This is a genomic window from Hymenobacter siberiensis, assembly GCF_018967865.2.
In the GTDB taxonomy this organism is placed as follows: domain Bacteria; phylum Bacteroidota; class Bacteroidia; order Cytophagales; family Hymenobacteraceae; genus Hymenobacter; species Hymenobacter siberiensis.
Genome location: NZ_JAHLZY020000001.1, coordinates 285,136 through 342,806, shown reverse-complemented (window position 1 = coordinate 342,806; position 57,671 = coordinate 285,136). Strand labels below are relative to the sequence as shown.

The following is a 57,671-nucleotide window of genomic DNA, read 5'->3' as shown; positions in this document are numbered from 1 at the left end:
GCAATACCGCTTTCGCGAGAATCATCGGCGTTACGATAACGGAAGAGGATGCCTCAATATTGTAGCCGGCCGTGAAATAAGCGTGATTCTCCGCGATGTACTTGCTGGGCGTACCGGCGGCACCGGCACTTTTGAAGGAGTACTCCGAACGCAGTAAGTTATTGACACTGATACCGGCGTAGAACTTTGGAGCTTCGTACCAGATGCCCGCACCGGCATCGAACTTGCTGTCGGAGGCGCCGCTGGGCACGTTCACGTCGTTTTGGTCGATGGCTATATAAGTGCCTTTGCTTAGGTACGTATAAATGCCCTGGATGCCAAAGCCCAGCTTACCCGAACCCAGCTTGACGTGCTGCGAGTAGGAAAGGGCGGTATTGGTCATTTTCGACTGGCCTACCTGGTCGTAGTACACGGCCAGGCCTACCCCACCGTTGAGGGCCAGAACGGGCAGCGAAACCGTAATCATGCCCGTGCGCGGCGAGCCGTTGTTGCCGTCGAAAGTACCGTTGTAGTTGTAGTACTGGTAGCGGCCGATGAGGTTGACCTCCCCCTGGCCTTTAATACCGGCGTAGGCCGGATTTAAATACATGCCATTCAAGCCGTAATGCGTGAACTGGGGCTGCTGTTGGGCAAGCGCCGAGCCAGCCGCAGCCGTGAGCAGCAGAGTAACGAGTAACGTTCCTTTCATAAGGCGGGGTGGTGATGGTGAAAGAAGAGGGCGGTGGGTGTGCGAAATAGTGCTGGGTGGGCACAATATAGAAGTACAGCTTCCAAATGTAAGGGAAAAACCGGCGCTAAAAAATTCGGCCAAAAAAACCGGCGCAAGGGTGGGTTGCGCCGGTTCTCAGTTGCTTACGGAAACTATCCGTTGGATTAGGGGTTTTTAGCGTTGGCTTTTCCGACATCGGTTTGGGCATGCAATCGGATGTAGGCTTCGATGGCACCGGTCATGGAAGGAGCATTGGGATGGGGCGCCTCAATGTCGAGAATAAGGCCGGCATCGACCACGGCTTTAGCCGTGGTGGGGCCGAAGGCGGCAATGCGGGTACCGTCCTGAACGAAATCGGGAAAGTTGATGAAGAGCGAGCTGATGCCGGAAGGGCTAAAGAACGCAATGCAGTCGTATTTCACGTCGGACAGGTCGGACAGGTCGCTGGCGACGGTACGGTAGATGACGGCTTCCGAAAACTTGAGATTGTTGGCCCGCATGAACACCGGCAGGTCATCCTTGCGGATGTCGGAGCAGGGATACAGGAACTTCTCGCCCTTGTGCTTCTTGATGACGTCGAACAAGTCAGCCGCCGTACGCTCGCCCACAAACAGCTTGCGCTTGCGAAGGACGATGTATTTCTGAAGGTAGTTGGCGGTCTGCTCAGAAATACAGAAATATTTCATTTCTGCGGGCATTTCGAGCTTGGCTTCCTGACAAATCCGGAAGAAGTGGTCGACGGCGTTGCGACTCGTGAAAATCACGGCCGTGTATTCCAGAATATTGATTTTATCCCGACGAAAATCCTTATAGGATACGGGTTGCACATCAATAAATTCCCGAAAATCCACTTGAATACCGTATTTCTCGGCAATGGCGAAGTAGGGGGAAACGTCGTTGGTGGGCTTGGGCTGGGTAACCAGAATGCTGCTTATGCGCTTGGCATGCCGGCCTGTACCCGGCTTATCTGCACTATCGGCCATACAGGTAGGAAAGGGTAATGCTTAGGACAATAAAGAGAGACGAAAGAGCTGAACGAAACTGCCTGTTCAAGGATAATCAGTACGTAAAAACAATAAGTTTAAGTAAAACCAATAAAGGTAATACTTCAGTAGCACAAAGATAAGCAAACAAATGTAGATTCAGGAGGGAGGTGTGGTGGTGCAGGGTGCGGGCCACCCGCAGCACCGTACCGACCAGCAAAATGCCAATGGCCGCGCTGGCCGTCCAGGCTACGGCATTGGGCCAGTTGCCATTGAGGCTGAGGTAGAGCAGCAGCACCAGCGGCAGAAACAAACCGGCCAATAAGGTGGTGCGCAGGAACTCGCGGTACTGAATATCGGCCAAAGGCTCCAGGCCAAATATGTAGCCCATTATCTTTACATACAGGTACTTACCAAAAACAAAGGTGGTAATAACCGCCGTGTAGAGCAGCACCCGGGCCACGATGGCCGTTTCGGGCACGTCGAAGAAGCGGCGGAGCAGGGGGAGGTTTTGCAGGTCGGTGTGGATGGCGGTGAGCAGCAGCGCAAACGACAGCGAAAAGAGCAGTACCAACAATAAGTTGAGCAGCGAAAAGGCCGGCTTGGCCAGAAAGGTCTGCTGGTCGCTGCTGCCGTTGAATAGCTCATCGAGCTGAAAAATACGCGCCATGCCGGGTTGGTAGGTGGTGCGAACGGCCCCGTAAGACAGGCCCAGCACCAAGAGAAAGCCCAGGTAAACGTTTTGCCCCTGGGGGCCGCGCAGGCGAGGCTGGGCCTGGCCGATACGGGCTTTGGCCAATGGGCTGGTATCGGCATGGGCGTTGCTCACTCCTGAAAACGAGGCCAGAGCCGGGTAGCCATCGGGCTGCCACACGGCGAGCAGGTGCTTGCCGGAAGGGAGCGTGGCCGGCAACAGCCGGGCCAGGTCCAACGAATAGTTGCCAGCTGTGCGGGCCGTGAATACCAGCTGATTATCAACAAACAGGCTGAGGCCGCGCAGGGCTGCGAAGGACAGCGGAAAAGGCTGCGTATGGCTGACGCGCACCCACTGATAGTAGGCATGGGCCGGCTGGTGGTAGCCGGGCAGGTAGAAAATCAGCCGGTTGCGGCCGGCATCGTGGAGGAGCCAGTCGGCGGAGAGAGACGTTGGGGAGGCCGGGGGCAGCTGGTAGTACTCGCTGGCACACGCCGGGCCGGGCCGGGCCACGAGCGCCAGCCACAAACCGATGGCGAGCAGCCACCGCATACGCCACAAGCCCGGGGTTTGCATGGGTGCTGGGTGCTAATTGCTGCTTTCGGCGGCTAGCAGGCGGCGGGAAATACGGCTCTGGTACACGCCGAAAAAGATACTCAAAAGCGCCGAGAAGATGGCCAGGGCAGTGATGAGAACGGTATTGCCGAGGTAAGCGAACTGGATGACGGACAGCGTGACCAAGATGTTGAGCAGGCCCAACAGCAGCACGGTGCTGATTTGCTGGAAGCCCATGGCCAGAATGCGGTGGTGGATGTGGTTTTTATCGGGCGAGAAGGGCGACTTGCCGGCGGCCATGCGCAGCGAGAATACGCGCATGGTATCGAACAGCGGCACGAACAGGATGCCCACGGCTACCGACGGGGCCGAGGAACCAAAAGGCTGCCCCACCCGCAGGCCCATTTCGATGAACTGGATGGCCAGCACCGACACAATGAAGCCGCAGACGAGCGAGCCCGTGTCGCCCATGAAAATGGGGGCGCGGTGGAAGTTGTAGCGCAGGAAGCCCAGCAGGCCGCCAATGAGGCACACAGCCACGTAGGCATAGCTGCCGTAGCTGGCGCCGCCGTACTGGTAGAAATAATAACCAAATGTGCTACAGATGATTAGCACGATAGTGCCGGCCAGGCCATCGAGGCCATCGATGAGGTTGATGGCGTTGGTGATGCCCACAATCACGAAGAAGGTGAAGGCGTAGCTGATGCCCACCGGCAGGGTGCCGATGCCGAGAATGCCCTGGAAGCTGGTGAGGCGCACGTCGGCCATTATCATCACGATGCCGGTGGCCAGTAGCTGGCCCACGAATTTTTTGGAGACTGACATTCCTACAAGGTCATCCTTCAGGCCCACGAAAAACAGGATGATGCAGCCGGCCAGCAGCTCCTTCACGCCGTTTTCGAGGGGCGCAAAGATGGTGAGGGCCGACATGAAGCCGGCAAACACGGCCACGCCGCCCAGGCGCGGCGTGAGCGACTGGTGCACGGTGCGCCCGTTGGGCGTATCGAGCATGTTTTTGAGGTGGGCAATGTAGATGATGGACGGCACGGCGAATAGGGACACCAGCAGCGCCCACATCCAGGACAGGCCTAGTGGAATATCAAAATGAGTCATAGACAATACAATAAGTAGGGTAGAGTGAAGTACTGGCCGGTTGCCAACGCGACGTATTTAGCTGTGCAGCACGCCCACCCGGTTGAGCAGGGCAATGTGGGTGAAATTGTCGGGCACGATGGAATCGGGCACGAAGATAAATTTCTTGTCGAAAATCTGGGGGCCGTGGTAGTAGCTCACCCAGTACTGATTGTTGAGGTGCAGCAGGGCCGAATCGAGGGGCTCGATGGGCACGGCAGAGTGGGGCGGCACTACTTCGAAGAGGTAGCGCAGGGTGGATGTCCGGACTTTCTCGCCGTCTTCGGGCTGGCTGTAGCCGTTGGCGTTGATGATGACGTTTTCCAACGGAAACCCATTGTGGTTAAGCAAATACACCTGCCAGATGGGCTGGCCATCGGGCGTGACGGCATGGTCTTCGGCGGGTACTACGGCTACGGAAACGCCTTCTACGGGGTCAAAGGAAATGTCTTGCTTCACGGACCTCAGATTTAACGGATTTTAGGAGATTGCAACGGATTTCAGGTGGCTGCCGGCTCCTCGCTGTTGGTTGCCTCTAGCAGCGCCAGCAGGTGGGGCAGCAGGCGCTCCTGCACTTCGGCAACGGACACGGACCGGGTGCTTCCCAACTCCCGTGCCAGGGAAGTCACGGCTTTGTCGGTGATGCCGCAGGGTACGATGTGGCCGAAGTACGAGAGGTCGGGATTAACGTTGAGGGCGAAACCGTGGAGCGTGACCCAGCGGCTGCACTTCACGCCGAGGGCGCAGATTTTGCGCGGGTTGGGGGCACCTTCCTCCCAATCGAGCCACACGCCGGTGAGGCCGGCAATGCGGCCGGCATTCAGGCCGTAGTCGGCCAGGGTGCGGATGACGGCTTCTTCCAGCACACGCAGGTACCAGTGGATATCGGGCCGGAAGTTGTCGAGGTCGAGGATGGGGTAACCCACCAGCTGGCCAGGGCCGTGGTAGGTGATGTCGCCGCCGCGGTTGATGCGGTGGAAGCTGGCTTCGTGCGCCGCGAGGGCGGCTTCATCGAGGAGCAGGTGCTCGGGCTTACCGCTCTTGCCTAACGTATATGTATGCGGGTGCTCGCAGAGCAGCAGGTGGTTGAGGGTAGGCTGCGGGGCTTCGCCGGTGGTTTCGGCGGCGCGGTTCCGGACCTTGATGGCCAGGGTGGCATCCATGAGCTGCTCCTGAAACTTCCAGGTGGGCACGTAGTCGACCAGGCCCAGGCGCTGCACGTGCAGGAGCCGGTTGGGAGCGGGGCGGGCGTCGTCGGGAGCGGCGGCGTCGAGCAGTTGCGGGGGGAACTGTTCTACGAAGGAGGCCATGAGTGGGAGTTGATGAAACAGGACGCAAAGGTACTAAGCGCGGTAGGCTTTAGCCTGACCCATTGCATAGTTGTTGGCGCACACCGCCCAAACTGTTAGCTTGCGCCACGCCTGGCCCCTCCCCTGCTCTTACTATCACCCCGGTCTTTACCCGCTACCCGCCCATGGCTCACGCCCCTCACGAACTAGGCCAGGCCGGCGAAACAGCGGCGGCCGACCATTTCCTAGCCCTGGGCTACGAAGTGCTGGCCCGCGGCTACCGCCACGGCCGGGCCGAGGTAGACCTGGTGCTGCGGCGCGGCACCGAGCTGCTGGTATTTGCAGAAGTCAAGACCCGCTCTTCGGGCCAGTTCGGCGCACCCGAGACGTTTGTATCGGCCCGCAAAAAGGAACTGTTCCGCTTCGCGGCCACGCACTTGCAGGAGGAGCTGGACTGGCACGGCGACATCCGCTTCGACATAGTGGCCCTTACTCTGCTCAGCCGGGGTTTCCGCATCGAGCACTTCGAGGACGCTTTTTACTAATGTGGGGAATATGATGATGTGGGAGATGTGATGATGTGGAAATGTGGAAATGTGGAAATATGGGGAATATATTAGATGTAGTCATTCCATCATATCTTCCACATTTCCCACATCATCACATTTCCACATCTTCCACATCAAAAAATCACCGGCGCTTGGGCAGTACTTTGGCCGGGGCGCGGGGCACGGTGCGCGGGGCTACGGTGCGGCGCTGGCTGGGGCGGTCCTCAACGTCAGGCTGGCCGCGCTTTTCGATATTCTTTTCCTTGTCGAAGACGAGGACGGCGTTGCGGTTGTACTCGCGCACCAGCTCGGGCTCAGTTACTTCGGGGTCATAACCCGTTTCGCCGTACTGGTACTCGTAGTGGCGGCGGGCGCGGAAACCCCAGTACTTGGTCCAGATGCCCACGCGCTTACCGTTTTCGAACTGGCCGCGCCAGTCGGGCTGGCCATTGATGAGGAATTTGGCGTAATCGCCTTCCAGCCTGCCATTAACGTAGGGCACCACTTCGTTGATGAGGCTGCGGTCTTCGCCGTAGTAACTCACGTTGGCATCGCGCGGGAAGCCCATTTCGTAGTGGGTTTTGGCCAGCAGCACGCCATTTTTATCGAAACGCTCCCAGCGCAGGTGGCGGGTGCCGAGGGCGTAGTAGCCGGTTTCGAGCACCTTGTTGTTCTGCATTTTCTTGTAGGGGCCGTGCAGAATTTTCAGGTTGGCCGCGTCTTCTTCCACGGCGGCCATCTTCAGGACCCGGTGCTTCTTGGTGTCGTAGTAATAGTGGGCGGGCGCGTAGGCATTGAGGGTTTTCGGATACTTCAGGAAGTAGAAAATCTCAATAATCTGGTTGCGTCCCTTGGGGCCGGTCTTGGTGAAAGCCCGCTTCATCCTTTCGCCCAGGAAGACGTTTTTCTTCTTCTTTTTCGACTTGCGCTGGGTGTCCTTTTCGGCATCCTTGGCCGCCTTCTCCTGCGCTTTGGTGAGCACCACCTTGCGGGCCGTGCTGAGGGAGGGCTTGCCGTTGAGCGAGTCGCCGGGCCGCGTGAGGGTGTCGGTGCCGAGCGCGGCCACTACGGGCTGCTCGGGGTTGCTGTTGAAGGAAACGGCTTTGCGGGTACACGCCCACGGCAGCAGCGTGAGCAGCACCAGGGCCAGGGCCAGAAACCGTAGCGGCCGGAGCCACAGACTAATAATACGCATGAATCGCACGGGGTATTTTCGCGGCATCAACGCAAAGGTAGGCGGGTTTGGTGCCCGGCAATCGAGGCCCTGAAATAGAAAAACGAGTGCCGGCCAGTCCAGCACGGCGGCTGGCAGCTCCGGAGCCCGTACGTAAGGCCTGTCTATTATGGCGGATACTTTATCTTTAGCGACTCCTATTCCCTGCCGCCTTGCTCCATGAAGCCAACGCTACTTTTTACGGCTGTGCTACTGCTTAGCCGGCTTGCTGATGCCAGCGCGCAGGAAACAACCACCTCAAGTCTCGAATTTATTGAGAACAAAGGCCAGTGGGACGGCCACGCCCGCTACGCGGCGGCCCTGCCCGGCGGCCGCCTGTTTGCCGAAACCGATGGCCTGACCTTCGCGCTGCTGGCCGATGACGACGTGGCCCACCACGGGCGGCACACGGCCCACGACGCCCCCCCGGCCAACCAGGCCGTGCGGGGCCACGCCCTCACCCTGCACTTCGAAAACGCTGGCTCGGCCCTGCTCACGGCCGAAACGCCCACCACCGAACACCGCAGCTACTTCCTCGGAGCCGACCCCACGCACTGGGCCGGTGATGTGCGCAGCTACCGCCAACTGCGCTACGCCGGGCTGTGGCCGGGCATTGGGGTGCGGGTGTATGAAAGCGCCGACCAGCGCCTGGAGTATGATTTCACGCTGGCCCCGCAGGCCAATCCGGCGGCCATCGGCCTGCGACACGACGGCGCCGATGCCCTGACCCTGGACGGCGAGGGCAACCTGGTGGTGAAAACCAGCGTGGGCAACCTCACCGAGCGGGCCCCGCGGGCCTGGCAGACCAACGCGGCCGGCCAGCGCCGGGCCGTGCCCTGCCGCTACGTGCTGGCGGGGCGCACCGTGCATTTTGCCCTGGGCAGCTACGATACCGCCCGCCCGCTCACCATCGACCCGGTGGTGGTATTTGCCACCTACACTGGCTCGACGGCCGATAACTGGGGCTTCACGGCAACTTATGATGCGCAGGGCAACCTGTACTCGGGCGGCATTGCTTTCAGTGCCGGCTACCCGGCCAGCCCGGGGGCATTCCGGACCACGTTTGCGGGTCTTATTGATATTGCCATCATCAAGTACAATCCCCGGGTGAATGGGCCGGCGGCGCGGGTGTGGGCCACCTACCTGGGCGGCAACGGGCCGGATTTTCCGCACAGCCTGGTGGTGAATAACCAGGGCGAGCTGCTGGTGCTGGGCTCGACGGGCTCCAGCAACTATCCGACTACGGCCGGGGCTATACAGCGCACTTTTGGCGGAGGTACGGCGGCGGAGCCGTTTGGCAATTATGGACCGCCGTACGATATGCCCACCGGCTCGGACCTCATCGTGACCCGCCTGAATGCCAACGCCACGGCCCTGGTGGGCTCGACCTACCTGGGCGGCAGCGGCAACGACGGCGTACTGCCCCTGGACCGCAACCTCTCGCCCTTTGCCACGCAAAAACAGCTGGTGCACAACTACGGCGACCCTTTCCGGGGCGATATTCTGGTGGATGCGGCCGATAATGTGTACATCGCCTCGCACACGGCTTCGACCGATTTTCCGGTGGCGCGGGGCTTCGGCAACACCTACCGGGGCGGCACTTCCGATGGCGTGGTGTGCAAGCTCACCCCCACCCTCACGGCCATCACCTGGGCCAGCTACCTGGGCGGCACGGGGGCCGATGCCGCTTATTCCATTCAGCTGGAGCCCGGCAGCGGCGATGTGTACGTGGCCGGCGGCACCACCAGCCCCAACTTCCCGGCCACGGCCGGGGCCTACCGCACCACCCCGCTTGGCGACGTGGATGGCTTTGCGCTGCGCATTGCAGCGGCCGGCACCAGCGTGCTGCGCGCCACCTACGTGGGCACGGCCGGCTACGACCAGGCGTATTTCCTGCAAATTGGCACCGATGGCGGCGTGTACCTGCTGGGCCAGACGCTGGGCCAGTTCCCCACCACGCCCGGCCTGTTCCGCACGACCAATGGCACGCAGTTTATTCAGAAGCTCGACGCCAACTTGAACCAGAGCCTGCTCACTACCTCCTTCGGCAGCCTCGACCCCGACAACGCGGGCCGGGTGAGCCTCGACCCCACGGCCTTCCTCGTCGACCGCTGCGACCGGGTGTACGTGTGCGGCTGGGGCGGCATGGTGAACGGCCGCTACCTGCCCGATTTTCCGGCCGCCAACCCTTACCAGGAGGGCAACGGCAGCACCACCCGCCTGCCCCTCACGGCCGACGCGCTGCAATCCAATACCGATGGCAACGACTTCTACCTGGCGCAGTTTTCGGCCGGCCTCACGGCCCTCACCTACGGCACGTACTATGGTAACGTGGACCCCAACGGCGAAGGCGAGCACGTAGATGGCGGCACCTCGCGCTTCGACCCGCGCGGGGTGGTGTATCAGGCGGTTTGCTCGTGCTTTGCCTACACGGGCTTTCCCATTCCGCCGGGCGCAAACACGTATTCGACCACCAACAACAGCGGGGCGCTGGGCGGGCCGGCCGGCTGCAACAACGCCGCATTTGTGTTCAACTTTCAGCCCAATATTGCCAATGCCGGCCCGGCGCAGGCCCTGTGCGTCACGGGTAGCCCGGTGCCGTTGGTGGGTACGCCCGGCGGCGGCACCTTCAGCGGAACGGGCGTCACGGGCAGCGTGGCCACGGGCTTCGTGTTCACGCCCACGCTCGCGCTGGTGGGGGTGAATACCGTGACATACACGGTGCTGAGTACTGGCCTGTGCACCACCACCGACACGCGCCGCATCACGGTGCTGGCCCCGCTCACGGCCGGGGCCGATACCATGCTGTGCGCCGGCAGCACGCTGGCCGTGCGGCTGAGCGGCACGCCAGGGGGCGGCACGTTTACGGGGCCGGGCGTGACGGGCAGCGTGGCTTCGGGCTTCGTGTTCACGCTGCCGGCCGGTTTTACGGGCGTTGCCACGCTAACTTATACCGTCGCCAACGCCACCTGCTCGGGGGCCAGCACGGCCAGCCGACGCATATCGGTAGCACCCGTGCCGCTGGTGCAAGCCAGCTGGCAACCCGTGGCCTGCCCCGAAAACCGCCAGGTTCCGCTCACGCTGCGCTTCACGCTGGTTAGCTCCACTAATTCTGCGACGCCCGCCGTAGTCTGGGAGTTTGGCGATGGCACGCAGTCGACGGAAGCGAACCCTGTGCATACTTACACCACGCCCGGCAACTACCAGCCCCGTGTGCGGCTGCGCTACAACCAGAACCTTTGCGAAACGACGGCAACCACACCGCCAGTAGAGGTGAAAGAGCGCAAACCCGTACCCAACATCATCACGCCCAATGGCGACGGCCAGAACCAGACCTTCCAATTCGGTACCGGCTGCGCGCCGCACCTCCAGGTATTTTCGCGCTGGGGCCAGAAGGTATTCGAAGCGGCCGCCTACCACGACGAATGGAATGCCGACGGCCAGCCCAACGGCGTGTACTACTACCTGGCCACTTATCCGGATGGGCAGCAGCTGAAAGGCTGGCTGGAGGTGCGCCGATAGCACCTCCAAAGCGAGGGAGTAGCCTAGCGGGTCATGCAGAGCGCAGCGAAGCATGACCCGCTAACAAGCCTCATTACGCCCGAAAAACCATGCGCTGCCACAGCCAGCGCACATCGGCCCAGCCGGGCAGAATATCCGCCCACGTCGCCTCGATAGCCCGGCGGTAGCGCCCCACCAGGTACAGCACCCCCGCCGCGTAGGAAGCCGACATGCTCAGCGCCGCGCCCACAATACCCAGCGGCGGCACCAGCAGCAGGCACGCGGGTACCGTCACGGCCAGCCCCAGCAGCGTAGCGCGGTTGTTGATGCCGTACTGGCCCGTACCGGCGAAGTAGGTACTGGCCTGCATGCCGCCCCCATTGATGAGAATGCCCGGTGCCAGCGCCATAATGACGCCGTGCGCCGCCCCGAACTCCGGCCCGAAAATGGCGACCAGCCACCCGGCCGGCACGGTGGCCAGCACCAGCACCGCCGCTGCCGTGGCCAGCAGCGTGAGCCGGCTGCCGCGCAGGGCGGCGTGGGTTTGCTCGCGCTTGTCGGGCGCGTTCACTAGGGCCACGTATTGAATGAGCGCTGTGCTGCGCGGAATCAGCCAGATGGCCTCGGCCAGCGCCACCCCCACCGAGAGGATGCCCAGCGCCCGGGTATCGGCCAGGTACACCACGGCGTAGTAGCTGAAACGGTAGTTGGCGAAGGCCAGCAGGTTCGACAGGTGCGCGCCCCGGCTGTGGCGGGCCAGCTCGCGGGCCGCCGCCCGGCGACGGATGCGCCGGCTGCCCCAGGCATCGGGCAGGCGCAGCAGCAGCGCCGTGCTGATAAGCCACGGCAGGCCGTAGGCCAGGTAGTTGGCGTAGTAATAAGCATCGATGGAAAGCCAGCGCAACGGCCCGAACGCCACGGCCAGCGCCACGGCCAGCAACCCGGCCTGCGTGGTAGTGAGCACGTTGTAGGTCCGCTCCCGCTGCCGACCCAGCAGCAGAAACACGTTGATGGACAGCAGAACCTGCACCAGCGCCACCGCCCCGAGGTGCAACACATAAGCCGTGCTCACCGGCCGCAGCAGGCCCACCAGGGCCGCCCCGCCCAGACTCACGAGCGCGCCCCAGCCGTAGGCTGGCAGCAAAAGCAGCCACACGTTGCGGCGCGGCACCAGATATATTAAGGATGAGCCGCCCACCAGCCCGGCCAGCAGCGCCAGCCCCGACACATCGGTCACAAACAGGCTGACCTGCCCGCGCCCCGCCGCCCCCAGGCACCGCGCCGTGAGCCACACTACCGCGAAGCTGAGCCCCGCCGTGAGTACCCGCGCCGCAAAATGCTGAAGAATGCGCTTAATCATAGAGGAGGGCAGGTATTCGTCGGCTTCCGGCTGGCAGACACCTGCTGAAGCCAAAACGCCGGCCTTTGTACCGGTTCTGTACTTTTATTACTCGTTTAATACTTTTTGATACAATTCTCCAAAGGCCTGCCCTATCGCTGCCGGTGCACACCGCGCCGTAACATCAGCCCGCAGCTGCATTGGCTCGAAGCGAATATTTTTGTCAACCACCTGTTTGATAGCATTTTCCAAAGCTGCTTCATCATCAGGATTCACTAGCAGGCCAAAGGCATTTTCGGGTTGAAAAAGCTCCGGCACGCCGCCGGTGCGGGTGGCCACTACCGGGCAGCCGCTGGCCCGCGCCTCCAGCAGCACGCAGCCGAAGGTTTCGGCCCGGCTGAAAGACACGAGGGCGGTGGCGCGGGCCATCTCAGCGGCTACGGCCTCGTGCGACAGCTTGCCGAGGAAGGTTACGGTGCCATCGGCCAGCAGGCCCAGCTCGGTGGCGTAGGCGTGCAGCGCCTGCTCGTCGGGACCGTAGCCGGCAATGCGCAGCTTCAGGCCGGGCGAAGCGGTGCGCAGCCGCGCCACCACCCGCAGCACGCCGGAGATGTTCTTCACCTGGTCGTGAAATGCCGAAACGTGCAGCAACGTGGGTTGGTGGGTTGGCGGGTTGGCGAGTTGGCGGGTTGGTGAGTTAGGATGGAAAAGCCCGGTATCTACCACGTTGGCAATGACCACAGCGCGCGGGTTCACAAAGCCCAGCGCGGCCATAGCCCGCCGCAGCCCATCCGATACGGTGTGCAGGGCTGCCGCCCGCTGCACCACCGCCCGCGTGAGCACCCGCCGCAGCCATGATATGCCGCCTGCCCGCTCAGGCAAATACAGTGTCCAGTGCTCGGTGACGATGAACGGGATGCCGCGCACCGCCCGCAGCGCCCACGCAAAAAGGCCCGTGCGCAGCAGCACGTGCACATGCACCAAATCGGGCGCCTGCCCGGCCCAGTGCCGCCGCAGCCGCCGGTAGCCGCGCCCCAGGCACCAGAAATACAGCAGCAGCTTCAGCGGCTTATCAACCAAAGCCAGGCCGGTGGGTGCGGCGCGGTAGTAGTAGCGCAGCGTGGGCCACGGGCCGCTAAAATCCTCGTCGGCCGCAATCAAGCCCGGCAGTGGCCCCCGCGCCACGGCCGCAAACAGCACCGCCACGTCTGCTCCGCCATGCGCCGCGATGGCTGCTACGTGCCGCGCCACGAAGTCGCCATCCTGGTCGTCGTAGCGGTTGGGGTACCACTTGGGAAGATGCAAAACACGGGGCAATTTCAAGGGAGAAATGCGGAGAATGAATGGGCCGATGGGCCGGCAAGTTACGGCCTGGGCAAAGGGCCGACGCATAAAAAAGCCGCCGCTCCCAAGGGAAGCGGCGGCTTGAAGAGTGGCAGGCTTGCGAATTAGAACGAGTAGCGCAGGCCCAGCTGCCCCTGCCAGCGCGAGGCCAGCTGGTCGATGGAGTAGGTGGCCGGCGTGCCGTAGGTGAAGGCCGGGCGGTTGAACGAGTTGGCGTTGTAGCTGGTCGAGATGGCGCCGGCGCCATCGGCGTAGCCCACCTGCGTGAGGCCGGTGCCCAGCGTCGAGTTGAAGGTGTTGGGCACGAAGTACTGACGGCCCCAGTTGCTGTTCAGGAAGTTGCCGAAGTTGATGATGTCCAGCGACACCTGGATGGTGTGGGCCTTGGGCGTGATGCCGGCGGCGTTGGCCTCCAGGTTGCCGAGTTTCACGTCCATCATCAGGCGGATGTCAGCCTGGTTGTTCCAGGGGGTGCGGCCGGCGTTGCGCTCGGTGTACTGACCCCGGCGGGTTTTCAGGTAGCTGTCGTTGTCCACGAAGCTGTTGAAGGCGGCGCTTTGGGCACCGGAGGCATCCACACCGTAGCCGTTGGGGTTGGTGGTGGGCACCACGGGGCCGGCCCCTTTATTCACAAACACGATGTCGGAGCCCGAAGTCGGGATGTAAGCCAACTGCACGTTCTGCTGGCCGTTGCCGAAGAAGTTGTTGTTGTACACCCAAGTGTAGGGCGAGCCGCTGGCATAGGTCAGCACCGAGGTGAAGTAGCCGGTGAAGCGCTGGGCGAAGGTTTTGTGCAGGTTGATGGAAGCCACCACGCGGTGGCGCAGGTCGAAGTTGGAGTAGGCCAGGGCGGGATTGTTCACGTTCAGGGCCGGGTTCAGCTCCCAGTTGCTCTGGGGCGAGTTGCGGATGCCGTTGCTGATGTCCCGGCTCTGGCCGTAGGTGTAGGCCACCGAGGCATCCACCAGATTGTTAATGGTCTGGCCCACCGAGCCGGTGAGCTGGTAGCGGTAGCCCTTCTGGGTGTTGGTCAGAAAGAAGGCGTTCGAGAAACCCGAATTCACCTTGCCGCTGGCGTACACGGGGCTCTCGGTGGGGCCGTTGGCCAGGTAGGTCACCTTGTCGTTCAGGTTGATGTTCTCAAACTGCACGTCCTGCAAGGTCTTGGTATAGAGGCCTTCCACCGAGAAGCGGGTGCCGGTTTTCAGCTTGACATCGAAGGCCAGCGACGAGCGCCACACCTGCGGCATCTTGAAGTTGTTGTCCACCAGGTTTGCCTCGGTAGGGCTGCCCTTCAGGTTGTTAGGGTTATAGTTGGCCGTGGGTAGCTGGCTGTAAATGTTGTTCGGGTTGGTGTTAAGGTAAATGGTTTTAGGACCCGTGTTGCTGGCCGACTGAATGTTATTGTAGTCTACCGAGTTGAAATTCACGCCGTTGTTATAGTAGGCATAGCCAAACCAGGCAAACGGCACGCGGCCGGTGAAGATGCCCGAGCCGCCGCGAATCACGAACGACTGGTCGCCCTTCACATCGTAGTTGAAGCCCAGGCGGGGCGAGAACTGCACCTGGCCCAGGTAATTATTATTCAGCTGCGTCCAGGGCGTATGCGAGTACGTCTGGTTCAGCGTGTTCACGTCGTTCTGCGGGTTGTTCACCAGGGCCGTATTCAGGGCCGGCTTGGTGGGCAGCGAGGCAATATCGAAACGAATACCGGGCGTAATTTTCAGCTTATCGGTCACGTTCCACTCGTCCTGCAGGTAGGCGCTGTAAAAATTGATGTTGAAGGCCGCCGACGGGTTGTTGTAGTTGTACTGGTAGGAGTTGTCGCCCACCGTGCCGTTGTTGTAAGTACCGCGGATGCGGCTGGGCTTGTCGGCCAGAAAGTCGTTCACGTTGTTGTACTCGATGCGGCCGTTCCAGGAGTTGATGAAGCCGTAGTCGATGTTGTAGAACTCGTTGTGCGTGCCCAGCGTGAGGGCGTGCGCCCCCACGTAGTACGTGAAGTTGTCGGTGAGCTCAAACGTCTTCTGGCGGGTGTTGAAGATGCTGGCCTCGCGGTCCGAGCCGAGCAGAATCTGGTTCGAGCCCGAGTAGTAGCTTGAAGTACCGAGCGTGCCCGGCGTAGTGCCCACGTTGTTAATCTGCACCGACGGAAACAGGTTGGCCTGGCCGCCCAGCAGGTCGCGGTAGTCGTGGATATTGGTGTAGCCCAGAATCAGGTTGTTGGCAAACTTGCTGCTGAAGTTGCTCTTCACCTCCAGCACCGTCGAGTTTTGCACGTTGTGCTGGGTGAAGTCCTGCGAGCCAAACTTGAACAGGCTGCCCGACCGCTCCAGATTAGTGGCTTCCGAGGTGATGAAGTTGTGGCGCAGCGCAATGCTGGTCTTATCGTTCAGGTTGAAGTCGATACGCCCGAAAATCTTGTTGCTGTTCGCGTGGATGTTGTAGGCCCCGTACTCGCCCACATTGTAGCTGGCCGTGCCCAACGAGCCATCGGCGTTGCGTACCGCGTAGTTATTCAGCTTACTGGTAATGGCCTGGGCCAAATCCGTGGTTACCGGCGAGCCGGGCGTGCCGGCGGCGTAGAACTGCGGCTCTTGGCGGCGGGCAATTTCGGCGTTGGTGAAGAAGAACAGCTTGTTCTTGATGATGGGGCCGCCGATGCGGAAACCCGTCTGGTAGTCGTGGTAATCCGAGCCGATGCGGGCCTTTTCGCCGTCGATGCTACGGCCGGTCACGTTCTGGTTGCGGCCGTAGCCATACACCGAGCCCGTAACCTCGTTGGTACCGGAGCGCGTCACGGCATTCACTGAGCCGCCCGTGAAGTTGCCCAGCTTCACATCATAAGGGGCCACCGAGGCCTGAATTTCCTGAATGGCGTCAAGCGAAATCGGGTTGGCGCGGGCCGAGCCGCCGGGCAGGCCGCTGGTGCCGCTCTGCCCGCCCAGCGAGGGCGAAAAGCCGATGGCGTCGTTATTCACGGCCCCGTCCAAGGTCACGTTGTTGTAGCGGAACGAGCTGCCCGCGAACGAACCGTTGGCATTGCGCGGGTCGAGGCGCGTGAAGTCCGACAGGCTGCGCGAAATGGTGGGCAGCTGCTGGAGCGCTTCGCGGCCCACGGTGGTGCCGGCCCCGGTTTTGGTAGCCTGCGTGTTGCCCACCACCACTACTTCGTTCAGGGCCTGGCTCTCGGTGGCCAGCACAAAGTTGAGGCGGGTGGTATTACCCAGGGTCAGGAATACGTTGTCAATCTTCTGCTCTTTGTAACCCACGTAGGTTACGGTTACTTCATAAGGCCCGCCGGGGGCCAGGTTCGGAATCGTGAAACGGCCGTCGGGCTCGGTGCCGGTGCCGCGCTTGGTGCCAGTGGGCAGGTTAGTGGCCACCACGGTCACCCCAATAAGGTCTTCGCCTTTGTCGGAAGTCACTTTTCCGCTCAGTGCGGATGTCGTTACCTGCGCCGAAGCCAAGTGTTGAATGAGCAGAAAAAGCAAGCTGAAAAGAGAGGCTCGCAGTCCAATAACATACTTCATGATGAAGGGGGGAATGTTTGAGCCACAAAGTTCCGGCGATATCCAAAGGCTTAACATGAAGATTGATTCATGAAATTGTTATGCCTCAGAATGGTTGGTAACAATAAGGCAACAACCATTCTTGCGTCGGCACCAACCAGCCACCCATAAAAAAGCCTGCCCCACGAATGGAGCAGGCTCCTAGTCGGACTACAATACGTCACCCATAATTAATCAAAACACTCTATATCAAATATTTACTGCGATACCACGAAGCGGACCGACTGCGTAGTTTCGGCGGTGGCTACCGTGGCCATGTACAGGCCGGGCTTCAGGCCGGCGGGCAGGGCGATGATTTGCGGGCCGACGGCCAGCTTCCGGCCCGTGGCTACCGTGGCCACGAGGCGGCCGGTGGCATCCAGCACGCGCACCGTGGCGGTGGTGGCCGTGGCTACCGTGAAGGACAGCTTGGCGGCCCCGGCCACGGGGTTGGGGTACACGCCCAGCTCCAGCGACTTATCGGCGGCGGCTTTGGCGGCCAGGGTCTGGCCGGCCAGGTTGTAGCAGGTAATCTGGGGGTTGAAGTTGGTCCAACCGGCGGTCCAGTCGGCGTTGGGGGTGCCGGCCGGGGCCAAGGCCCCACGGTAGGTCACGGGCGTGAAGAAGCTGCCCGCCAGCTTGGCATCGGTGAAGGAAGCGCCGGTGGCCAGGGGCGTGGTAGCCAGGGGCACGAAGCCGGGAGTCGTGAGGGCGAAGTTGCTGGCATTCAGGTTCAGCGAAGCCACCGTGGAGGTGGTGTCGTTGGTGGCGCCCAGAAACTGCTTCACGTTGTAGGTGCTGCCGTTTACGCGGGTGGCTACCGCCCCCCGGGCAAAGCCGGCAAACACGTTATTTTTCAGCACTAGCGTGCCGTTGGTGGCGTTCACCACCGAGTTGGTGGCCGAGAACGGCGCGGTGCCCTCGTCCAGCAGCAGGCCCACGGGGTAGCCGGCCACCACCGAGTTGAACACGCTCAGGGCCGAGTTGCGGCGCAGGTGCATGCCGCGCTTGTAGTTGGTATTGAGCGTGCCGCTGGTGGGCACAATAAAGTTGCTCATGTTGGAGAAGATGGCCGAGGTCTGGGGCAGGTTGTTCGAGCCCTGGGCGTCGTTGTCGCTCTCGAAGCCGTTCGAGCCGGAGGCATCGGCCACGTTGGGGTCGCGCAGGGCTACGCCAAACTGCACCTTGCCGTGGAAGCCGTTGTCGGTATCCCACTCGTCATCAATGCCCCGGAAGGCGATGAGGTACTTGGCATTCACCGAGCCGCCAAACCACTCAAAAGAGTCATCGCCGGAGTACGAAACCTGGATGTGGTCGATGGTGGTGCCCGCCCCTACCCCACCCAGGGTCAGGCCGTTGATTTCGTTATCGGTGGTGAAGGCCACACCGGGAAATTCGATGCGGACGTACTGCAGCGTACCGGAGTTGTCGTTGTCGTCGGTGCCCCCGAAGAAGGTATCGGGCGTGAGGCCACCCTCAATTTTGGACAGCGGCTGGGCGGCCGTGGCGGGAATGTTCTGGGTGGCGCGGCCCAGCAGAATCAGTCCGCCCCAGTCGCCCCGGGCCCGCGAGCCGGCCGGCTGGTTCGAGGTGAACACGATGGGCTGCGCGGCCGTGCCCCGGGCATCAATGCGGGCGCCCTGTTTGATGGTGAGCGTGCCCTTCGAAGCCTGGTCGCCCTTGATGATGGTGCCCGACTGAATGGTGAGCGTAGCGCCGCTTTCCACAAACACAAAGCCTTGCAGCAGGTAAATATTGTTGTTGGTCCAGGTGGTGTTGGCCGTGATGCTGCCCGATACCACGATGGGCGTAGGAGCGACGGGGCAGGTGGTTTGGGCCTGGGCCTGCGGGGTGGCGGCGGCTATCGCGGCAAGGGCCACGAGGGCCGAGAGTACAAGCTTTTTCATAGGGTATCGGGGTGAAATGGCGATGGATGAAGGAATGATGATTACCGGTAAAAAGGTCTGTTCAGCAGCCCATCAGACAGCTCAGCCCGGGGTTACCATTGGGTTAGAGGGGTATTATCTTATCGTGTTGCCCCGGCCCGACCAGCCCGCAAAAAAAGCCCGCCGCACAGGACGCACGGCGGGCTTTTTTGCGGTAACATCGGGGCTCAGCGGAACGCTGTAGGGGCGGGGCTTGCCCCCGCCCGGACGCTGGCACCGCCATTACGATTCCGTTCACCGACGGGCGGGGGCAAGCCCCGCCCCTACGCCGAAATTCCTCTGGCTTAAAACTTATATGTGAGGCCGGCCGTGGAATACTGCCCCCGGCGGAAGCGCCCAAACGCGCCCCGGTCGGCACTGCTGATGCCGCCGCTGCGGTCCGAGTCGTAGTACTGGCGGGTGTACTGGTTGAGCAAATCCTGGATGCCCACGCGCACGTCGAGGTGGGGGCCGAAGCCCTTGGTCACGGCCAGGTCGATGACGTGGCGCGGCAGCTCGAAAACCGAAAAGTTCTGCTTGTTGCTGCTGGCAAACAGGATGCGCGGCCCAATCACGTTGTACTGCGCCGACACCTGCCAGCGCCGGTCATCATCCTGATAGAAAATGCCGGTGTTCACCACGTAGGGCGACTGGCCCTGCAGCGGGCGGTTGTTGTCCACGGAGGTGTCGTCGCCGCTGGCCAGCGACACGCGGCTCTTGATGAAGGAGGCATTCAGCACAAAGGAGATGTGCTGTAGAAAGGGGTTTTCGGTCAGCTCAACCAGGCCTTTGCGGGCCTCTACTTCCACGCCTACATCATAGGCGCTAGCGGCATTAAGGAAGCCCAGGTCCAGGGTCGAGCCGTTGGTGCTGTTGGTTACCTGCTCGATGGCATCGGTGAAATGCTTGTAGAACACGCCCACCGACAGCAACTCCGACTTCGACGGATAAAACTCGTAGCGCAGGTCGGCGTTGTAGATTTTGGCCGTGCGCAGCTTGTTATTGCCCTTGATATTCGCGTTGTTAGTAAAATCGTAGTACGAGTAGTTGGCGATTTCGCGGAACTCCGGGCGGTTCACCGTTTGGCTGGCAGCCAGGCGTAGCAGGCTGCGGTCGTTGAAGTTGTAGGTGGCGTTCAGCGAAGGCAGGAAGAAGTAGCGCTTCTCCTCGTAAGCCGGCGTGGCGGAATCGCCCGTGCGCAGAAACTTACGGTTGTACTCCAGCCGCACGCCGCCCGAAATGCTGAACCGGTCCGAAATTGGAGCCACGGCGCTCAGGTAGCCGGCCACCAGTGTGTTATCGGCGCGGTAGCTGTCGAAGTTGGTGGTGCCTTCCTTCAGCACGAAGCCGGTTTTGGGGTCGAGGTTCCGGGGCGCGAAAATCTTGTCAATGGACAGCGTATCCAGGTCGTAGTTGTGGAATTCCTCGTTGCCGGGAACGTAGGAGAAGAAGCGGCTGGCGTAGTTGCGCTCCTTGTATTCGGTGTAGAAGCCGGCCCGCAGCTTGTACTGGTTAGCGCGGGTCGAGTCGCGGTCCGTGAGGCGCTGCTCCCACTGCCCGCTGGCCATGTAGGTGTTCTCCTTCAGCTTGGAAAAGTACGTGGAGTTGTCCTGCTGCGAGCCCACCTGGCTGATTTCCACCCGAAACGGCTTCTGAGGCTCGCCAGGATTCGGCACATCGCGGCCGGTGCGGAAGCGGCGGTAGTCGGGCTCATCGCGAAACACATAGTTGTAGCCCGTGGCCCAGGTTACGGTCGAGTTGCGGGCGGCGCCCACATCGTGGCTGCCGCCCAGCTGCCCCGAGTAAATGGTGCGGCTTTGGTAGTGCAGGGCATAGTTGTCGCGCTCGCGGCCGTTGCCGCTCTGCACGTAGTCGAGGCCCGTGCGGCGCACCACTTCGTCGGTGCCGTACTGGTTCAGGAAGTTGCGGAAGTCGATGCGGCTATGGTCGTTCAGGCGGGCCTGCCAGTTGTGAATCACGCCCAGGCGGCTGGCCGTCAGGGAGCGCAAGTCGTTGTAATTGTAGCTGTAGGAGCCGCTGCCGGTTTCCAGCCGCTGGCGCAGCACGTCGTACTGCTCGTGCGTATTCGAATAAGATGCCGAAGTCACGTTGCTCAGGTATACCTTCCCGATTTCAAACTTGCGCGTGAGGCCCAATGAGGCGCGCAAATCGGGCAGAGCCGTGCTTAGCGTGGGTTTCCACTCATTGTGCAGGTCGCCAATGGCCTGCTGCAGCTGGTCGCGGCTCAGCTCGGCCTTGCTATTGTAGGGCTGGTCGCCAATGGCGGCTGGCACCTTGCGCAGGCCGTTATCGAAGCCCAGCCAGTCGGTGCTGCTGCGCGAGCTCTGCTGGTAGCCGCTGCCGAAAGTGGTACCCGAGCGGCCCCAGCCCGAAATGCTGAAGTTGGTCGTGTTCTCCAGCACCGAGTTCTTGGTATACACCTTCACCACGCCGCCGCCAAACTCGCCTGGCAGCTCCGGCGCACCCGATTTGAAAATCAGAATCCGGTCAATTACTGATGAGGGCAGGATATCGAACGAGAACGAGCGGGTATCCACTTCGGCGCTCGGCGTGAGGGCATCGTTTAGCAGTACCGTGTTGTACCGCTCGGCCAGGCCGCGAATCACGATGAAGTTGTTGTTCTGAATGGTCACCCCCGGAATGCGCTTCACCACTTCGGCCGCGTCGCGGTCCAGGGTCTTCACAATCTGGTCGTTGCTCATGCCGCTCACCACCACCTCGCTTTTTTTCAGGTCCTGAATCAGGGCCACTTCGGTGCCGGTCTGCTTCACGCCGGTCACGGTCACCTCAGTCAGGCTGGTGGCACTTTCCTCCATCAGGCCGTTCAAGGCAGTGGTTTGGCCGCTTTTGATGACGATGCCCGGAAAGGTGAGCGGCTTGTAGCCCACGTAAGTCATCGTAATGTTATAGGTGCCCGCGTCGAGGGGCAGCGTGTAGGTGCCGTCCACGTTCACGGGGGCGGCCAGCGTGGTGCCCGTCACCAGCACCGTGGCCCCGATTACACCCTCACTGGTCTTCTTATCGGTCACTTTACCCGCCAGTGTACCCGGCTGGGCCAGAGCTAAGCCACTCACAAACAACCACAAAAATCAAAGTAGATAATACCGCATACACTTCATGTTGGTTTGATGAAGTAAAATTACCGGGGCCTTATTACGGCATAGTAGCCCACACATTGCCCTATTGTTATGCGCCGATTTCAGGGCTGCACGGGCCGCCGGGGGCTACTACTTTTGCGGTCTTTTTCGCCTTTTGGCAGCCCGCCGGGGCACGCGGCCAGCCGCCCGCCGCGAATGCCGTTCCTTTGCAGTCTCAACCACCGGCCCCGGCCGGTAGTCCTGCTTCCTGCTCACCGCTATTCTCTTTCGGATGCTCCTCTCCATGACCGGCTACGGCCAGGCCCACCACGAAACCGACGCCTACACCGCCACCCTCGAAGTCAAGTCGCTCAACTCCAAAACCCTCGACCTGACCCTACGCCTACCCCGCTTCCTGCTCCCGCACGAGCTCGAAATCCGCAACACCGTGGCCAAAGCGGTACTACGCGGCAAAGTCAACCTCACCCTCGATTTTGTGCGGCCCGCCGCCACCCGCGCCGCCGCCACCCTCAACCGCGAAGCCCTGCTCGCCGCCTACCACGAGCTGCAGGCCGTGGCCCAAAGCCTGGGCCTGCCCACCGGCGAAGCCACCCTGCTGGCCGCCCTGCGCCTGCCGGGCGTCATCCCCACCGCCAACGAGGCGCGCGATGCCGAGCCAGCCGCCGAAGACGTGACCTGGGCCGAGCTCCAGCCGCTGCTCATGCAGGCGCTGGCCGCCATGCAGCAGTTCCGGCAGGACGAGGGCCACACCCTCACCACCGAGATAATGGGCTACATTGCCACCATCCGGCAGCAGCTGGCCGCCGTGGAGCAGCACGACCCCGCCCGCATCGAGCATGTGCGCCAGCGCCTGGCCGGCCACCTCGCCGAACTCACCAGCCACGAGCAGTTCAACGCCACCCGCTTCGAGCAGGAGGTGCTGTACTACATTGAGAAGCTGGACATTGCCGAAGAGAAAGTGCGCCTCGCCGCCCACCTCGCCTACTTCGAGCAGGCCGTGCTGCAGCCCGACGAGGCCGTGGGCAAAAAGCTCGGTTTCCTGGCCCAGGAGATTGGCCGCGAAATCAATACCATCGGCTCCAAGGCCAACGATGCCACCGTGCAGCACCTGGTGGTGGGCATGAAGGAGGAGCTGGAAAAAATCAAAGAGCAGCTGAATAATATTCTCTAGCCAGTCCCCTTTTTTTAACCGGTCACATTGGCCTCTATGGCTCTTCCGTTCGCCCAGCAAAAGGCTCAGTTGAACGAAAATCGATAAGGCAAATTAGATTTTACCAACTAATTTCAAAATCTGACAATGGCCCTTTTGCTATATGGCCAGAAAATTGTGCAGTACTTGCATCTGGGCCATCATGCCTTCAACGGCGCGATTAATAGGCATTTATTAGTGATTTCAAACCTGGCCCAGTCCGCATTTGAAAAAAAAATCGCAATATTTGTGCCTTCAAAGTTGGATATCTGATTATTGTATCTAGCTTGGGTTACAAATAGGCCGTTAGTTACCAACCCCTTATCCCCCATTAGTATGAAATCTACATTTTTACTCTGTATTCTGGGGCTTTTCTTAACAGCTGCGCGCCCCGCATCCGAGATTGAGCTCGTTAAGAAGCGGGTGCTCAGCGAGCGGGTTGAAATCCTCATTCCCAAGGGCTTCGAGGTAATGACCGAGCAGCAGATGGACTTTGCCTATGCCAAAGCCCAGAGTCGCCCGAGCGTTATCTTCACCAACAACAACCTCATCAGCCTCGCCTTCAACTACAGCGACAACGATGCCGACCAGGACATGGTGGACATCTACTCCGCTTCGTTCGGCAAGACTTACCATAAGCAGTACAAGGACGCCACCTGGTTTGGCGACGGTGTGAAGAACATCAACAACCGCAAGGTGGGCTACCTCGAATTCATGAAGCCCGAGATGGGTCACGAAGTCTACACGCTGGTTTTCTTCACCGACGTGGAGGGCAAGCTGATGATTTGCACCTTCAACTGTGCCGACCGTCAGAAGCCCGAGTGGGAGCCCATTGCCAAGCAAATCATGCTCTCGCTGAAAGCCAAAGGTTAATATCCCCGCAAATCAGTATCGTGGTCGGTGGTTGAACGCAAGTTCGGCCACCGACTATTTTTTTGCCGCTGGGGCCGCGCCTGCTTCGTTCAAAAAGTCGCGCACCAGCCCGAAGGCCCCGGCAAATCCGGCCAGCGACAGGGCTTCGGGCCGGTCATTTACGTCGTGGTAGGCGGCGCTGCCGCCGCGCGTGTACATGAAAAAGGCTGGCACGCCGGCTTCGGAAAACGGGAAGTGGTCGGAGTTGGCGGCGCGGCCGCGGGCCCCCAGGGCGGGCAGGTAGTGATGGGCATTATTAAGGGCCAGAAGGCGGTGGTATGGGGCCTCAAACAGTTTCCCATTCACGACGGTAGCGCCCTGCTCGCCGGTGCCCAGCAGGTCGAGGTTGAACAGAAACTTGATGCTTTTGAGCGGCACCAGCGGGTGCGTCACGAAGTAGCTGGAGCCCACCAGCCCGGCTTCCTCGCCCCCAAACAGCAGGAACACGACGGAATAAGCCGGGCGGTTTTCGGGGCGGGCGTAGTGGGCGGCCAGCTCCAGGAGCAGGGCCACGCCGCTGGCGTTATCGTTGGCCCCCGGGAAGTACACGTCCTTGCCCATCATGCCGAGGTGGTCGTAGTGGGCCGAAACGACGAGGAAGGAATCGGGCCGAATGGAGCCGCGCACCACGGCGGCCAGGTTCTGGGTCTGGTAATTGCGCTGGAGCTGGGCGTCGACGCGCACGGTACTCCACACGGTACGGCCCTGGGGCGCGCCGGTGGCAGTATCGCCAAAAATAGCCTTATCGAGCCACAGCGGCATCTTTTCGGCCAGCACTTCTACCCGGGGCTGGGCAGCTTGCTCAGCGGCCAGCGAGGCGGTGAGCTTGGGCACCACCGTAATCCAGGCGGCGGCGGCGTTCAGGCGCTGGCGCAGCGCAGCGGGCAGCGTGGCCAACTGGCTGGCATCGGCGGCGCGCATCAGCAGGATGCGGCTGCGCCACTCCGTGCGCAGGTAGCGGGCCTGCACCGTGGGCCTGGTGAAGACGAGGGTATCGAGAAGCACGAGGCGGCCCTTGGCGGTGCCGGTGCCCGAATTGGGCGCGGCAATGCAGGCCGTGCCAGCTTGCCAATTCGTCAGCTTGCCGGTGGGGCCATCGGCTTTGATGGAAGCGCTGACTACGCCGGGAAACGTGTTTACGTCCAGGATAAAAGGCTGCGTGTAGTTGGGGGCCAACGGCGTTAACTTCAACTGAGCCAGCTGCCCGCGCAGGTAGGCGGCGGCCAGATGCTCGCCCTGCTTCACATAGCCCCGGCCGTAAAGGTTAGGCGCGGCCAGCGCCTTGATGGTGCGGCGGGCCCGGGCGCGCAGCAGGTAGGCATTCTGCGCCCGCGCTGGCATTGGCACGGCGCTAAGCGTGGCAGCGGCGGCCAGCACCAGCCACAGCCCGCTGGCCAGGGGCCGGGCGCGGCCGCCATCCTGCCGGGCCGACCAGACGGCGGCCATGCCCACGGCCAGGGCCGCGCCAATACCGTCGCTCAGTAGGTCCGACCATTCGCCGTGGCGGCCCAGGCGCATGGTCATTTGCAGCACTTCGATGAGGGCTCCGAACAGGATGCTGCCGACCAGCACTACCCCGCCGGCGTGGCGGGCCAGCCGGGGCCAGCGGCGCTGCCGGTGCAGCGAAAACCAGCTCAGACCTGCCAAAACGGCGAACACGCCCGCATGGGCGGCTGTGTCGAACGACAGCAGCTCCCACACGGGCGTGCGCGGCATTTCAGCAGAAGGGGTAAGCGTAAGTACCAGCACCACAGTGGCCCATGCCAACGGCAAGGCAGCGTAGGGGCGGCGGGAACGGGGTAGCGGGGAGGTTAGCTTGGGTTGGTCGAAATCAGACATCACAACGCACAAGCCAAAGCCGTGCTACTTTTTTAGGCTCCCACCAGCTCGCCGTAGGTTTCGGCGCTGAGCAGCTCGGCCAACTCTTCGGGCTTGGCGATGGAGATTTTCACCATCCAGCCGTCGCCGTAAGGGTCGGAGTTCACGGTTTCGGGGGCGTCGCCCAGCTTGTCGTTTACTTCCAGCACGGTGCCGGTGATGGGGCTGAACAGGTCGGAAACCGTTTTTACGGCCTCTACGGTGCCGAATACTTCGTGCTGGGCTACGTCTTTGTCGAGGGTGTCGATGTCGACATAAACGATGTCGCCCAACTCTTTCTGCGCGTGGTCGGTGATGCCCACGTAGGCAACGTCGCCTTCAACGCGAATCCATTCGTGGTCCTTGGTGTAGTGCAGGGTGGCGGGCAGGTTCATTTTTAAGGAGTTAAGAGTGATGAGTTAGGAGTTAAGAGTTGGCGGGAGTGAGCAACCAACGGCGGCGATTCCTCAAAAGTAGAACCGGCAACCGTAGCCAGAGCTTTTTGCCTGCCATAATTTACCAAACCTCAACTCTTAACGCCTAATTTATCACTCTTAACTTCTACTGCGTCAGGCTGTAGCGCAGCTGAACACCGCCTTCGGAGTTGGAGTTGCGGAAGGCGTTGCTGATGCGTGGCGTGGTGATGGTCTGGCTGTAGTAGAACTGCAGGTTGAGACGGGTATTGAGCAGGTAGTCGACGGTGGGGCGCAGCTGGAAGGTCTTCGAGCCATTGGTAATCTGGCCCTGGGCGCGACCCACGAAGCCTTGGGGGTTGGTGGGGTTGGGGTCGGCCGAGTCGATGATGCTGCGCTGGATGGTGATGTTGTCGCGGATGCTCAGGTCGAGGCGGGCGGTGAGGTTGTTTCTCAGCACGCGCTGCTCGCCGCCCACTTTGAAGGGTAGCTTGAGGCTGTTGGTGGCGTAGCCGAAGCCAATCACAAACTCCTTGGTCGAGAGCTCGGTGACCTGGGCATTGGTAATGTTCAGGGCCACGGTGCGGTTGGTGCGGTACTCGATTCGACCGGTTACCTTGCTCACCGTCTGGAAGTTGACGCCGATGAGCGGAGCCAGCGTTTCCACAATGCTAACCTGGCCCACCACGTAGTAGGGCTGGTACTGATTGCTGGCATTCGGCTTGAAGGGAGTAGTCGGCGGGAGGCCCGGCGAGCCGAAGGTGGGCTCAGCGGAGTAGATGTTGTTGGTGGTGTAGCTACCGATGCTGTAGATAGACGAGTACGCGTGGTTCAGGGTGAACGAGCTGAAATACTGCTTGATAAGCGGCAGCTGGGCGAAGCCGTTGTAGTCGACGCGCCAGTTGGGCAGCGGTATCACGGCGAAGGGGCTGAACTCCTTGGCCTTGTAGCCGTCCGACGAGCGGCCGTGGTAGGCGTCGATGAAGCTCTGCACCAGCACATCCTGCGAGTTGTAGCCGTAGGTGGCGTTGGGGCTTTGGTTGGCCAAGGCCAGCTTGTTGCGCACGAAAAGGCGGTTATCCACAAAACGCTGGAAGGCCTTCGACGTTTCGCCATTGGCGCTGAGGTCGCCAAACAGGGTGTTAATGGTAATGGTCGAGGTCTGGAACGAGCCCGAGCCCAGGGTCTGGGGCACGATGGGCAGGTAATTATCGAACTGGTCCTTCAGTGGCAGCAGGGTCTGCTCGTTGATGGTGTGCCGGTAGTAGGCATCAAGGTTCTTGACTTTCTGCTGGCGCGCATCCACCTGAATGTTGAAGTCGCGGAACGGCTCCAGCGCCGTGCGCAGCGTGAACGACTGCGTGAGCAGCGAACTCAGGGGCGTGTTCAGAAACTCGCTCCGGTCGGTGTACCAGCCGTTAATGCTGGCGCGGTCGTAGAGGGTTTGCAGGCCGGGCTGCTGCCCTAATATGAACGGCACGCCGGGCGCGGTGAAAGTTTCATCGAGGCCAAAGGCCTTGGTTTTGGGCAGGTAGCCGGGCAGCAGCGTGCCATTGGAACGGCTGAAGGTGAAGTTGATGGAGCGGGCCGTCATCAGCGAGCGCAACACGGCTTTCACGAAGCGCAGCTTTTCGCGGGTGGTATCGGCGGCCGGCGCGGCCCGGGTGGCCGCGTTGGCCTCGCCGAAGGCGGACCGCTGAGCCGCCGGCCGGCCCTGGGGCGGCGGCGCGTTGTTGATGATGTTCAGGAATTTGACCTTGTTGTAGAGCTTCACCAGGTCGATTTTACCGTTGGCGCTGATTTCGGCGTTGTTCTGAATCGTGTTGCCGACGTTGATTCGATAGGTCGACGTGTCGGTGGCGCTGGTGGGGTTGTTGAGAGCGCGCTGGCCTTGCACGGCAGCCTGCCAGCCGTAGGTAGCGGCGTAGCGGGTATCGGCGCTCAGCCAGTCGGTGAGGGGAAATTTATCGAGCGGCAGCCGGTAGGTGAGCGCGACCAGCTGGTTGAAATTGACGGTGCGGCCGCCGCGCAGCAGGTTTTGCTGCAGCTGGCTGCGGTTGCGAATGGCCTCGTCACTCACCCCGATGGTGCGGCCGGCTCCTTCGTCAACCACGCCCCGGTTGGTGGCGGTGTAGTCGAATATCAGGCTTTTGGTGAGGTCCCACTTCAGGTCGTAGATGCGGCTGATAAAGAAGGATTTTTGAATAACGGGCGCAATACCGGCCGTAGTGGGTACTTCGCCGGGGTTTAGCACGCGCTGCAGGAACCGCTCGTTGTAGCGCCGGTCGAGGTCGGTGCGGAACGAGAAGCGCGAGGGCAGCGGGGTGAAATTAATTTGCTGGAAAATCTTCAGGTACGGGTTGTCCAGCGCCTTGAAATTGGCCAGCGGCATGTAGTTCTTGGGCGTGGTCTGGTACACGTAGGCCACGGCGGCGGTGTAGGCCTTGGTGTAGTCGCGGTCGGTGCGAATGTCGGAGTGCAGGCGGTCGGTAATCGAGTAGCTCAGGGCCACGTTTTCGATGTCCCAGGGTTTGGGCTTGGCGGGCAGGGCCCCGGGCTTGGGCAGGGCGCGCTCCTTGCGCACGTTCAGCACCGAGATGCTGCGGCTGGTGGTCTGGTCGATGACCTTGTTGCGGTACTCGGCCTGGGCCGAGGTGTTGATGCTACCGTCGGTGTTCTTGAACTTCTGCAGACTTTGCTCCAGCTTGGTATCGGGGTCGAGGGGGTCGTAGAGGGGCGAGCGGCTTTCGCGGCCAATCTGGAGCAGCACCGGCAGGCGCAGGTTCAGCTGCGGGGGCAGGAATTTCTCTACCGCCACGGTCGTGTTCAGGTCGCCACGAAATACGTCGTCCACGGAGCGCTGCTGCACTTTGTCCTGCAAGCCGCCGAAGCCCACGCTGGTGAAGCTGCCCGTGGCCGTCACGTTGGCCACGTCGGCCAGCTTCACGTTGAGGCGGGCGGTGGCGGCATAGCCGGCCTGCTGCTCGAAGTCAAACACCCGGAACTCATCGGCCCACAGGTTCACGGTTTTCTCCGCGATGCTGGGGTCGGTGGGGTTCAGAATACCCAGCATCACGCCCTGCACCGCCGAGAAGTCGGGGTTGCCCAGTACGGTAATGGTTGCGCCGTTGGCCAGCGTTACCGTGAAGGGAATCTGGAGGTTAGGATTAACCTGTTGGTTACGTTTGGCCTTGGCATCGATGAAATCCTGAAACGACACATCAATGCGGTTTTCCACGGGCCACACGCCGGCGGGGCTCTGGTCGCCCACGGCGGTCAGCTTCAGCGGCAGCGAGTACTGGTAGTAGTTCTGGCTGTAGTCGGTGCCGATGCGCAGGAAGGCCTGCACGTCGCCGCTGAGCGTGGTGGGGTCGTCGCTGTCGCCGTGCAGGAACATGCGCAGGCGCTTGTAGCGCAGCATGTTGATGGCAATGTTCTTGTAGGCTGCCTTGGCGAAGCCGTCGCGCAGGTTCACCACGGCCAGGCGTAGGCTCTGCTCGTTTTGCAGGCGCGAGGTGCTGCTGCTGCCGTACTCCTTATCGCGCAGGATGCCGGGCGGCGACACGTAGGGGATTTTATTGCCCTTGGCCACGGCAATGCCGTTTTCTTCAATACTTACCGTCGAGATATTGAAAGCGTCGGCATCGGTGAGGCTGCCGCCCGGAGAAATGCCGCCCTGGCGCGCATCCACGATGGGGTACAGGAAGCGGCGCCACTGGTTGGCCACAAACTGCGGCTGCACCAGGCGCAGCACCACGGGGTCCTGCCAGTTGGTCATGTACATGCGCAGGAAGCGGATGGACTTAAAGCCGAAATCCTTGCCGCCATTGCCCTGCACCTTGTAGCCCTCCCGCACCGGAATCCGAAACAGGTACCAGTTCACGTCCTCGCCGTTGACGTTGTTCTTCACGTTGTCAATGATGTAGTTCGAGCCCACGTTCAGGCTGCCGGGCCGCAGCGACATCTTGTATTCGTAGTAGCGCTCCACGTCCTGCACCACGTTGTCGCGGTTCAGGTCCTCCTTATCGGGAAAGGCAGTGGAGCTGAGCTGGCTGTTCTCGGGCGAGTTGCCGTCGTAGCCGTCGTAGTTCTTGTAGCGGCCCAGGATTTTGGTGTTGTTCTGGTCGTAGCTCGGGTCGAGGTGGTGGCGAAAGTCGTCGCCCGACGGGTCGGGCAGGGTGCCGTACACCGGGGCCACGGTGCCCAGCGCCAGCGGGTAGTTGCTGAAATAATTCCGCTCGTTGTCGTCGCTCAGGCCGTCGAGGCCCACGTCCTGGGCCGTGCGGGCGCCGGGCGCAGCGTTGAAGGCATCGGTCAGAAACTGCTGGCGCGTGACGCGGCCCCACACCGTATTGTTGGTGTTGTCCTGCACGGCCTGCGGGTCGTTGGTCACGGGCAGGCCGTTCTCGAACTCGTGCTGGTTGCCGTCCTTCAGCACATCCTCGCTCACATTACCCAGGTTGATGACGAAGTCGCCACCGGTCACGTTGGCCTTGTCGTTACCATCCTGGTCGGTGATGTTCACGCGGCTGGCCGGGGCATTGGGGTTGGTGCTCTTCAGGAAGGGGTCCATCATCCAGAACTCCAGGTACTCGATGTTGGCGTTATCAAAATCGGTATCGAAGGTGATGGCCCGGCTGATGCCGGCAAACTTGTCTTCGGGCCGCTCGCCGTTGTTGAACGCCTTGCCGTCGGTGCCCACATTCGGATTATAGTTGTAGGGGCCACGCTCGCCGGGGAAGTAGGCCAGGTCGAAGCTATACTCGAAGCCGTTGCCGGTCGAGCCCAGGTCCTTGTTCGGAAACACCTCGTCGCGCTTGATGCCCCGGGTGTAATGGTTCAGCAGGTCGCCGGCCCCAATGTTGCCCGGCACAATGCTGCCGCCGGTATAGTAGCTCTGGTCCACGGTGTACCAGGCCAGCTTGGCGCGCTGGTAGTTGTAGGCCAGCCCGCCCACCGAGCTGTTCTTAATGGGCAGCGGCGTAGAGGCCAGCCGCCAGGCCGGAATAGAAGCCAGCCCGCCCAGCGTATAAGGCGTGCGGGCATTCTCGAAGTCGTCGATGTACGACACGCCGTTTTCGCCGTTGCCCAGCTGCGAGCGGCCCGGCAGCAGCTTGGCAAACTCGCCGCTGAAGGCAATGGTCGAAATCTCCTTCGTCGACACAAAGGGCAGCATGTCGAGGTACTTGGTGAGCACCCGGCTGTCTTTCCGGATGCTGCCATCCAACCCGATGATGGTGTTGTTGCCCGGCTCGTCGCCGATGTTCACGCGGTTGATGCCGGGGGCCTGGTTTTCCAGCAAGTGCAGGGCCGTGCCGCCGATGGTCACGTCCTTGTTCAGGCGGTAGTCGAGGCGCACGCCCAGCAGCTTGCGCGGCTGCACCTGCACCAGGGCATTTTTCTCAAACTCCACCCGCAGTTCATTGGCCGAGTTCAGGTAGGCCGGGTTCAGGATTTTCACCTTGGCCTGGTCGTAGAACACCTGGTAGTCGGTGCCCTCCGTGAGCAGCGTCGAGCCCGAGCGCACCCGCACCGAGCCCTGCGCAATGCCAATGCCGGGCAGGTTAATCTCGTCCGAAGCCGCCCCGCCCTGGAAGCGCCCGCGCAAGAAAAACTTGTCCTTTTCCTGGCGCTGCTGGGCGTCGCTCTGGGTCTGGTTGTACAGTTCGCTGTAAACGTACTTGTCAATCAGGGCCTGCTCGCCCGTAAACCGGCTTTGCAGGAAGGAGCCGAACGGCTGCACGTTCGGGAAGATAATCTTGCCCAGCTCGGGGTCAATGGTAATGCCCGGGAAATAGTCAAAGTTGCCGTCCGGAATCTTGTCGTTGTTGGAGTTAACGTGGTCCAGGTTCAGCACTTCAATCAGCGGCCGGTTGGCTACCTGGGCTCCTTCCTTCAGCGAAATCAGGTCCACGCCCGTCGCGTCGTCCTTGTAGATGATTTGCAGCTGGAAGTTGTCGCGCTGCAGCTGCGAGGCGTTCAGGGGATAGATGTTTTTCATCATCAAATCCCAGGTCGGCGTATTCAGCGTGAGCAGGTTGAGGTTGTTCGGGTTCCGGGTGGGGTCGGCAATACCCACGCCGGGGTTGCTGGCCTTCAGCATCTTGAGGAAGATGACCTGGTCGGGCATCACGTTGTTGTAGTCGCCCGACAGCTCCCCCACCTTGTAGGTTTTGCCGTTGTAGATGTACTCGAAGCTCACGCCCAGCACCTGGTCGGGCAGCAGGGCGGTGTTCAGGCTCAGGTAGCCCAGCTGGGCGTTGAAGGTGTATTCGCGGGCATCGAGCTTGCGGGCCCGCACGCGCTCAAAGTCCACGTTCTTAGTCAGTCCCTGATTTACCTGCAAGAAGTTGTCGACCTGAATGTTATCACGGGTAGCGCCCGGCCCGGTTAGCGTGCCATACTCGCTGTTGGCGGGGTTGTTGGCCGGGGCCTGAATGCTGGGGGTGCCGATGTGGTACTTATCGTACTGGTATAGCCGAAATGGCTCGCCCAGGTCCATCAGCGTCACCACGTTGCGCAGGTTTTCGGTGGTGCGGTTGTCGTTGGTCACGTACACCTCCAGCCGGTTGATGGTAATCTGGCTCTGGATGGTGGGCAGGCTGCGCAGGGCCACATCATAGCGGTCGCGGAAGAACTGGGCCAGGAAAAAGTGCCGGTCCTTCTCGTACTGGCTGGCCTTGATTTCGTACTGCCGGCTCTGCGCGCCGTTCTGAATGCGGACCTCGTCGGCGGTGCCGCGCACGGTGGCGGCCACAGCCGTCACGCCCAGCTTGCCAAACTGCAGTTGGGTCTTGATGCCGAACAGGTTTTGCCCGCCCTGCACCAGCGAGTTGGTGAGCGGCAGGCTCACGTTGCCCAAATCCACCTTGCGGATGATGTCCGTTTCCTCACCCGCGTAGTCGAACTTCATCTGGTTGTCGAAGTCGAACGCGGCCTTGGTGTCGTAGTTGAACACCAGCTTGAGCTTGGTGCCAATGGCCCCCGACAGGTTGACGTTGATGTTCTGCTCAAACAAAAAATCGCCCACGCTCTGCTGGCGCAAAGTCAGGGCCGGGTTTTCGTTGCGGTTGAAGCGCGCCCCAAACTTGAGTGTGACCGAGCCCGCCGGCCGGATGTCGACGTAATTGCCCCCGAAAATGCGGTTGGCAATCGGCCCGAGGTAAATCTTCGGAATCAGGCGCTGCGCCTGGGCCGAGCCGGCGGCGGCGGCCGGCCCCGTAATGCCGCCCTTGGCCTTTTGCCGGTAGTAGTCGCTAATGGCCTGCCGCCGCTGAAATTCCGTGTACTGCTTGTAGCTCAGCACGCTGGGGTCGCGGTAGTCCACCTCCTTGCCCACTTTTTCCTGCACCTCAAACTGCGTCAGGCTGTCGTCGACGGCCACATTAAGCTTCACGGTTTTGGGCAGGGGCAGAATCAGCGGCGACTCGCGGCGGTGCGGCCCGAAGGGGCTGCCCGGGCGGTCGTGCACCCGCACCCGGGGCCGGCGGCTCGGCTTATAGGGCCCCGTGGTATCCACCACCGCCCCGGCAGGCCGGGGAGTATCGGCAGCCAGGACCCGGTTGGCGCGCAGCCACAGGCTGGTCGCGCGCGGGCCGGCAATGGGGGCAGCCTGAGCCCACCACGCCAGCAACGACGCAACCATAACAACCGACGCGGGGAGTAATTTCTGTCCGGATTTCAAGCAGGATAGGTGGATGTAGCTATTGGAGCTGTTAGCCCCTAGCTGTTAGCTGGTAGCCGGTTAGAATCGGCGATAGTCGGTAATCCTTCGGAAACGAATCGAAATTGAGTCAGCCCATAGTCGCCCCAATAGCGAGGTAAGAGCTAGCAGCTAAAAGCTATGCGCTAACAGCTAAAAACCATCCTGACTCAGTGCGACTTCAAAGCAAATTTAATCAATTCCTCCACGCTTAGCTCCCCACCGTGTTTGTGCTGAATCTGGTCCAGCTGTTTCTCGGCAGCGGCCCGCGCAAAGCCCAGGGTTACCAGGGCCTGCAACGCTTCGGCACGGCGCGTATTGTGTTGGCGGGCCAGCGGCACGGTGTCCACGCCGGCTTTGGCCAGCAGCTCGTCTTTGCGCAGCTTGTCTTTTAGCTCCAGAATCACGCGCTGGGCCGTTTTCGGCCCCACGCCCTTGATGCTCTGGATGGCCCGTACATTTTCGCTCACAATGGCTTCGCGGATTTCGCCCACGCTCATGCTGCTCACCATCACGATGCCCGTGCCCGGCCCGATGCCCGACACCGAAATCAGGAGCATGAACAGCACCTTTTCGCTGGGGTCGAGGAAGCCATAGAGCGTCTGCCCGTCTTCCTTGATGTGCTGGTAGGTGTATATTTTGGTGGCCGCGCCCTCAGCCGGCAGCTTGGAGTAGGTGGCCAGCGAAATCCGAACTTCGTAGCCCACGCCGAGAATGTCGACAATGGCAAGGGTGGCGTCTTTGTAAGCGAGTTTACCGTCGAGGTAGGCAATCATAAGCCGGCGAAAGGAAGAGAAGAGAGAGACACAAGTGTTGCTATGGCAACACCAGTTTCCGGTTTTTATCTCCCAAATTTACTGGCTTTTCAGCCAAAAATTTTGGGTCAAATGAAGAAGGTGTGAGCATCCAAATCGAGAGCCCATAAAACGGTCATGCCGAGCGCAGCCGAGGCATCTCGCGTGCAGTACTAAATCCAGCGATTGAGTTACTACCACACGCGAGATGCCTCGGCTGCGCTCAGCATGACGTTCGAGCTGGATTTGGCTGCGGCTTTTACAGCGCTTTGCTACCCGTCTGGGCATCCACTACCGCAATGGCGGCCATGTTCACGATGTCGCGCACGCTGGCCCCGAGCTGCATAATGTGCACCGGCTTGCGCATGCCCATCAGCACCGGTCCGATTACCTCCGTACCACTGATTTCCTGCAACACCTTGTAGGCAATGTTGCCCGACTCTACGTTGGGAAAAATCAGGGTATTAGCGCCTTTTTCGGCCAGCGGCGAGAAGCCGTAATGCTCCTGCAGCAGGGCGGGGCTCAGGGCCACGTTGGCCTGCATCTCGCCGTCGATGAGCAGATCGGGGAAGCGCTGCTTGGCCAGCTCGGTAGCACGGCGAGTCTTTTCGGGCAGCGGCCCGGCGTTCGAGCCGAAGTTGGAATAGCTGATAACCGCCACGCGCGGCACCGCGTCGAAGAAGCGCACGGCGCGGGCCGTGAGGCCAATAATCTCGACCATTTCCTCGGCCGTGGGGTTGATGTTTACCGTGGTATCGGCAAAGAAATACGGGCCTTTCTTGTGCTGAATGATGTACATCGACGACACGCGCTTCACGCCTTGCTCGGTCCCAATGACTTGCAACGAGGGAATAATGCTCTTGCCGTAGTCCTTGGTGAGGCCGGTGATGCAGGCGTCAGCCTCGCCGGTTTCCACCATCATGGCGGCGTAGTAGTTGCGCTCACGCATCAGGCGGCGGCCTTCGTAGAGCGTCATGCCCCGGCGCTGGCGCTTCTGGTACAGAATGCTCGCATACTCGTCGCGCTTGACGTCCTGCTTCAGAATGTTGATGATTTCACACCCTTCGAGGTCGAGGCTGCTTTCGCGGGCAATGGCTTCGATTTTTTCCTGCGGCCCCAGAAGAATGGGTTTGCAGATGCCCTCATCGAGCAGAATCTGCGCGGCTTTCAGGATTTTGTAGTTGTCGGCTTCGGCAAATACCACGCGCTTGGGGTTGGCACGGGCCGCCGAGGTGATGCGGTTCATCAGCTTCTGGTTCACGCCGAGGCGGGCGCGGAGCTGGTCCTCATACGCCAGCCAGTTCTCGATGGGCAGGCGGGCTACGCCGCTTTCCATGGCGGCTTTGGCCACGGCCGGGCTGATGCTGGTAATCAGGCGCGGGTCGAGTGGCTTGGGAATAAGGTAATTACGGCCAAAGGCCAGCGTATTGTCGCCGTAGGCTTTGTTCACGATTTCGGGCACGGGCTCCTTGCTCAGCTCGGCTAGGGCACGCACGGCGGCCAGCTTCATGGCCTCGTTGATTTCGGTAGCGCGCACGTCGAGCGCGCCCCGGAAAATGTAGGGAAAGCCCAGCACGTTGTTCACCTGGTTGGGGTGGTCGGAGCGGCCGGTAGCCATCACGAGGTCGTCGCGGGTGGCCATGGCCAGCTGGTAGCTCACCTCGGGGTCGGGGTTGGCCAGGGCAAACACGATGGGATTGTCGGCCATCAGCAGCAACAGGCCGGCCGGCAGCACGTTGGCCGCCGAAAGGCCGAGGAATACGTCGGCCCCGGTCATGGCTTCCTCCAGCGTGGTCACGGCGCGGCTGGTGGCAAACTGCATCTGAATGGGGTCCAGATTAGTGCGCTGGGCGTTGATGACGCCGTCCTTGTCGAATACCACCACGTTGTCTTTGTTCAGACCCAGCGCCAGATATAGGCGCAGGCACGACACGGCCGCCGCCCCTGCCCCGCTCACCACGAGCTTCACTTCGTCGATTTTCTTGCCCACGATTTCGAGCGCGTTCAGCAGCGCGGCCGAGGTAATGATGGCCGTGCCGTGCTGGTCGTCGTGCATCAGCGGGATGTTCATCTTCTCCCGCAATTCGGTTTCAATACGGAAGCATTCCGGCGCCTTAATGTCCTCCAGGTTGATGCCGCCAAACGTGGGCTCCAGCGACTTCACGATGCGAATAAACTCGTCGGGGTCGGTGGCATCAATCTCAATATCAAAGCAGTCGATGCCCGCAAACTTCTTGAACAACACGCCCTTGCCTTCCATCACCGGCTTGCTGGCCGCCGGGCCAATGTTGCCTAGGCCCAGCACCGCCGTGCCGTTCGAAATCACGGCCACCAGGTTGCCCTTGGCGGTGTATTTGTACACGTCGTCGGGGTTTTCGGCAATGGCTTTGCAGGGCTCGGCCACGCCGGGCGAGTAGGCCAGGGCCAGGTCGAGCTGGGTGCTCATGGGTTTGGTGGGCACCACTTCGAGCTTGCCGGCGGGCTCCTGCGAGTGGTAATTGAGGGCGTCTTGCTTGTTTATTTTCAGCATCGGGAATTCTTCAAACATGAAAACGGCCACGCGGGCAGCGCGGCCGTCTAAGGCGAAATTAGCGCGAAAAGCGCGGCAAGGCTGGGTTTACTTTCTTAACACCTGTTATACAACCCCTTTAGCTCTGCGGCACGAGCAGCTTCTGGCCCAGCTTCACCTCATCGGAAGCCAGGTGGTTGAGCTCGCGCAACACCTGCACGCTCACACCAAAGCGGCGCGAGATGTTGAACAGCGTATCGCCCGGCTGCACCAGATGCACCTGCGAGGCCGGCAGCCGCTTCTCTACGGCCGGGCGCGGCGCGGCCGCTACGGCACTCTTAGCGGGGGCTGAGGCATTTTTCAGCGCCTTGCGCGGTGCGGGTGCATCCTCGGCCGGAGCCTGAAATACCAGCCGCTGGCCAAGTGTTACGGTTTCGCTCTCCAACTCGTTCCAGGCCATTAGCTGCGCCAGGGTCAGGTTATGCTCGCGGGCCAGCTTGGTGAGATTGTCGCCCTTGCGCACGAGGTAAGGACCGAAATTTTCCCTGATTTCTTTGGGCGCAGCGGCCGAAGCAGTCTGCACCGGAGCTTCCGTATCCGTTTCGGCCACGGGCACCACGGATTTGGCTTCGGCACGTTTGGCACTGGCAGCGAGACTGGCAACCTGCGCCTGTCGGCGGGCCGCAATCCGGGCCTGCGCCTCGGCAGCCGCCTGCTGCACGGCCTGCCGCTGCCTGATGGCGGCTAAGTGTACTTCCTGCATTTTTTCCCGCCGGATTACTTCCTGCAGCCGCGCTACTTCGCGGGCATTGGCCTCGGCCTGCTCATGGCGGGCCACCGCTTCCTCATCAGACACGGCTGGGCGCACGCGCACGGCAGGAACCGGCATTGCTACCGGCACGGCCGCGATGGATTCTGCGGACTTGCCGGGGGCCGCAACGGGAATCGGCACGAATACCACCAGCTCACGGCCGGGCTTCAGCGAACGACCTTTGGGCAGCTCATTCCAGCGGCGCAGCTGGCTTTGGCTCACATCAAACCGCTCGGCCAGGCTGGCCAGAGTTTCGCCGCGCCGTACTTTGTGCGGCACCCGCCGGAAGCGGGGCGCGGCTTCCGCGTCATCGGCCCGGGGGCCGGTGGTGGCGGCCAGCAGCGAGCGATTCCCCCACGACTCCACGCCTTCGAGGCGGGGTGGTAGAAAGGCCAGCGGCCGGGGCAGCTCGGTAGCCGGCTGGCAGTAATCGAGCAACGTATTGCGGTCGGCTTCGCCAAAATGCACCGCCGCCGCCGCCGGAAACCGCACCACGTAGGACCGGTAGCCGGCCGGCAGCGCCGCCCGCCGCAGCTCCGGGTTGAAGCGCGTGAGGTACAGCGAGTCATCGTAGCCGCAGGCCTGGCTCAGGCGGCGCAGGTCGAAGGCGCGGCCGCGCAGGCTGAGCGTGTCCATCGGCTCGGCATACTGGTAGCGCAGCGTGGGCGTGCGCAGGCCGTGGGCCTCGGCGTACTTCATGCTATACATGATGGCCGTGAAGGTGGGCACGTAGTTGCGCGTTTCGGCCGGCATGTAGGGGTACAGGTCCCAGAAGGTCTTTTTACCGGTGCGGCGCATCACGCGCTGCACGCTGCCCGCCCCCCAGTTGTAGGCGGCCAGCACCAACTCCCAGTCGTGAAACACACCGTAGAGGTAGCGCAGGTGCTTGCAGGCAGCCTCCGTGGCCTTCTCAGGGGCCATGCGCTCGTCAATCCACTCGTCGCGCTTTAGGCGCAGGTCGCCGGCCGTGGGCCCCATAAACTGCCAAAGACCAGTAGCGCCCACCGGCGACTTTGCCGTAGGTATCAGGGCCGATTCCACCACGGCCAGGTATTTCAGGTCGAGGGGCAGGTTATACTGCGCCAGGTATTTCTCGAAAAGTGGAAAGTAGAGGTTTTCGCGCTCCAGCACGCGCTGCATGTAGCTGCGGTTGCGGGCCGTGAAGAGCGTGACGTAGGCCATCACCGCATTATTGAACTGGTGCGGGGCATCGGTTTCAATGCAGCCCACCCGGTCGCCCACCAAGTCGCGCACGGTGGGCGGGGTGCGCAGCCACTCCAGCCGGGCCGAGTCGACGGGCGGTACCGGCACGGCCACCAACGAGTCGGGCTGCAATTCCAGGCGCACCCGCATGGTATCATCCAACAGGGCTGGCATTGTGGAAATTACCCGGCCCGTCGAATCGCGCTGCGTCCCCCGTTGGGCTTTGGCAACCGTACCCTGCAACAACAGAAAAGGCAGCGCCAGTCCCAGCCAAAGGGGGCGGGAACGGGAGGTTTTTACGTGCTTAATCCCTTGCTTCATAGCACTAAGATAGGCCATAGGTAAAGAACTTGTAGAGATGCCAACAAAAAAATCCTGATACGTAGCCAGGCCCTTCGGGGATGACCTTTCAACAAAAATGCCCCGGCCAGCAGGCCGGGGCATTCGTGGGGGCCAGCGGGCAATACGCCGACTGACTACTGAATAACAAGCGTTAAGCTACCACTTCCTCGGTGAGGGTGCCGGCAAAAGCCAGCAGCTCGGCCTCGCGGAAGGAGCCGGCCATTACCTGCAGGCCAATGGGCAGGCCGGCGGCGTCCTCCCCTACCGGCACCGAAATGGCGGGCACACCGGCCAGCGAGGCCTGCACCGTGAAAATATCGGCCAAGTACATCGAAACCGGGTCCAGCTTCTCGCCGATTTTGAAGGCCGTGGTGGGCGTGGTGGGAAGCACCAGGAAATCGTACTGGCGTAGCAGCTCGTCGGTTTTGTCCTTAATGAGGCGACGAACACGCTGAGCCTTTGTGTAGTAAGCGTCGTAGTAGTTAGCGCTGAGCACGAATGTGCCGAGCAGGATGCGGCGCTGCACTTCGGCCCCGAAGCCCTGGGCGCGGCTCTTTTTATAGAGCGATTCCAGGTCCGTGGCATCCGGGGCGCGGTAGCCGTACCTCACGCCATCGAAGCGGCCCAGGTTGGAGCTGGCTTCGGCGGTGGTGAGGATGTAGTAGGTCGGAATCATGAAATCGAGGTAGGGGAAATCCACCGCCTCTACTACGTGGCCCTGGCCGCGCAGCAGGTCCAGCTGGGTTTCCATCGCCGCCTTTATTTCGGGGTTCAGGCCCGGGCTGTTCACGGCATCGGCGATGTAGCCGATGCGGTAGTGCGCGGCGGGCGTGAGCTGCTGGCTGTAAGCGGGCACCTCGCGCTGGCTGGCGGTGCTGTCCATGCCATCGGCTCCGGCCATTACTTCGGTCAGCAGCGCGGCATCAGCCACCGAGCGGGTGATGGGCCCAATCTGGTCGAACGACGACGCAAAGGCCACCAGGCCGTAGCGCGAAATGCGCGAATAAGTGGGCTTAAAACCCACCACGCCGCAGAACGCAGCCGGCTGGCGCACCGAGCCGCCCGTATCGGAGCCAATCGAGGCCAGGCACATATCAGCCTGCACCGCCACAGCCGAGCCGCCCGACGAGCCACCGGGCACCCGGCTGGGGTCCAAGGCATTACGGACCGGGCCGAAGTACGAGGTTTCGTTCGAGCCGCCCATGGCAAACTCGTCGCAGTTCTGGCGGCCGATGATGATGGCATCGGCATCGAGCAAGCGCTGTACGGCCGTGCCGGTAAACAGCGACTTGAAGCCGTCCAGCATCAGGCTGCTGCTTTGCAGCGAGTGGCCGGCATAGGCCAGCACGTCCTTGATGCCGAGGACCATACCGGCCAATGGCCCGGCTGTGCCGGCAGCTAACCTGGCATCCACGGCATCGGCCTGGGCGCGGGCCTCGTCGGGCCACACTTCCAGGAAGGCGTTGAGGGTGGGGTTCTGGCGCTCGATGTTGCCCAGGTAATACTCAACGAGCTGGCGGCAGGACATAGTGCCCGCCGTCAGCTCGCTACGAACTTCGGATAAAGACTGAAAACGCTTCAAACTATTTGCAGATTTTAGGTGACCGATTCAGGAATTAAGCGTCGGGGTTGGCGGGGATGTAGGGCTGCCGGGGCTGGGTGCCTTCGGGGGCCATGTTGGGCGGCAGCGCGGGGGCTACGTAGGGCGCATCGGCCGTGGGGTAGCTGGTGGGCTCGGGGTGAGCGGTGGTAACGGCTGCCGCAGCAGGCGTAGCCCAAGGATCGAAGCCGGAGCCGGCTTCCGCCACCGGGGCCGGGGCCTGCGGCAGCGGCGTGGGGTACTGCTGCTGAGGGGGGTAGTTGGGGTTGGGCTGCTGGTTGTAGTTGGGCTGACCGGGCTGGCCGGCCTGCTCAAATTCGCGGCGGATTTCCGTGCTGGCGTCCTTGAACTCGCGGATGCCCTTGCCCAGGCCCCGGGCCAGCTCCGGAATCTTATTGGCCCCAAAGAAAATGAGGATAACAACCATTATCAGCATCAGCTCCGAGCCGCCGATATCGCCTAGAAATAGAATGAGGGGGGTTTGCATGATTTTTAACTACGTGTTAAACTAGATAAATATAGAAACGAGCAGTGGCTTAGCCGAGCTGCTGGTTGGGGTCATTGGGGTTGTAGGCCGGCGGGGCGGGCTGCTGGTAGCCCGGCTGGCCCGGCTGCGCATACGTGTTGTGCTGCGGCTGCTGGGGGTAGCCTTGCTGGGGGTAGCCCTGAGCGGGAGGTGCCTGCTGGGGGTAGCCCTGCTGCGGGTAGCCCTGAGCGGGAGGGCCCTGTTGGGGGTATTGCTGCTGGTAGGGAGGAGCCGGCTGGTCGCGGTACTGCGGCTGCTGGTCTTCGGGCTTGGTGCTGGCGTCCTTGAACTCGCGCACGCCCTGGCCCATGCCTTTGAACAGCTCCGGAATACGCTTGGCACCAAATAACAGAATAACAACGAATAGAATAAGGAGCATTTCGGTGGTCCCGAAGCTACCAATCAGAAACAAGGAATGAAGCATAGAAAAGGGGGGCACTTGGGCCCAGTAAAGGGTGAGAAAAGAAGATATACGCAGCCGAACGCCTTTTGGAGTATCAAAGATACCCAATAGAGCTGTTTAGATGACGAAGGACACCTTCGGCGGAGGATTTGCCGGGGTTGAACGGGCTATAATTACGGTTGGCCGACATCACAGCATCTAACTTGTCATCGCCAACTAGCTTTGTTATTCCATAAACCAGTCTTTCTCATTGCGAAGGAGTTAGGCTGTGCTTCCTTAACCCAATCCGTTGTGAAATCATCCAAGACCACGAATTTTGCTGCTGTTCCGTTGCGGCAGGTCAACGAGCCCGAGCGTCTGGAAACGCTGCATAGCTATAACATTCTCGATACCGACCCGGAGCAGGTTTTTAATGATTTGGCGCAGCTATCGGCGTTTATCTGCGGCACGCCCATGTCGCTGGTTTCTTTGATTGATACCGAGCGGCAATGGTTTAAAGCCCGCGTGGGTCTCGACATGCAGCAAACGCCCCGCGAGCATGCCTTTTGCCAGTATGCCATGCGGGCCCCCGGTGTGTACGAAGTAGCCGATGCGGCCCTCGACCCCCGGTTTGCCGACAACCCGCTGGTGACGGGCAATCCCAAAATCCGCTTCTACGCCGGCGCGCCCCTGCTCTCGCCCGATGGCCAGCCCCTGGGCACGCTGTGCGCCCTCGATACCGTACCCCGCCAGCTCACCGCCGACCAGCGCGAGGCCCTGCGCGTGCTGGCCCGCCAGGTAATGGCCCACCTGGAGCTGCGTCGCGTGCGCGCCCAGCTCGAAGACGAGCGCCAGAAGCTGGACGGCATGCTGCGCATGGCCAACAGCACCGGCGATTCGCTGTTCAGCAACGGCCGCGCCGAAATCTTTGTGAAGCAGGACCAGCGCCTGGTGCGCGTGACCACCGCCGAGTTGCAGTACGTGGAGGCCCTTGGCGACTACGTGAACCTGCACACCACCCGCGAGCGGCTCACGGTGTACGGCACCATGAAGGATTTCGAAGCCAAGCTGCCCGGCCGTGATTTCGCCCGCATTCACCGCAAATACATTGTGCGGCTCGACCGTATTGTGGCCATCGAGGCCGATGCGGCGCTGCTCGACGGCAGCTCGGCCAACGGCCCTGTCCGCACGCCCATGCGCGTACCCATTGGCAGCTCCTACAAAGCCGGGCTGCTCAATCGGCTCACGCTGGTTTAGGCCCGGCCAGCTGCTGCAATTGCTCCAGACCCGACAAAGCTGACGTTCGCCGCGTCAATGGCTCCTTTCACCGAGTTACCCGGGTAACAGGCCGCTCAGCCCACCATCTTTGCTATGGTTATCGGTTGCGGCAGGCTAATAGCCCCTGCGGCCGACAGCTAAGTTTGTTTTCATAGCTCAGAAAGACCCGCACCTTTGGAGCGGGTTTTTTTATTTCAGCCCGGTTTGGCCTGAGAAAGCGGGTGGAGCCTACGATGGCCCAACGGCCCGGCTACCGGTGGCCCAGCCAGCTTTCGGGGTTCAGGTTAGACGAGTTGTGCCACACCTGAAACTGCACTTCGGACGTGCCCTCGGCATCGGTGGCCACCGTGCCGATGACCTCCTTGGCGCTTACGTGCTGGCCCTCGTGCACGCTCACGGAGCGCAGCTTGGCATACACCGTGAAAAAGTCGCCGTGCTGAATCATGACGATGGTGTTCATGCCCGCGATGTTGGCAATGGTGAGCACCTTGCCATCGAAGCACGACCGCACGGCCTCATCGGCTCCGGTCTGGATGTCGACGCCCCGGTTTTCTACCGTCACATTTTTCAGCACCGGGTGCGGGTGCCGACCAAAGCGCTGGCTGATGAAGCCCCGGCTCACGGGCCAGGGCAGCCGCCCCCGGTTGCCGGCAAAGGAAGACGACAGGCCCGCCGCTTCGGGCGTGAGGGCAATGCGAACGGCGCGGCGGTCGGCGGCGGCTTCGGCGGCCGTTTCGGACGCGTCGCTTTCGGGAGCGGCCGTGGCGTTGTCGGTATCGGAGCTGCTGGCGGTTTCCGGGTCGCGGCGGGTGCGGGCCACGCCGGCGCTATTGCGGGCGGCGGCAGCGCGGCGGGCATCGCGGGCGGCAGCCAGAGCGGCTTCGCGGCGAGCAGCCAGGCGGGCGGCCCGGGCGGCGCGGGCTATTTCCTCGCGCACCCGCTCGGCAATCAGGTTATCGAGGCGGTTCACGGCCTGGCGGCGCTCTTCCAGCTCTTGGCGCAGGCCCTGCTCCTGCTGGCTGAGCTGCTGCACCATGTCGTCTTCTTTCGACTTGAGGCTGAGCAGGTTATTGTTCTCGCTCAGCTGGCTGTTGAGCAGGCTGCTTTTACGCTGTTGCTGCTTCGTCAGGCCCGACAGCTCCTGGTGCAGCCGGTACTGCGTGCCCATGATGCGAGCCGCCTGCCGCTGCCGCTCCTCGGTGTACTGCCGGATGTAGCGCAGCCGCAGCGCAAACTGGTTGAATGACTCCGAGGCAAACAAAAACATAAGCCGGTTGAAGCCGTTGGCCGTTTTTGAAGCCGTGTAAAGCAGCCGTGAATATTCGGCCTTGAGCTGGGCCAGCGTTTGCTGGGTTTGAATAACCTGCTTAGCCGTCTGGTGCACGTTGGTTTCGATGCCCTGCAATTGCGTCGAAATCCCCTGAATAACCTGCTTTTTCACCGTCAGCTTCTCGGTGATGACGTGGAGCTGGCCCAGGCTCACCTTTTTCTTTTCCTGGGTCTGGTTCAGGGCCTGGCTGGTTTTCTGAATCTGGCGGAGGTTGGTCTGGCGCTCGCGCTCCAGCTGCTCCTTGCTTTTGGCGCGGGCCGGCCGGGGGCTGGCGGCAGCCTTTGGGCGGGTGCGGGTGGTCGGCTTAGTGCTACGGGCTGACTTAGCGGGCTGCCGGGCCGGCTTAGCCAGTTTCCTGGGCTTGCGGTTCTGCGCGCCTACGGGCCCGGCCAGCAGCAGCCCCAGCAGGGCGAATAGCCACCACCGGCCGCGAATAGCCATCGCGCCAGCTTTCACCTCTGAAATAAGTGCCTTCTCAGCCTGTACTACCTGCTTATTCAACGTGTACCATTCAAAACCCACCACTTATATGGCAGGGCAAAGGTAATCGGGTGAGTGGTTGTTGATTGTTAATAACAACCAACAACCACTCACCCCCCACTTCCAGACCGGCTACCTGATGCGCCGGAAGCTCTTGGGCACGGCAAAAGGGAAGCTCAGCCGCTCCCGGCCGGTATTCACTTTGTTGTAGTTGATGTCGGCCGTGACCACGCCCGCCGACGACTGCTGTGCCTGAATAACAGTGGAGTATGCGAAAGGCAGGCCCGTCGGCTCATCCAGCGGCTGGAAGTCGGCATAATCGACGGTGAGGTTGCGCTTGGTGGCTTCGTCGCTCATCTTCAGCTGCTGCACGCGGCCAGTGGCGGTTTGCATCAGGCGCTCCACCAGCACATCGGCCAGGGGGTAGCTCACGCGCTGGCGGCCAGCCTCTTCGGCAGCCACGGTGGGCTTGGTACCGGTAGGGGCGGGCAGGTAGTCGCCGAGTAGTAGGGCCTGCATCTGGGCAAAGCTCACGGGCACGTTCAGCAGCTTGCTCAGGTAGTCGTAGCCGCCCGAGAAATAGGTTTTGTCCAGCCGGTTCATCACCCGCACCGAATCGTGGGTGAGCACGGCGCGCACGCCCTCAATACCCGCCAGGCCCGCCGACACCCAGATGATGCTGTCGCGGCGCATGCGCAGCGCCAGGTTAGCCCCCTGCTTATTGCCCTTCATATTAATCTGGGCCTTCCCCTTGGCATTGAGAAAGATGAAGGTAGTATTGATGGCCTGTACCGAGGGCAGGGTGGGCTCCATTATGGGGGTGGAGGTGCCCGGCCCGGCTGCCGAGGCAGTGGTGGGCACGGCCTTGCGGGCGCAGCTGCCCAGCAGCCCCAGGGCCAGCAGTAGCGTAACTTTATTCATACAATTTATGGTCTTTCAATTTTCGCTCCAACAGGTCGGAAGTTCCTCCGATTTTGTGAGCCCGCTGCCATTCCACAGCAGCTTTATCCTTGTCACCGAGCTGGAATAACACGTCGCCGTAGTGCTCGATAATGGAGCCGTCCTTGGTGGTTTGCAGCGCCTTTTCCAGGGCATTTTTGGCCCCGCTATAATCCTTTTGCTTGTAGAGCACCCAGGCATACGTATCCAGATAGGTATCATTGTCGGGAAATTGTTTCACAACTTTGCCAGACATCTGCTTGGCCTTGTCCAGCTTTTCGCCCCGTAACGACAGAAAATAGCTGTAATTATTCAGCACCTGCACATTGTCCGGGTCGCTCACCAAGGCCGACTCGTAGGCCGCATCCGACTTTTCGTATTCGTGTAGCTCGTGGTAGGCATCGCCGAGCTGGGCATCGAACTGGCCCAGCAGCGGCGCGTTATTCACCACCAACCGGCGGCCGTGCTCCAGGGCTTTCACGCCTTTCTGGGGCTGCTTTTTCAGCAGGTGGGCCACGCCGTTGTAGAACCACAGCGACGCCTGGTTGGGAAACAGCTCCAGCGCCCGGCCCGAATGCGCGAGCAGCGAATCGGTCTGGGTCAGCTCGGCATCAATGAGTACCACCTGCTGCCATACCTGGAACTTGGAATTATCGTAGCGCAGGGCTTGCAGGTAGGTATCGCGGGCTTCCTTCTTATGGTCGGTCAGGGTTTGCACATCGCCGGCCACGGCGTAGGATTTCGCATCCTTCGGATAAACTTTGACGGTGGCCGCGGCCAGGTCGCGCACCAGCTGGTTCAGCGGCTCCTTGGGGCTGGGCAGCTGCTTGATGTAGCCCACCAGAATCCGCACTCGGGCGTCAATATCCAGCGCGGGACTGGCGAAGGCCTGGCGCAACTGCTGGTCGGCCTCTTCGTCCTGCTTCTGCTGGCGGTATACTTCCGAGAGTATCAGGTGGGCCTGGGGGTTGTCGGGGTCGAGGCGCAGGGCCTGCTGGGTCACGCGCACGGCGTCGGGCAGGCGATTGTTGCTGGCGTACATCTCAGCCTGGGCCAGCACATAGCGGGGCTCAGTGGGGTTGGCCTTGATGAGCTTTTCGCCCTCGCCCAGGGCCAAGTCCAGCTTATTTTGCTTGAGGTAAATCTGCTGCTTCTTAAAGGAAATCTCATCAACCTGGCCAAATTCCTTTTCGGCCTGGTCCAGGGTGGTGAGGGCTTCGGGCAGGCGGTTCTGGGCCAGGTACAGGTCGGCCAGATTGAACAGGTAGCTGCCCGAGTTAGGCACTTGCTTGATGAGCGCGGCGTAGGTTTTGGTGGCCGCCTCGTACTGCTTCTGGCTGGCCTGCGCCTGGGCCAGCAGCAAGTAGTAATAGGCGTTTTTCGGGTCGAGGCGGGTGGCTGCTTCGGCGTAATTGGTGGCGTCGCGCAGGTTGCCGCTCAGCAGGCTGGCTTCGGCAATCTTGTAATTAACAGCCGCGTTGTCGGGACTCAACGCATGGGCTTTCAGCAGGTTTTCGAGGCCTTTGGCGTAGTCTTCCAGCAGCACGTACTTCACGCCTTCCACAAACAACGCCTCGCTCTGCTCCTTCTCCCGCTCCGACAGGGCGGGTGCGGTGGCGCGCTTCGCCCGTAGCTCGGCTACTTTCTTTTCCAGCTCGCGCTGCTCTTTTTCCAGCACCCGCTGCTCCTTACGGCTCAGCTTGGCGGGCGGCCCAAGGGTCCCCGATGGGGCCTGCGCGTACCCCGGGGCCGTCAGCCCCACCCAAAACAGCAGACTCAGAACAACTTGACGCATATACAAGAAAGCCGGGCCTGAGGTCCGGCCCACGAAATTACGGGGAATAGTAATGGCAGCGGGAAGCGGGAAGTGAGGCGTGGTAATTGCCGCTCTCACCGATAACGGGATAAGCTACCAATTAATTTCACCCCACTTCCCGCTTCTCACTGCCCGCCGCTGGCCATCACACCCGCAGCTGGTTATAATCGCCAAGGCTCAGGTCATCGGGCGTGCCGGTCACGGTGGCGAAGTTGCCAATCATCGAATTGCTGATAACCGCGTTCAGCACCGAGGCCGACTGCTGCACAATGGAGTTCGACAGGCGCGAGTCGCGCACGTTGGAGTGCGCACCCAACGAAACGTGCGGCCCCACCACCGAATCGGTAATGATAGCGCCCTCGCCGATGTACACTGGCTCCAGCAGCACCGAATTGGTGATTTTGGCCGACTCGTGCACCAGCGACTCGCCGCGCTCCTTCAGGTACTCCAGGTAGCGCTGGTTGGTGAAGACCGTGGCGTCCTTGTTGCCGCAGTCGAGCCACTCGGTCACGCGGCCGGGTACGAAGACGGTGCCTTTGTTCTTCATATTTTCCAGGGCATTGGTGAGCTGGTACTCGCCCTTGTCCTTGATGTCATTGTCGAGCAGGTATTGCAGCTCGGTACGCAGGTACTCGCCGTCCTGGAAATAGTAGATGCCGATGATGGCCAAGTCCGACACAAATGTCTGGGGCTTCTCCACGAAATCGGTGATGCGGCCCTGGGCATCCAGTTTCACCACGCCGAAGGGCTTGGGGTCGGCCACCTGCTGCACCCAGATGGTACCGGGCACGCTGGAATCCAGCGTGAAATCGGCCTTAAACAGCGTATCGGCAAAAGCCACCACCAGCGGGCCGGTCAAGGAATCCTTGGCGCACAGAATGGCGTGGGCCGTGCCCAGCGGCTCGTCCTGGTACACGATGGTGCCCTTGGCCCCCACCGATTCCGCAATTTTCACCAGGCTCTTCTCCACCTCGGCCCCAAAGCGGCCAATAATGAAGGCCACCTCGTCCACCGGCTCGCCGCACACCTTGGCAATATCCTCCACGAGGCGCTGCACAATGGGCTTGCCCGCAATGGGAATGAGGGGCTTGGGAACGGTGAGGGTGTGGGGGCGCATGCGTTTGCCCATGCCGGCCATCGGAACGATGATTTTCATATTTATTTTAAAGAGAGTTGGTTAATAGTTATGGGTGCAAAGCAAGTGTAGTGCGAAGCGGTGCTTCGCAAATACCAACGGCTCTGACTAATTAAGCAGCAAGAAGCCGCAAAGCACCGCTTCGCACTACACGCCCGTACTTCCATACCCGCCCGCGCCGCGTTGGGTTACACTCAGTTCCTCAACGGGCTGCCAGGCAATGGTTTCGTGTTTGGCAACTATCAGCTGGGCAATGCGTTCGCCGTCATTTACCACGAAAGGCTCGTTGGATAAATTCACGAGCAGCACCCGGATTTCGCCCCGGTAGTCGGCATCAATTGTTCCCGGACTGTTCACGATGCCAATGCCGTGCTTCACGGCCAGGCCGCTGCGGGGGCGCACCTGAGCCTCATAGCCCACCGGAATTTCCAGGCTCAGGCCGGTAGGAATAAGCTGGCGCTCCAGCGGCCCGAGCGTGACGGGGCCAGCTGTGAGATGAGCGCGCAGGTCGAGGCCGGCAGCGTGGGGCGTTTGGTATTCGGGCAGCGGGTGGCCCGAGTTATTGATAACGGGAATTTGCATGAGCAGTGATAAGGGAACGGGCAAAGATAGTCCCATGCCTATACTATCCTAACCTGTCTATGCCTCGGCAACACGCATTGCCGGCCGGGGCCGCTCCACCCCGTACAGCGCCAGCAGGAAGGCCACCGTCAGGCCCGCGTGCCAGGCGTGGCGCAGCCACCAGCCCGCTGGCTGCACCCACCAGCCCAGTGCCACCAGCCCCGAGGCAAACACCAGCCACAGTCCCAGCCGCAACGCCGGATACGGCACCGGAAAGTGCCGCTCGCCCAGCTGCCAGCATAGCACCGCCATCATGAAATAGACCGCCAGCGTGGCAATGGCGCAGCCCAGGTAGCCCAGCACGGGTATCAGCAGGAAGTTGAGGGCAATGGTGAGCACCGCGCCGCCCACCCCGATATAGGTGCCGTAATAGGTTTTGTCCGTGAGCTTGAACCACACCGACAGGTTGTAGTACACGCCCAGAAACAGATTGGCCAGCAGCAGAATGGGCACTACCACCAGTCCCTGCAGGTACTCCGGCCGCTGCAGAAACACCTGCCCAAAGTCTTCCACGTTCAGGCTGATGCCCACGAAAATCACGGCGCAGCACAGCGTGAACCACTTCAGAATCATGGCAAACGTGGCCGGCGAATTCTTCTCGGTACTCTGAGAAAAGAAGAATGGCTCGGCCGCGTACCGAAACGCCTGAATGACCAGCGACATGAAAATACTGAGCTTGTAGCACGCCCCGTAAATACCCACCGCCGTCAGGCTGCTCTGGCCGGGGTAAAAGTCTTTGGGCAACCAGATGGGCAGCAGAATCCGGTCCAGCGTTTCGTTCACCATGCCCGCCAGCCCCATAAACATAAGCGGGTAGGCATACTTCAGCAACGGCCGCAGCGGCTCCAGATTCAGGCGGAAACGGAAGTCCAGCAGCTCGCGCCACAGCAGCAGCAGCGTGAAGCCGCTCGCCACCAAAGTTGAGATAAACACGTAGCCCACTCCCAAAGTGGGGTCGTAGAGCTTTGCCACCAGCGGCTGCAGGCCGGGCAGCAGCTTGCCACCAGCCACGGCGGGGCACAGCAGCAGGAAGAACACGTTGAGCGCCACCGTGGCCAGAATGTTAGCCAGCTTAATGGCGGCAAACTTGCGGGCCTTGTTCTCCAGCCGCAGCCGGGCAAAGGGAATGGCCGACAGCGCATCCAGGCCCAGAATCAGCGCCATCCACACGCCATACCGCTCGTTGCCGGGCGGAATGCTCAGCAGCGCCAGCAGCGGTTTCGACAGCAGTAGCAGCACCGCCGTGAGCCCGGCGGTGCTCACCAGCAGCAGACTCAGCACCCGGTCGTACAGCTCCCGGCGGTCTGTCCCCGGCCGGTTGGCAAAGCGGAAATACGTCGTTTCCATCCCGTAGGTGAATACCACGTTCAGGAATGACACATAGGCAAATATCCCCGTCACGATGCCGAACTCCGCCGCCGCAAATACCCCCGTGTACAGCGGCGTCAGCAGGTAGGAAAACACCCGGCCCACAATGCTGCTCACGCCGTACACCGCCGTCTGGGAGGCTAATTTTTTAGCTACACTCATTCGAAACAAATTAAAAATTGCGAATTAAAAATTAAAAATTGGCTCAAATGGTGGGCACTTGGCAGTTCTGCTGCTCATTTTTAATTTTTAATTATTCATTTTTAATTTCACTTCCCCGTGAACACCGCCGGGCGCTTCTCCACAAAGGCCGTGGTGCCTTCCTTGAAATCCTCGCTCTCGAAGGCCCGCTCAAACGCCTGGGCTTCGGTTTCGTAGCCATCGGCATCCTTGGCGTAGTGCGCGTTCACGCAGTCCAGCACCAGGCCCACGGCCAGCGGGGCCTTGCCCAGAATTTTGGTCAGCAGCTGCGTACAGAAAGGCAGCAGCTCGGCTTGGGGCACTACGTGGTTCACCAGGCCCAGGCGCAGGGCCTCGTCGGCCTTCACCATGTCGGCCGTCAGCAGCAGCTCAATGGCCTTGCCTTTACCGATGAGCTGGGGCAGGCGCTGGGTGCCGCCGTAGCCGGGAGGTAAGCCCAGGTTCACTTCAGGCTGCCCAAACCGGGCATTGTCCGACGCCACGCGCATGTGGCAGGCCATAGCCAGCTCGCAGCCGCCGCCCAGTGCAAAGCCGTTCACGGCTGCCACCACAGGCTTAGTGCTGGCCTCGATGCGGGCAAACGCCTCCTGCCCCGCTAAAGAAGCCCGACCGGCCCGGTCGGGCGTGAGGGCGGCCAGCTCTGCAATATCGGCCCCGGCCACAAACGCCTTCTCGCCGCTGCCCGTCAGGATAATGCCGCGCACCTGCGGCTCGGCCAGCGCCTGCTGCACGGCTGCGTCGATATCGGCTATGGTGGCTGCGTTCAGGGCATTGAGCTTGGTGGGGCGATTGATGGTGATGGTGAGGATGCCGCTGGCAGCATCCAGGTCGTAGAGCAGGTTTTCGAAAGAAGCAGACATAGCAGCGAAATAAAGAGGCCCCGAAATGCGGTTGGCAGCGCCAAAGATAGGACACGCACCGGCCCATGCCGGTCGGGATAATTACCCGGCTCAACGCCTGGCGCATCCATTTCAACCAAAACCGGCCCCAACACTTTCCGAAACAACCCACCTTTGCAACAGTAAACAGAAGTAAGTATTTGAATTTAAATACTTAGTTTGGCGCCAGACCTACCCCTTTTTCACTCCCAACTCCTTAACTACTATGGGCTTTGTTTCCGAATTTAAAGAATTTATCTCCAAAGGCAATGTGCTCGACCTAGCGGTCGGCGTTATCATCGGCGGCGCATTTGGCAAAATCGTATCCTCGCTCACCGACGATGTCATCATGCCAATTGTGGGCTTGATTGGTGGCAAGCCCGATTTTTCGGCGATTAACGTCGGCCCCGTCAAAATCGGTTTATTCATGAATGCCGTTGTGGGTTTCCTCATCCTGGCGCTCATCATCTTCTTTATCGTGAAGGGTGCCAACAGCATCAAGAAGAAACCGCTTGAGATAGTAGCCGCGCCCGCGTCCCCGCCGCCCACCACCGACCAGCAGCTGCTCATGGAAATCCGCGACTCGCTGCGCGCCGGCCGCGCCTAAGTTGCCCATTCCGTTCAACCGGAAAAAACCGTGGTTTGCCGAGTGGCAGGCCACGGTTTTCGCCTTTTTTGCTTCAACCATTCGTTTTATTCAAGGCAGTTAATTGGTCGATTCAAAATAAGTTGCCAACTTAGGGGCCACCTAACGCCCCGGGCCGTCCTTTTAGGTAGCCGTATTGAACCACCCCATTGTCTCAATCGTTAGGCCGCTATCCTGCTCCCCTCACTCCCATTGCGCCCCATGAAAGTATTGTTTGTTGCCGCACTTTTCGGCGGCTTGAGTTTCGGAGCTTCCTCGGTAGCTCACGCCCAGACCGGCCCCGCTTTCCCCATGCCCGGCAAAGCATCCAGCGAAGAAGATGCCCGCGTCACCACGGCCAACAATGCCCAGGAGCTGGCCCGCAACCAGCGCCGCGCCGCCATGTCGCCCGATGAAGTGAAGCGCGACCAGCAGCTTGAGCTGCTCGAAGCCCGCACCGGCAACACCAGTTTCGGTGCCCGCGGCCCCGATCGCCAGTTCGACTCCAACCGTAGCGGCAACGGCTTCATGGTTCGCAAGTTCAAGACCCAGCCCGGCAAGCCCGGCTACGTGAGTAAGCGCGGCATGGGCCACACCGCTGGCAGCTCCAATCCGACTGGCAAGCCATTGGTACACAAGCACAAAAGCAAACACAAGCTTCTATTCTTCTAGACCACGGATTAACGCGGATTTTAACGGATTTCACGGATTTTGTGGACGATTGTAAACATCACAAAGGCTGCCCTACAGGGCAGCCTTTTTTGCTTTTAAGTGAGGATTAATTGAGTATAGAAAAGCAAAAAGGCTTGCCGTGTGGCAAGCCTTTTTGCTTTTCTACGTCATCCACGAAATCCGTTAAAATCCGCGCTAATCCGTGGTCTAGAGTGTGCGCTTGATTTCCTTTTCTTCGAAGCCTTCGATGTTGTCACCTTCAATAAGCTCGTTGAAGCCTTTGATGGAGATACCACATTCGTAGCCCTGGCGTACTTCACTCACATCGTCTTTGAAACGCTTGAGGTCCTGGATATCGCCGGTGTACATCACGATGCCGTTGCGAACCACGCGCACCTTGGTTTTGCGGGTCAGGGTGCCTTCCGTCATCATACAGCCGGCAATGGTGCCCACTTTGGTGATGTTGAACACCATGCGTACTTCGGCATTGGCAGTCACCACTTCCTGCACCGTTGGGGCCAGCATGCCTTCCATGGCATCCTTCACCTCATTGATGGCGTTGTAAATGATGGAGTACAAACGGATGTCAATCTGCTCGTTCTCAGCCAGCTTGCGTGCACTCTGCGAGGGCCGCACCTGGAAGCCGATGATGATGGCGTCGGAGGCCGAAGCCAGCAGCACGTCGCTTTCCGAGATGGCACCCACCCCTTTCGAGAGGATGTTCACCTTCACTTCCGGCGTGCTTAGTTTCAGCAGCGAGTCGGAAAGTGCTTCCACCGAGCCATCCACGTCGCCCTTCACCAGGATGTTGAGTTCCTTGAACGAACCGATAGCCAAACGGCGACCAATTTCGTCCAGCGTGATATGCTTCTTGGTCCGGATGGTTTGCTCGCGGGCCAACTGGAGGCGCTGAGTAGCCATTTCGCGGGCTTCGCGCTCCGTTTCCATTACCTGGATACGGTCGCCAGCCTGCGGGGCTCCGGTCAAGCCGAGCACCTGCACCGGCGTAGCGGGCGGCGCAGTCTTCATTTTCTTGCCGCGATGGTCGGTCATGGCCTTCACGCGGCCAAAGTGCGGGCCGGCGAGGATAATGTCGCCCACGTTCAGCGTACCGGTTTGCACCAGCACGGTGGTTACGTAGCCACGGCCTTTGTCAAGCGAGGCTTCAATCACGGTACCGATGGCACCGCGGTCAGGATTCGCTTTCAGGTCGAGCAATTCGGCCTCCAGCAGCACCTTCTCCAGTAGCTCCTCAATACCAATGCCCGATTTGGCCGAAACCTCCTGGCTCTGGTATTTACCACCCCACTCTTCCACCAGAATGTTAATCTGGGAAAGCTCCTCACGGATTTTCTCGGGGTTGGCCGACTGCTTGTCAATCTTGTTGAGGGCGATGATAATCGGCACCCCGGCAGCCTGCGCGTGGTTGATGGCTTCCTTAGTCTGCGGCATCACCGAGTCGTCGGCGGCTACCACGATGATAGCAATATCCGTCACCTTGGCACCACGGGCACGCATGGCCGTAAAGGCTTCGTGACCAGGCGTATCAAGGAAAGTAATGGCTTGGCCCGTTTTGGTGCGCACTTCGTAGGCACCAATGTGCTGCGTAATACCACCGGCTTCGCCTTTGGCCACACTCGCATCGCGGATGTAGTCAAGCAGCGAAGTTTTGCCGTGGTCGACGTGGCCCATGATGGTCACGATGGGGGCACGGGGCTTGAGGTCTTCCTCGGCATCGCCGGCGTCAACATCAATTTCCTCTTCCTCAGCCGACAGGAACTCCACGTCAAAGCCAAATTCATCGGCAATCACGGTAATGGCTTCGGCATCTAGACGCTGGTTGATGGACACGAACATACCCATGCCCAGACACACCTTGATTACCTCGTTCACGTTCACGTCCATCAGCGAGGCCAAGTCATTGGCCGAGATGAATTCGGTGAGCTTGAGGGTCTTGGCGTCGAGCTCGTTCTGTGCGCGCAGGGCCTCGCGGTCCTCTGCCAGCATGCTGCGCTTGTCGCGGCGGTACTTGGCGCGGTTCTGATTGTTGCCGCCCTTGTTGCCACCGAGCTTGGCCAGCGTGGCCTTAATCTGCTCCTGAATCTGCTTTTCAGCCTGCTCAGGGGTGAGTGCGGGAGCGTTAGGCTTGGGAGCCGACTGGCCGGGGCGCTGGCCGGGACCACTGGGACGGTTACCGCCGGGACCATTATTGGGCCGGTTGCCCTGATAGCCACCACCCGTGCCACCACCTGCAGGGCGGTTGCCCTGATAGCCGGGGCTGGGCGGGCTGGTGGTGCTGCCGGGAGGGCCGGGCAAGCGGGTGCGCTTCTTCTGGCCGGGGCCAGCGGGCAGACCGCGCTTGCTCACATCAGACGAAGCAATGGGACGGGGGCCACGGCCACCCGGCCCACGCCGGTCATTGTTGATAGACGACAGGTCGATTTTACCGAGAACGGTCAGGCCTTTCAGCGTGTCCGACTTCGCTACGATGGTGCTGGTATCTTCGGGCGCAGCAGCGGGTTCGGCTGGCACAACCGGAGGCACAGCAGCAGGTGCTACGGCGGCCGGAGCGGCTGGTGCAGCAGCGACAGGAGCAGCAACCGGAGTAGCGGCAACTACCGGCGCAGCGGCAACCTGAGCCGGAGCCACCGGCTCAGCTTTGGCTACGTGCTGGGCCACGGGTGCCGGAGCAGCAACCGGTGCCGGGGCAGCCGGAGCTTCTGCTTTCGGCGCGGAAGCAGCCGGAGCCTCCACTTTCGGAGCTACGGGAGCGGGAGCGAGTGCCGCAGCAGCCGGAGCGGCAGCCACGGGAGCCGGGGCAGCGGCCCGGGGCGGAACCACACGGCCTTTGCTGTCCAGCTCAATTTTACCCAGCACTTTAAGGCCGAGTACGCTGGGAGCAGGGGCTGGCGCGGCCACTACCGGAGCAGCAGGCGCGGCCGGAGCCGATGCTGGCGCGGGGGCAACCGGAGCCACCGCCGGAGCGGCAGCTACCGGAGCTGCCACGGGCGCGGCGGGCTTAGGAGCCGGGGCGTGCACAGCCACGGGCGCAGGCCGGGGGGCCGGCGCGGGGGGCTTAGGCGCGGCGTCGAGGTCGCTCTGGCGCTTGGCCTGAATGACTTTCTGGGCTTCTTGACGGTCGTGGGCAGAGGCCGCGAATTCCTTCTCCAGCGAGGCCACTTGCTCACCGGTGAGTTTCGTAGTCGGCTTGTTCTCTACTTGTATACCTTTCTTGGCCAGGGCTTCTACCACCCTGTCCATTCCAATATTCAGGTCTTTGGCTGCCTGTTGTAGCCGTTTCGGGGTTGCTTCCGCCATTTATCTTTTCTCGCGTAACGATACGCTTCTAGGTACAAAGGTATTACATTAAATCTTGCCAGCAGGGTGCAAACCGTGCCTACTGGCTCGATTTGTTACCCTTGCCGTACCGGCCGCGCGGCCGTCATTGGGCTGGCTCGGCGGGAGAGCTCGCGCCCGCTTCCTCAATCGTTGGTTGGTTTTCGTTGGTCATTTCAGTCACCAGAGGGGTATGCTCGGGGGTTGTGTCGGTTTCCGAAGCGTGCGTGACCGCAGCTTCTTCCTCGGCCACTTCAACCGTTTTGCCGGTAGCAACGCGGTTTTTAGCCGATTCCAACGAGTTTTCGTCGAGGTCTTCGTCGTCGGCAAATTCCTGACGGATAATGCGGTACACATCGTCCACCATTTCTTCCTCCAACTCCGTGCGGCGCACGATGTCGTCTTTCTTCACCGCCAGTACGGCACGGCCAGTATCCAAACCGATTTTTTTCAGCTCGGCCAGTACCCAAGGCTCGATTTCGTCCTGGAACTCGTCCAGCGAAATATCTTCCTCGTAGTCGATGGCTTCGCGGAACACGTCGATTTCCATGCCCACCAACCGGCTGGCCAACTTAATGTTGGCACCGCCACGGCCGATGGCCAGGCTCACCTGGTCGGGCTTCATGAATACGGAAACCCGGCCGTTCTCCTGGTTTATCTTCATAGAACCTACTTTGGCCGGCGATAGTGCCCGCGCAATATAAAGCTCTAAGTTATCAGTATAATTGATAATATCGATATTTTCATTTTCCAGCTCGCGCACCACCGGGTGAATGCGGCTGCCCTTCATGCCCACGCAGGCACCCACGGGGTCAATGCGCTCGTCGTAGCTTTCTACGGCTACTTTGGCG

The 57,671-nt window shown here is 61.0% G+C and carries 36 protein-coding genes and 1 pseudogene (2 of these 37 only partly in view); 7 read left to right on the top strand and 30 right to left on the bottom strand.

The features are described 5' to 3' along the window. The 6 genes from KQ659_RS01455 to lipB all read right to left on the bottom strand — a co-directional run. Positions 1-688, bottom strand: partial view of a PorP/SprF family type IX secretion system membrane protein gene (locus tag KQ659_RS01455; protein ID WP_216679124.1) — the 5' portion only. The gene continues 311 nt to the left of window position 1, outside the view; 688 of the gene's 999 nt are visible here — the first part of the coding sequence; it begins with the start codon at positions 686-688; its stop codon lies off the left edge, out of view. 185 nt (positions 689-873) lie between these two features. Next, positions 874-1,692, bottom strand: a complete 819-nt coding sequence (locus KQ659_RS01450; protein WP_216679125.1) for a uroporphyrinogen-III synthase — start codon at positions 1,690-1,692, stop codon at positions 874-876. Positions 1,693-1,768: 76 nt separating this feature from the next. Continuing rightward, the gene (locus tag KQ659_RS01445) at positions 1,769-2,938 is read right to left on the bottom strand and encodes a DUF4271 domain-containing protein (RefSeq protein WP_216679126.1); all 1,170 of its coding nucleotides are present in this window, start codon (positions 2,936-2,938) and stop codon (positions 1,769-1,771) included. A gap of 36 nt (positions 2,939-2,974) precedes the next feature. Continuing rightward, positions 2,975-4,054, bottom strand: a complete 1,080-nt coding sequence (locus KQ659_RS01440) for an MraY family glycosyltransferase (protein WP_216685533.1) — start codon at positions 4,052-4,054, stop codon at positions 2,975-2,977. A gap of 57 nt (positions 4,055-4,111) precedes the next feature. Then, complete coding sequence (locus KQ659_RS01435) at positions 4,112-4,531, bottom strand: hypothetical protein (RefSeq protein WP_216679127.1); 420 nt, start codon at positions 4,529-4,531, stop codon at positions 4,112-4,114. 41 nt (positions 4,532-4,572) lie between these two features. Beyond that, entirely contained in the window at positions 4,573-5,382 is an 810-nt protein-coding gene (gene lipB / locus KQ659_RS01430; protein WP_216685534.1) for a lipoyl(octanoyl) transferase LipB, read from the bottom strand. Positions 5,383-5,546: 164 nt separating this feature from the next. Between lipB and KQ659_RS01425 the strand changes: the two genes are divergently transcribed. Then, positions 5,547-5,906, top strand: coding sequence for a YraN family protein (locus tag KQ659_RS01425; RefSeq protein WP_216690406.1), 360 nt, complete (start codon positions 5,547-5,549; stop codon positions 5,904-5,906). 145 nt (positions 5,907-6,051) lie between these two features. Here the strand turns inward: KQ659_RS01425 and KQ659_RS01420 are convergent, their stop codons facing one another. Beyond that, entirely contained in the window at positions 6,052-7,104 is a 1,053-nt protein-coding gene (locus KQ659_RS01420; RefSeq protein WP_216679130.1) for a toxin-antitoxin system YwqK family antitoxin, read from the bottom strand. Positions 7,105-7,302: 198 nt separating this feature from the next. Between KQ659_RS01420 and KQ659_RS01415 the strand changes: the two genes are divergently transcribed. After that, positions 7,303-10,644 carry a DUF7948 domain-containing protein gene (locus tag KQ659_RS01415; RefSeq protein WP_216690407.1) on the top strand — a complete coding sequence of 1,114 codons (3,342 nt, stop codon included), beginning with the start codon at positions 7,303-7,305 and terminating at the stop codon, positions 10,642-10,644. Between the two features lie 73 nt (positions 10,645-10,717). Here KQ659_RS01415 and KQ659_RS01410 read toward each other — a convergent pair whose 3' ends face one another. From KQ659_RS01410 to KQ659_RS01385, 5 genes are all read right to left on the bottom strand, one after another. Then, entirely contained in the window at positions 10,718-11,983 is a 1,266-nt protein-coding gene (locus KQ659_RS01410; RefSeq protein ID WP_216690408.1) for a lipopolysaccharide biosynthesis protein, read from the bottom strand. A gap of 87 nt (positions 11,984-12,070) precedes the next feature. Further along, positions 12,071-13,285, bottom strand: coding sequence for a glycosyltransferase (locus KQ659_RS01405; protein ID WP_216679133.1), 1,215 nt, complete (start codon positions 13,283-13,285; stop codon positions 12,071-12,073). 125 nt (positions 13,286-13,410) lie between these two features. Continuing rightward, positions 13,411-16,800 (bottom strand): TonB-dependent receptor, encoded by a 3,390-nt coding sequence (locus KQ659_RS01400; protein ID WP_226915688.1) that lies wholly within the window; start codon positions 16,798-16,800, stop codon positions 13,411-13,413. Positions 16,801-17,075: 275 nt separating this feature from the next. Next, positions 17,076-18,764, bottom strand: coding sequence for a T9SS type A sorting domain-containing protein (locus tag KQ659_RS21360; RefSeq protein ID WP_216690409.1), 1,689 nt, complete (start codon positions 18,762-18,764; stop codon positions 17,076-17,078). Positions 18,765-19,087: 323 nt separating this feature from the next. Beyond that, on the bottom strand, positions 19,088-21,877 hold the full coding sequence (locus KQ659_RS01385; protein WP_216690410.1) for a TonB-dependent receptor: 2,790 nt from the start codon (positions 21,875-21,877) through the stop codon (positions 19,088-19,090). 295 nt (positions 21,878-22,172) lie between these two features. Between KQ659_RS01385 and KQ659_RS01380 the strand changes: the two genes are divergently transcribed. Both KQ659_RS01380 and KQ659_RS01375 read left to right on the top strand, forming a co-directional pair. Next, positions 22,173-23,072 carry a YicC/YloC family endoribonuclease gene (locus tag KQ659_RS01380; RefSeq protein WP_216679138.1) on the top strand — a complete coding sequence of 300 codons (900 nt, stop codon included), beginning with the start codon at positions 22,173-22,175 and terminating at the stop codon, positions 23,070-23,072. A gap of 354 nt (positions 23,073-23,426) precedes the next feature. Continuing rightward, the gene (locus KQ659_RS01375; protein ID WP_216679139.1) at positions 23,427-23,963 is read left to right on the top strand and encodes a hypothetical protein; all 537 of its coding nucleotides are present in this window, start codon (positions 23,427-23,429) and stop codon (positions 23,961-23,963) included. Between the two features lie 54 nt (positions 23,964-24,017). On the opposite strand, the gene KQ659_RS01370 is transcribed toward KQ659_RS01375, so the two are convergent. The 9 genes from KQ659_RS01370 to KQ659_RS21705 all read right to left on the bottom strand — a co-directional run bounded on the left by KQ659_RS01370 (position 24,018) and on the right by KQ659_RS21705 (position 42,183). Continuing rightward, positions 24,018-25,769, bottom strand: a complete 1,752-nt coding sequence (locus tag KQ659_RS01370; RefSeq protein WP_216690411.1) for a VanZ family protein — start codon at positions 25,767-25,769, stop codon at positions 24,018-24,020. A gap of 104 nt (positions 25,770-25,873) precedes the next feature. Then, positions 25,874-26,254 carry a glycine cleavage system protein GcvH gene (gene gcvH / locus KQ659_RS01365; RefSeq protein WP_168671491.1) on the bottom strand — a complete coding sequence of 127 codons (381 nt, stop codon included), beginning with the start codon at positions 26,252-26,254 and terminating at the stop codon, positions 25,874-25,876. Positions 26,255-26,420: 166 nt separating this feature from the next. Further along, on the bottom strand, positions 26,421-33,917 hold the full coding sequence (gene sov, locus KQ659_RS01360; protein ID WP_216679141.1) for a T9SS outer membrane translocon Sov/SprA: 7,497 nt from the start codon (positions 33,915-33,917) through the stop codon (positions 26,421-26,423). Positions 33,918-34,144: 227 nt separating this feature from the next. Further along, positions 34,145-34,750 carry a Holliday junction branch migration protein RuvA gene (gene ruvA, locus KQ659_RS01355; protein ID WP_216679142.1) on the bottom strand — a complete coding sequence of 202 codons (606 nt, stop codon included), beginning with the start codon at positions 34,748-34,750 and terminating at the stop codon, positions 34,145-34,147. A gap of 277 nt (positions 34,751-35,027) precedes the next feature. Next, complete coding sequence (locus KQ659_RS01350; protein WP_216690787.1) at positions 35,028-37,298, bottom strand: NADP-dependent malic enzyme; 2,271 nt, start codon at positions 37,296-37,298, stop codon at positions 35,028-35,030. Positions 37,299-37,416: 118 nt separating this feature from the next. Then, entirely contained in the window at positions 37,417-39,465 is a 2,049-nt protein-coding gene (locus KQ659_RS01345) for a LysM peptidoglycan-binding domain-containing protein (RefSeq protein ID WP_216690412.1), read from the bottom strand. Positions 39,466-39,784: 319 nt separating this feature from the next. Further along, positions 39,785-41,215, bottom strand: a complete 1,431-nt coding sequence (gatA, locus tag KQ659_RS01340) for an Asp-tRNA(Asn)/Glu-tRNA(Gln) amidotransferase subunit GatA (RefSeq protein ID WP_216690413.1) — start codon at positions 41,213-41,215, stop codon at positions 39,785-39,787. Between the two features lie 34 nt (positions 41,216-41,249). Continuing rightward, a complete protein-coding gene (locus tag KQ659_RS21710; RefSeq protein ID WP_216679145.1) occupies positions 41,250-41,720 on the bottom strand; it encodes a twin-arginine translocase TatA/TatE family subunit in 471 nt (156 codons plus the stop codon). 49 nt (positions 41,721-41,769) lie between these two features. Beyond that, on the bottom strand, positions 41,770-42,183 hold the full coding sequence (locus tag KQ659_RS21705; protein ID WP_216690414.1) for a Sec-independent protein translocase subunit TatA/TatB: 414 nt from the start codon (positions 42,181-42,183) through the stop codon (positions 41,770-41,772). A gap of 270 nt (positions 42,184-42,453) precedes the next feature. On the opposite strand from KQ659_RS21705, the gene KQ659_RS01325 reads away from it, so the two are divergent. Further along, positions 42,454-43,398 carry a GAF domain-containing DNA-binding protein gene (locus KQ659_RS01325; RefSeq protein ID WP_216679147.1) on the top strand — a complete coding sequence of 315 codons (945 nt, stop codon included), beginning with the start codon at positions 42,454-42,456 and terminating at the stop codon, positions 43,396-43,398. A 271-nt stretch (positions 43,399-43,669) separates the two neighbouring features. On the opposite strand, the gene KQ659_RS01320 is transcribed toward KQ659_RS01325, so the two are convergent. The 7 genes from KQ659_RS01320 to KQ659_RS01290 all read right to left on the bottom strand — a co-directional run bounded on the left by KQ659_RS01320 (position 43,670) and on the right by KQ659_RS01290 (position 52,169). Then, a complete protein-coding gene (locus KQ659_RS01320; protein WP_216679148.1) occupies positions 43,670-45,190 on the bottom strand; it encodes a murein hydrolase activator EnvC family protein in 1,521 nt (506 codons plus the stop codon). A gap of 171 nt (positions 45,191-45,361) precedes the next feature. After that, positions 45,362-46,150, bottom strand: a complete 789-nt coding sequence (locus tag KQ659_RS01315) for a DUF4292 domain-containing protein (protein WP_216679149.1) — start codon at positions 46,148-46,150, stop codon at positions 45,362-45,364. Then, positions 46,143-47,963: a tetratricopeptide repeat protein gene (locus KQ659_RS01310; protein WP_216679150.1), complete on the bottom strand. Its 1,821-nt coding sequence runs from the start codon at positions 47,961-47,963 to the stop codon at positions 46,143-46,145. The genes KQ659_RS01315 and KQ659_RS01310 overlap by 8 nt, the downstream gene beginning before the upstream one ends. A 166-nt stretch (positions 47,964-48,129) precedes the next feature. Next, positions 48,130-49,140 (bottom strand): sugar phosphate nucleotidyltransferase, encoded by a 1,011-nt coding sequence (locus tag KQ659_RS01305; protein WP_168671501.1) that lies wholly within the window; start codon positions 49,138-49,140, stop codon positions 48,130-48,132. 126 nt (positions 49,141-49,266) lie between these two features. Next, positions 49,267-49,701, bottom strand: a complete 435-nt coding sequence (gene dut / locus KQ659_RS01300) for a dUTP diphosphatase (protein ID WP_216679151.1) — start codon at positions 49,699-49,701, stop codon at positions 49,267-49,269. A gap of 57 nt (positions 49,702-49,758) precedes the next feature. Continuing rightward, positions 49,759-51,270 carry an oligosaccharide flippase family protein gene (locus KQ659_RS01295; RefSeq protein WP_216679152.1) on the bottom strand — a complete coding sequence of 504 codons (1,512 nt, stop codon included), beginning with the start codon at positions 51,268-51,270 and terminating at the stop codon, positions 49,759-49,761. Positions 51,271-51,377: 107 nt separating this feature from the next. Then, on the bottom strand, positions 51,378-52,169 hold the full coding sequence (locus tag KQ659_RS01290) for an enoyl-CoA hydratase/isomerase family protein (RefSeq protein ID WP_216679153.1): 792 nt from the start codon (positions 52,167-52,169) through the stop codon (positions 51,378-51,380). 244 nt (positions 52,170-52,413) lie between these two features. Between KQ659_RS01290 and mscL the strand changes: the two genes are divergently transcribed. Further along, on the top strand, positions 52,414-52,794 hold the full coding sequence (mscL, locus tag KQ659_RS01285) for a large conductance mechanosensitive channel protein MscL (RefSeq protein WP_216679154.1): 381 nt from the start codon (positions 52,414-52,416) through the stop codon (positions 52,792-52,794). Between the two features lie 240 nt (positions 52,795-53,034). Next, positions 53,035-53,484, top strand: coding sequence for a hypothetical protein (locus tag KQ659_RS01280; protein ID WP_216679155.1), 450 nt, complete (start codon positions 53,035-53,037; stop codon positions 53,482-53,484). Between the two features lie 207 nt (positions 53,485-53,691). Here the strand turns inward: KQ659_RS01280 and infB are convergent, their stop codons facing one another. Then, complete coding sequence (gene infB, locus KQ659_RS01275) at positions 53,692-56,802, bottom strand: translation initiation factor IF-2 (RefSeq protein WP_216690415.1); 3,111 nt, start codon at positions 56,800-56,802, stop codon at positions 53,692-53,694. A gap of 346 nt (positions 56,803-57,148) precedes the next feature. After that, a pseudogene (gene nusA / locus KQ659_RS01270) lies at positions 57,149-57,671 on the bottom strand (transcription termination factor NusA); its annotated part runs 710 nt beyond the window's last position; the annotation flags it as partial.

Coding starts and splice junctions, on each gene's coding strand:
- KQ659_RS01450 (WP_216679125.1), bottom strand. CDS start 1,692: ATGGCCGATAGTGCAGATAAGCCGGGTACAGGCCGGCATGCCAAGCGC.
- KQ659_RS01445 (WP_216679126.1), bottom strand. CDS start 2,938: ATGCGGTGGCTGCTCGCCATCGGTTTGTGGCTGGCGCTCGTGGCCCGG.
- KQ659_RS01440 (WP_216685533.1), bottom strand. CDS start 4,054: ATGACTCATTTTGATATTCCACTAGGCCTGTCCTGGATGTGGGCGCTG.
- lipB (WP_216685534.1), bottom strand. CDS start 5,382: ATGGCCTCCTTCGTAGAACAGTTCCCCCCGCAACTGCTCGACGCCGCC.
- KQ659_RS01425 (WP_216690406.1), top strand. CDS start 5,547: ATGGCTCACGCCCCTCACGAACTAGGCCAGGCCGGCGAAACAGCGGCG.
- KQ659_RS01420 (WP_216679130.1), bottom strand. CDS start 7,104: ATGCGTATTATTAGTCTGTGGCTCCGGCCGCTACGGTTTCTGGCCCTG.
- KQ659_RS01415 (WP_216690407.1), top strand. CDS start 7,303: ATGAAGCCAACGCTACTTTTTACGGCTGTGCTACTGCTTAGCCGGCTT.
- KQ659_RS01410 (WP_216690408.1), bottom strand. CDS start 11,983: ATGATTAAGCGCATTCTTCAGCATTTTGCGGCGCGGGTACTCACGGCG.
- KQ659_RS21360 (WP_216690409.1), bottom strand. CDS start 18,764: ATGAAAAAGCTTGTACTCTCGGCCCTCGTGGCCCTTGCCGCGATAGCC.
- KQ659_RS01380 (WP_216679138.1), top strand. CDS start 22,173: ATGCTCCTCTCCATGACCGGCTACGGCCAGGCCCACCACGAAACCGAC.
- KQ659_RS01375 (WP_216679139.1), top strand. CDS start 23,427: ATGAAATCTACATTTTTACTCTGTATTCTGGGGCTTTTCTTAACAGCT.
- gcvH (WP_168671491.1), bottom strand. CDS start 26,254: ATGAACCTGCCCGCCACCCTGCACTACACCAAGGACCACGAATGGATT.
- sov (WP_216679141.1), bottom strand. CDS start 33,917: ATGGTTGCGTCGTTGCTGGCGTGGTGGGCTCAGGCTGCCCCCATTGCC.
- ruvA (WP_216679142.1), bottom strand. CDS start 34,750: ATGATTGCCTACCTCGACGGTAAACTCGCTTACAAAGACGCCACCCTT.
- KQ659_RS01350 (WP_216690787.1), bottom strand. CDS start 37,298: ATGCTGAAAATAAACAAGCAAGACGCCCTCAATTACCACTCGCAGGAG.
- KQ659_RS01345 (WP_216690412.1), bottom strand. CDS start 39,465: ATGCCAGCCCTGTTGGATGATACCATGCGGGTGCGCCTGGAATTGCAG.
- KQ659_RS21710 (WP_216679145.1), bottom strand. CDS start 41,720: ATGCAAACCCCCCTCATTCTATTTCTAGGCGATATCGGCGGCTCGGAG.
- KQ659_RS21705 (WP_216690414.1), bottom strand. CDS start 42,183: ATGCTTCATTCCTTGTTTCTGATTGGTAGCTTCGGGACCACCGAAATG.
- KQ659_RS01320 (WP_216679148.1), bottom strand. CDS start 45,190: ATGGCTATTCGCGGCCGGTGGTGGCTATTCGCCCTGCTGGGGCTGCTG.
- KQ659_RS01315 (WP_216679149.1), bottom strand. CDS start 46,150: ATGAATAAAGTTACGCTACTGCTGGCCCTGGGGCTGCTGGGCAGCTGC.
- KQ659_RS01310 (WP_216679150.1), bottom strand. CDS start 47,963: ATGCGTCAAGTTGTTCTGAGTCTGCTGTTTTGGGTGGGGCTGACGGCC.
- KQ659_RS01305 (WP_168671501.1), bottom strand. CDS start 49,140: ATGAAAATCATCGTTCCGATGGCCGGCATGGGCAAACGCATGCGCCCC.
- dut (WP_216679151.1), bottom strand. CDS start 49,701: ATGCAAATTCCCGTTATCAATAACTCGGGCCACCCGCTGCCCGAATAC.
- KQ659_RS01295 (WP_216679152.1), bottom strand. CDS start 51,270: ATGAGTGTAGCTAAAAAATTAGCCTCCCAGACGGCGGTGTACGGCGTG.
- KQ659_RS01290 (WP_216679153.1), bottom strand. CDS start 52,169: ATGTCTGCTTCTTTCGAAAACCTGCTCTACGACCTGGATGCTGCCAGC.
- mscL (WP_216679154.1), top strand. CDS start 52,414: ATGGGCTTTGTTTCCGAATTTAAAGAATTTATCTCCAAAGGCAATGTG.
- KQ659_RS01280 (WP_216679155.1), top strand. CDS start 53,035: ATGAAAGTATTGTTTGTTGCCGCACTTTTCGGCGGCTTGAGTTTCGGA.
- infB (WP_216690415.1), bottom strand. CDS start 56,802: ATGGCGGAAGCAACCCCGAAACGGCTACAACAGGCAGCCAAAGACCTG.